Source organism: Streptomyces sp. H27-H5, from assembly GCF_026627505.1.
Taxonomy (GTDB): Bacteria; Actinomycetota; Actinomycetes; order Streptomycetales; family Streptomycetaceae; genus Streptomyces.
This window is the reverse complement of sequence record NZ_JAPNLK010000030.1, coordinates 1-56,328: the sequence shown is the minus strand read 5'-3', so window position 1 is coordinate 56,328 and position 56,328 is coordinate 1. Positions and strand designations below refer to the sequence as shown.

The following is a 56,328-nucleotide window of genomic DNA, read 5'->3' as shown; positions in this document are numbered from 1 at the left end:
CTTCGCCGACTTCACGCCGCGGTACGGCTTCGACCACAGCAGCAGCTCCTGCTCCTCCTCCGACAGGATCCCGGCGGCGTGCTCCGCGAGGAACCCCGGGTCGGAGAGCAGCCGCAGCACCAGTCTCGCCGGCTCGACGAGCGGCCAGATCGCCTTCACCGCCGCCTTGACGGCCGCGTTCCGGGCCACCGCGTCCTGCACCCGGTCGTCCGGGGCCTCGCCCGCCTGCTCCATCCGTACGAGGATCGCGTGCGCGATCCGCTGGGGGAGCGCGTCACGGGCGGCGCCGTAGCGGATCTCCCGCTTCTGGAGCTCCTCGACGATCTCCGTGAGCTCGTACGCCGGCACCCGCCACCGGCGCGAGCCGCGGACCACCATCAGCGGCTCCTCGGGGCGGCTGACGTGGGAGTGGACCGCGTGGCGCAGCACCGACGCCATCCGGGCGTCGCCCTTGACCACGGCGGTGGCCGCGCTGTCGGTGCCGCGCACTTCCAGGCCGTCCCGCGAGACGAGGTCGTCGACGGTGCCCTGCTTGACCTCCAGCTCGCCCAGGGCCGGGAGCACCTGCTCGATGTAGTGCAGGAAGGACCGGTTCGGGCCGATGACGAGCGTGCCGGTGCGGGCGAGCCGGTCGCGGTGCGCGTACAGGAGGTACGCGACACGGTGCAGGCCGACGGCCGTCTTCCCGGTGCCGGGACCGCCCTGCACGCACACGGAGCCGGACAGGCCGGAGCGGACGATCTCGTCCTGCTCGGGCTGGATCGTGGCGACGATGTCCCGCATGGGGCCCACGCGCGGCCGCTCGATCTCCTGCTGGAGCAGTCGGCTGACGGCGGCCGCCTCGGCCGGGTCGGAGAGGTGCTCGTCCTCGTACGCGGTCAACGAGCCGCCGGTGTACCCGAAGCGGCGGCGCAGCGCGATGTCCTGCGGGTCGGCCTTGGAGGCCCGGTAGAACGGTTGGGAGACGGGCGCGCGCCAGTCGATCACCATCGGGTCGCCGTCGGCGTCGTGGACGTGCCGGCGGCCGATGTAGAACTGCTCGCCCTCCGCGCCCTCGGCGAGTTCGGCGCCCGGCGCGTGCAGGTAGTCGAGGCGGCCGAAGAAGAGCGGGGTGTGCGCGAGGTCGGCGAGGGCTTTGACCCGGTCGTCGATCTGGGCCTGGAGGACGATCGCGTTGACCCAGTTCGCGGTGACGTCGCGGATGTCGAGGGACTCCACGTCCTCGCGCATCGCGCGGAGCGCGGAGCGGGAGGCGGCGAGGTGTGCCTGTTCGCGGGCGAGGGGGTGCGCGGGGTCGGTTTCGACGGGGGCCCCGCCGGTTGCGGTGACGGTGGCGGGCTCGGGGGCGTGCGCGGGCACGGGACTGCCTCCAGCTACTGATCATCTGCGGCGATCGGAATGGACAGATGCCCGCCGGTTTCCGTGCGGCGGGCGGCTCTCCCCGGTGCGGCGGGAGGCGGCAAGAGCGGAGATTCTAGTCATGGTCGGGGTGGTGCGCGAACGGGTTTGGCGGGGTGGAGGTTTCCTCGCGGTCCGGCGCCCGTCCGGGTGTCATACCCGCGTGTGTCAGACCTCGGGTAGGGGGACTCAGGGGTGACCTGCGCCTTGAGGAGGACCCGGAGGCCCTGGTGATTCCGTCCCGCGGCCGATGTGACATCCGGGGAGAAAACGCATCATGGATACATGAGCACCGCAACCTTCACAGCGATCCGGGGCGGCCTCCCGAGCGGGGCCACCGCCACTTCCGATTCCCGTCCGCGCCTCGGCGTCGGCAGCCTCCTGCGCGCCGCCAAGGTCTTCGTCGCCACCGCGGTGAGCGTCGTCGTCCTGGGCGAGTACGCCGAGGACGCGGGCGTCATACGCCGCTGACGAGGGCGCCGCGCCTCGCCGGCGCGTCCGCGTACCCCGTCCCCTCGGCCCGGTTCCGACGGCTCGCCCGTACCGGGGCCGTGGCCTGATCCGACCGCGGCCCACCGCTGATCCACTAGGGTCACGCTTCGTGACCCGGAGTCCCGCCCCCGACCGCTTGCCGTCGTCTCTCGCCGGCGTGCTGGTGACGGGCTCGCTGCTCGCGCTGGGCGTGCTCTGCATCGCCTTGCGCGTCCCCATGGCCGACGCGCTCGCACGCGGTTTCTCCGCCGCCGAGTGGCATCCGCCGGCCGCCTATCCGCCGTTCGCGGCGATCCTGTTCACGCCGGCCGCCTGGCTGCCGACCGGTGTGCTGAGGGCCGTGCTCCTCCTCGGCAGCGCCGGGCTGCTCGCCCTGCTGATCCTGTTGTCGTGCCGTCTCGCGGGACTGCGCGCACGGCCGGGTCCGGTGTTGGCCGCGACCATCGCCGGGCTGTGGCTGGAGCCGCTGTTCCAGGCCCCGTTGCCCGGTCAGATCAACCTGGCGCTGGCCTGCCTCGCCGTCTGGGACCTGAGCCGCCCCCGCGCCGCGCTGGGCCGGGGGTTCGCGTTGGGCACCGCCGCGGGGATCACCCTGACCCCGGCGGTCCTCATCGCGTACCTGCTGCTGGCGGGCCGCGTCCGGACCGGCCTGACGGCTCTGGCCGCGTTCGCAGGTACGGCCCTGCTGGGCCTGCTCGTGTTCCCGCAGGCCTCCGCCGAGTTCTGGACCCGGCTCCTTTCCGCGACCGGCCGGGCCCTGCTGCCGGACTGGCCGCCCCTGTGGGTGTGGTGCGTCCCGCTGCTGGCGTACCTCGCGCGTACGGTCCGCCTGGCCCACCGGGAGCACCGCGCCCGCCGCGCCCGGGCCCACGACGAGATGCCGGGCGAGGTGTCGGGCGAGGCGCAGGAGCGGGTGCCCTGCCCGAGATCAGCCCTCGGGGAGGAGGATGTCCGCGTCGTCGAAGACCCGCAGCACCACGAGCAGCAGACGCCCGCGCGACACCATGTACTCCGCCACGATCTGTGACGTCAGCCGGATCTCACGGTCCTGTTCGCCCGCGCCTATCGGCCGGGACAACTCCGTGTAGGGGTCACGCGCCAGTATGTCGAGGGCCTTGTCGAAGGACGCCCGGCGCGGTGGGTCCAGCCGGTCCCGGTCGCGGCCCGCCGACTCCGTGAAGAGGACTTCGTAGATCTCCTGGTGCGCCATGCGTCTCTCCTTGCCCGGGCGGGTCACTTCCAGCGTAGTGCCCCGCCCCGACCCCCCTCAGTCGTTGGTCAGGAGCTCGTCGGCGTCCATGATCCGGTACGCGTAGCCCTGTTCGGCCAGGAAGCGCTGGCGGTGTGCGGCGAAGTCCTGGTCGATCGTGTCGCGGGCGACGACCGAGTAGAAGCGCGCCTCGTGGCCGTCGGCCTTCGGGCGCAGCACGCGGCCGAGGCGCTGTGCCTCCTCCTGCCGGGAGCCGAAGGTCCCGGACACCTGGATGGCGACCGTCGCCTCGGGCAGGTCGATGGAGAAGTTCGCGACCTTGGAGACGACGAGGACGCTGATCTCGCCCTCGCGGAAGGCGTTGAAGAGCTTCTCGCGCTGCGCGTTGGAGGTCTCGCCCTTGATGACGGGCGCGTCCAGGTGCTCGCCGAGTTCGTCGAGCTGGTCGATGTACTGCCCGATGACCAGCGTCTGCTCGCCCTGGTGCTTGCGCACCAGCGCCTCGGTGACCTTCCGCTTCGTGGCCGTCGTCGCGCAGAAGCGGTACTTCTCCTCCGTCTCGGCGGTGGCGTACGCGAGCCGCTCGGAGTCGGTGAGGTTGACGCGCACCTCGACGCAGTCCGCCGGGGCGATGTAGCCCTGCGCCTCGATCTCCTTCCAGGGTGCGTCGAACCGCTTGGGCCCGATCAGCGAGAACACGTCGGACTCGCGCCCGTCCTCGCGCACCAGCGTCGCCGTCAGTCCGAGGCGACGGCGGGCCTGGAGGTCGGCGGTGAACTTGAAGACCGGCGCGGGCAGCAGGTGCACCTCGTCGTAGAGGATCAGGCCCCAGTCCCGGGAGTCGAAGAGCTCCAGGTGCGGGTAGACGCCCTTCCGCTTCGTCGTCAGCACCTGGTACGTGGCGATCGTGACGGGACGGATCTCCTTGCGGGTGCCGGAGTACTCGCCGATCTCCTCCTCCGTCAGGGTCGTCCGCTTGATCAGCTCGTGCTTCCACTGGCGGGCGGAGACGGTGTTCGTGACCAGGATCAGCGTGGTTGCCTTGGCCATCGCCATGGCACCGGCGCCGACCAGCGTCTTGCCGGCACCACAGGGCAGCACGACCACGCCGGAGCCGCCGTGCCAGAAGCCCTCGACGGCCTGCTGCTGGTACGGGCGCAGGGCCCAGCCGTCCTCGACCAGGTCGATCTGGTGCGCCTCGCCGTCGACGTACCCGGCGAGGTCCTCGGCCGGCCATCCCAGCTTGAGCAGGGTCTGCTTGATCTGCCCGCGCTCGGAGGGGTGGACCGCCACGGTGTCCGGGTCGAGCCGGGCGCCGACGAGCGGGATGATCCGCTTGGACCGGAGGATCTCCTCCAGCACGGGCCGGTCGGTGCTGGTGAGGACCAGGCCGTGGACGGGGTGCTTGGAGAGGGTGAGCCGGCCGTAGCGGGCCATGGTCTCGGCGACGTCGACGAGCAGGGCGTGCGGGACGGGGTAGCGGGAGAACTCCACGAGCGCGTCGACGACCTGCTCGGCGTCGTGCCCCGCGGCGCGGGCGTTCCACAGCCCGAGCGGGGTGATCCGGTACGTGTGGATGTGCTCGGGGGCCCGCTCCAGCTCGGCGAACGGGGCGATGGCCCGGCGCGCGGCGCCGGCGAGCTCGTGGTCGACCTCGAGAAGGAGTGTCTTGTCGCTCTGGACGATGAGAGGCCCGTTCACAGAGGTCCCTTCCGGTGGTGGCGACCGCCCGAACGCGGACGGCCAAACCTCCAGTCTGCCGCATCGCTCCGCGGGCGGGGTGGTTCTGGGGCCGACGGACCGGGACGTGGCCCGCGAGCCCGCCCCCCGGCACCGCGGGCTCCGGACCGGGCGGGGGCAGCCGGCGGGTACGTCCGGTGCCGGGGCGGCCGAGGGGGCCGAGGGGGCCGAGGGGGCCGGGGGGCCGGGCAGCCGACGGGGCCGGGGCGGCCGGGGCGGCGACGGGGCCGAGGGGTCGGGGGTGCCAGGGATCCGGGCAGCCGACGGAACCGGGCAGCCGACGGAACCGGGCAGCCGACGGAACCGGGCAGCCGACGGAACCGGGCAGCCGACGGAACCGGGCAGCCGACGGAGCGGGGGAGCCGACGGAGCCGGGCAGCCGACGGAGCGAGCCGACGGGGCCGGGGCGTGGTGCGAGCGCGCCTGGGCTCGCCGGGCTCCCGGTCGGGCGCGTGGCGGGGGCGGGTACGTCCGATGCCGCTCAGCCGTTGAGCGCGGCCAGCACGGCGCGGGCGCCGGACTCCAGGGCCCGCGGGTCGGCTCGGGAGGCGCTGACCACCTCCAGGTGGGCGGTGGCGACCGGGTTGGCGTGCGTTGCCTCGCCGCTCGGCGGGGCGTCGATCCGATCCCGGGCGGGGCCGAAGACGTGGGTGTAGGCGTCGACGATGACGTACGGCAGGTTCTCGTCGAAGCCGACGACCGCCGTCGCCTCGGTGCGGCCGTCGTCGTACAGGTCCAGGAAGTCGGATTCACCGGCCCCGGCCGCGAGGGTGTCGAGGATGCCGTGGGCGAAGTGCCGCAGGTCCTCGGCGCGCGCCACGCCGAGCACGTGCGGGGCGATCTCGACCAGCCAGGTTCCGTCCGCGGCCGCCCGCCGGACGGCGAACCGGACCGGCCGTCCCCCACAGTCCTCCAGCGCGCCGAACTCCGCCACGACCACGCTGTCTTCCCGCACGACCCGCACGACCCGCGCGTCCACGCCCGCACCCCGCCTCACGCCCGCACCCCCGTCCACGCCCGCACCCGCACCCGTGTCCATGTCACCGCCCATGCCGCCGTCCACGGGCTCGACGGTAACCCGGCGGCCCTCAGGCCGCCGTCAGGCAGGGGGAGGGGTGGGGGCCGGGTGCGTCGGGGCTGCCGTGGAGGCGACGAAGGCGAGGATGGCGGGGACGGCCTCGCGCAGCGTCGGGAAGTGGCGGTGGGCACCGGCCGCCGGGGCGGGGGCGTTGACGGACCAGACGGTCATGCCGGCGCGCAGCCCCGAGCGGATGCCCGACGGGGCGTCCTCCACGACCAGGCACCGGGCCGGCGTCGCGCCGAGCCGGCGGGCACCCAGCAGGTACGGCGCGGGGGAGGGCTTGCCCTCGGTGGCGGAGGCGGCGTCCACGAGCACCGGGGGGACCGGCAGGCCCGTCCGGTCGAAGCGCCCGCGTACCCGGTGCTCGTAGTTGGAGGTCACCAGCCCCCAACTGCCCGGGGGCAGCGCGGTCAACAGCTCGGCCGCGCCGTCGAAAGCCTCGTAGACGCCGGATCGGACGTCCTCGTCCTCCAGCTCGTGCAGTGCGGCCAGGCACGCGTGCGGGTCGTGGTCGGGGGCGACGGCCGCGAAGGTCTCCATCGGGCGGGTGCGCAGGGCCACCGCGTGGACCTCGTCGGCGTCCAGGCCGTACCGCGCGGCCCAGGTCTCCCAGACCCGGCGCTGGTTGGCGACGGCGTCGATCAGCGTGCCGTCCACGTCGAACAGGACGTGACGGGAGGCGGGAAGGGGTGCGGCGGCTGGGCTGGTCACCGGTGGATCATGCCAGAGCGGCCGGAGCGGCCGGAGCGGCCGGAGCGGGGGATCGCGGCGAGCACGCCGGAGGGGCCGGCACATGGTGTGCCGGCCCCTCCGGGGGCGCCGCGGTACGACAGGGAGACGCTCGGCGACAGTTACGCCGGCGCCGGCGGCAACGACAACGGCTGCGACAACGGCGACGACAGCAACAGCGGCCGCGGCGACGACGGTGGCCGGGACTAGCCGCGGGCGGCGCGTCGGCGGCGGGCGCCGATCCAGGCGACAGCGCCGCCGAGGGCGACGAGGACGCCGGCGAGCCCGGCGTACAGGCCGGTGTCGGAGTCGGCGCCGGTGTGCGCGAGGGATCCGGTCGCGGCCGGGGCGTTGGCCGTGCCCGGGGTGTGGGCGGTGGCCGGGGCCGCCGGGGCGGTGGTCGTGGAGCCGGTCGGCTTCGGCGCGCCGGGTGCGGGCTTCGTCGGCGCGGGGGTGCTGGTCGTGGAGCCGGTCGGGGTCGGGGTGGTGGGCGAGGGCTTCGGGCCGAGCTCGATCTCGCGGTCGGCTTCCAGGAAGGGGTAGGTGTTGTCCTCGGCCAGACCGATCGACGCGCGCACCGTGACCGGGGTGAGCTTCTTGATCCCCGTCTTCGGGCCGAGCTTGATCTGTACGCGCGTGACGCGGTCGCCGGAGGCGGCGCCGAAGCCCTTCGGGATGACCGGCAGGTTGAAGGTGTGCCCGTCGCCCTTCAGGTCCTTCCACACGCCGTCGACCTTGACGCGCGCCCGGAGGTCGGCGTCCGACTGGCCGGGGGCGTCGAGCTGGAGCCAGGAGGCCAGGTCGGAGCCGAGCACGCCGTCACCGGTGGACCGCAGGCGCAGGTCCATCTCCCGGCAGTCGGGGGCCGCGCCGCCCTCGCAGGGGCCCTCGTTGACGAACGAGGCGTCCAGCTTGCCGGGCTTGCCCACCGGGACGGTCTTGAAGGTCAGGGAGGCCTCGTTGCCCTGGGAGATCTCGCCGGCGGAGCTCGCCGCGACCAGCGTGAAGTCGCCGTCGTGGGTCGGGTAGTTCGTGCCCAGGCCGATGGTGACCTTCCAGGTCATCTTGCCGCCGGCCGGGATCAGGAAGCCGTCGCCGGCGGACTTGCCGGCCGGGTGGAACAGGCCCTGCCACTGGCCGTCCTGCTGTCCGATGCGGGAGTCGGTCGCCGGGGCGTCCACCGGGGCGATCTTGTAGACCACGTCCTTCTGCTGGAGCGGGATGTCGCCGGTGTGGTCGAGGAGCAGCCACGGGTGGTACGAGGAGGCCTTGTCCGTCGGGTTGGTCACCGTCAGGTCGAAGGTCTCGGTGGCTCCGCCCCGGGCCAGCGGGCCGCTCGGCACCGGTGCGCTCATCGTGGTCTTCAGCGCCCGGGGGGCGCCCTCTTCGGCGTGGGCCGACAGCGGCATCAGGGCCGTACCGGCGATGGCGGCGACGACGGCGGTGGAGCCGGCGGTGCGCAGGGTGCGGCGGGCGACGGTGCGAGCGGACATGGTGAATTCCCCCGGGAATCAACAGGATCAGACGGCAGTGGCGGCCGAGAGGCCAGAGGCGGAGCAGAGGTGGGAACGGCCGAACGAGGTGGCCGGCGGTGGAACGCCGGTCCGGTGGTGCGGGATCTCGCCGGCGGCCCGGCTTCGTTCCCCCCGGTCGCTGCTGCGATGAACTGATCTTCACACGCGGCGCATCTCTGATCCGTCGTCGAAACGTCACCGTCGCGCAACAGCCTCCGCAAGCCCCTCCATGCCCTCTGACCTGCGATAACGGAATCGTCTCGGCCGTTTCCAGACCTGGTCCTCCGCCTCCAGACCCGGTCCTCCGCCTCTAGACCTGGTCCTCCGCCAGTTCCGCGACACCCGTGATCCGGTGCAGCGCGTACGTCCGCACCTCGTCGGCCGTGTGGTCGTAGCCGGTGACGAAGCCGCCCTCCACCCGCACCGGGGCGATGACGCGCTGGCTCGCCGCCCCCTCCGCGTTGACGTACCCGATCCACACCGCCGACCCCGTCAGCGCGGCCGCCTGCACCGTCGCCAGGGTCTCCGCCGCGCTCGTGCGCGGGAGTTCGCCCGGGGCGCCGGGGATGCCCGCGGCCGGGGCGGGTTCCTTGCGGACCGCCGTCGCCGCCAGGTCGCCCGCTCGGATCGCCCGTACGGCCGCCCCGAGCAGGGTCGCGTCCGGGACCGGCGGCCCGTCCGGCACCGGGGTCGGCGCCGAACGCGCCGGGGTGCGGTGTGCGTCGGCCCGCGCGACGAGCACGTCGCCGGTACGGGATTCGGCGGCCGGGGCGTAGCCCATTGCCCGCAACCCTTCGAGGAGGACCGTCGGGTCGGCCTGCGCGGCCAGCACCGTGGGCGCGAGCCGGCGCAGCCCCAGTCCGGCGGAGCGCTTGTCGGCGAGGATCTCGCCCAGCATGGCGTCGTCGTCGCAGCGCACGTACGAGGAGGCGGCGCCCACGCGCAGGTGCCCGTGCCGCCGCGCCACGTCGTCGATCAGGTACGCCAGCGGCTGCGGGACCGGGGTGCGGCTGTGCTCGGCGAGGAAGGCGTGCAGGTCGACGGCGGTGTGCCCGGAGTCCAGGGCCCTGCGTACCGAACCGGGGGTGAAGCGGTACACCGTCGCCCCGCCCTTGGACTCCACGTCGGCCAGCGTGGCCAGGACGTCGCCGATCCCGCGGCGCAGCGGCCCGGGGGCCACCGCCGTCAGGTCGGCCTGGAGCAGGACGTGGTCCACCGGCTCGGGCAGCAGCGGGGCGAGCAGCGGCGCCGGGTCGCGGTGTTCCAGCAGGGCCCGGCCGAAGGCGGCCATTGCGCCGCGGCCGGTGACGCCGAGGACCTCGGCCTCGGTCAGGGTCCAGTGCGCGAGGCGGGCGCGCAGATCGCTCGTACCGCGCACCGGGCGTTCCCAGGCGAGCCGGGCGAAGAGGGTGTCCGGGTCGGCGGAACCGCCCTCGGGCAGTTCGGCGAGCAGGTCGAGGACCCGGCGGCGGACCTCCGCTGCGGCGGACCGGTCGAGGTCCGGGCCGAGGGCCGCCAGGGTGCGGCCCTTGCCGTCCTGTTCGCCGACGAGGGCGGAGGTGCGGGTCGCGGGCAGCCAGGCCCGCGCAAGCGTCGACCAGCGTTCCGCGGGCGGGAGTTCGCACCAGTCGTCGAAGGCGGGGGTGGGCGCGTACCGCTCGTCGGCCTCGCCGTCGCTTGCCAACAGCCCTGCCGCGTAGGCGAGTTCGATCCAGAACGCCGCCGAGGTCTCGGTGGTGTCCAGGGTCGACGCCGCCCGCTTGAGGTCCCGTACGGACAGCCCGCCGGCCCGCAGCACCGCCGGACCGGCGTGCTCCCAGGACTTCACCAGCTCCTCGACGGTCGACAGCGCGGCAAGCGCCTGCCCCGCCGCGTTCGCGTCCACAAGCTGTGGACGGTGCTCGCGGTGCGCGGACACCGCGGGCGCCACCGGCTCCGTCACGCGGTGCGCGAGGCCGCCCCGCAGGTACAGCGCCACCTCGCGGGGCAGCACCACGGTCCGCGCCGAGGAGGGCAGCAGCAGCCCGCGGTCGCGCAGCCAGCGCACCGGCGGCGTCGGGTTCGGGGTCACCTCCCCGTACGGCGGCCCCCACACGAGCCGCCCCAACACCTGGTGCGCCTCCGCGGGCGCCTCGTCGAGCAGCGCCGACATCCGCTCCGGGTCGGTGAACAGCCCGGTCAGCGCGGTCACCGCCGACACCGGGTCGTGGGTGGCGGGCAGCCCGGCGGCCGCCACGATCTCCTGCACCCGGGTCGGGGACATCCCCGCGGTGGCCTCGGCGACCGTCGGGCCCAGCCCGGTCGGGGACGGTCTGCCGGCGGCCGGGGCGAGCAGTTCCCGGGCGGTGCGCACCAACCGCAGCCGCTCGTGGTCGCCCCACACCAGGGCCTGGTCGCGCAAGGTCCCCAGGGCCCGGGGGAGGGCGGCGCGGGCCCCGTTGTCCTCGGCGCAGGCGCTCCCGGTGTCGCCGGTCAGCAGCGCCTCCAGCACCGGGTACGGGCAGGGGTCCGGGGCGACCGCGAGGGCCTCCGCCGTCTGGAGGGCGAACCGGTCCAGGCGGTCCAGGGCGCGCACCACCGACGCCCGGGTACCGGCCCGGGTGGCCAACTGGGTCACGTCGCCCGGCACCGGGTTCAGCAGGTCCGGGCGGGCGTGCAGCAGCGCGGTGAGCGCCACGTCGTCGCGGGCGCGCAGCGCCTCGGCGAGGGAGCGCGGGGCGCTCGCCGCGGTTCCGGCAGCTCCCGCGGCGTTGCTTGGCTCGGGCACTGTCGCCTCCTGGTCACGTCGGCCGGTCGTCGGCCGGTCCCCATCCGGTCAACGGTATCCGCTGCGCCCGCGCCGGCTCCACGGGCGCACGCGCTACCTTCGGGACAGACGGGACGGGAGGAGTCGGGGCGTGGGCATCGAGAGCGACCAACTGGTCTACGAATATCTCAGCCGGGTCGGGGACTTGGCGCAGCGGCGACAGCTGCCGTCGGGTGACCGGATGCGGCTGGTGTCGGGGTTGCGGGACGAGATCGACCGTCGGCGCGCCAAGTACGAACCGGAGACCCCGGCGGCGGTACGGCGCATCCTGGAGCGGATCGGCACGCCGGAGGAGGTGTTGGACACGCTGGGCACCCTGAGCCGGCCGGCGTCCGGTTCCTCCGCCGCCCCCGCGCGCCCCGACCCCGCCCCCGAGCCGTCGCCCGCCGTGCCGACGCAGCGCACGGGCCTGCGCCGCAAACCCGCCCCGCAGCCGCGCCCCGCCGAGAACGTGCCGCCGCACCTGGCCGGGCTCGACGAGCTCGGTGACGGGGGCGACGCCGAGCCCGACTGGTGGCGGCTGTCCCCGGGCGGACCGGGCGGGTTCGGAGGGCCGCAGGTCGAGGGCTTCGCGGGCGGGATCGAGGTCCCGGACCTCTTCAAGGACCCGGAGGAGGACGAGGCCCCGGCGGGCACGACGACGCGGTCCAAGCAGCCGCCCGGACCGCCCGAGTCCCGCACGCGGACCCTCGTGCGCTTCCTGCGCGAACGCAGGGAGAAGCGCAAGGCGGCGGCCGAGCCGGCCCCGGCCGCCGAGGCGGTCGCCGTCGCCCGCCCCAAACCGCACGCCTTCCTGCTGCTCGCCGCCCTCGTGCTCGTCGTCGGCGCGGTCACCGGCTACTGGCTGCTGCTCCTGGGCGGCTGGCTCCTCGCGTACGCCTCGCGGGTGCTGGGGCCGACCGAGCGCAAGGCGGTGGTGTTCGGCGTACCCGGCGCGGTCTTCGCCGGGGCGGTGGTGTGGCTGTGGGGCCGCGGCGACGGCCGCTGGGGCGACGCGTTGGCCGGCGACCAGATGTCCGGGGTGTTCCAGGACATGTGGCCGTGGCTGGCCCGGATCGCGGGCGTCGCCTCCGCGCTCTACCTGGCATGGCGGGCGCGCCGCCGCTAGGCCGGCTCTTTCGGATCTTGCCGGACCGCTGTTCACGGGCCGGCAAGGCGGGCCCCGGCCCACGTTCCCGCCCGCGTGGTCCGGCTCGGCACAATGGCGGCATGAGCTCCGAGACCACGTCCACCGCGCCCGCCGCCGACCTCCTGACGGTCGGCTTCGACCTCGACATGACCCTCATCGACTCGCGCCCCGGCATCAAGGCCGCCTACCAGGCACTCTCGGCCGAGACCGGGACGTTCATCGACGCGGACCAGGCGGTCACGCGGCTCGGTCCGCCGCTGGACGAGGAGCTCGCGAACTGGTTCCCGGCGGCGGAGATCCCCGCGATGGCCGACCGCTACCGGGAGATCTATCCCACACACGCCATCGAGCCCACCCCGGCGATGCCCGGCGCCCGCGAGGCCATCGAGGCCGTTCAGGCGCTCGGCGGCCGCGCGATCGTGGTCACGGCGAAGCACCAGCCGAACGCCGTCCTGCACCTCAGGCACCTGGGCATCGAGCCGGACGCCGTCGTCGGTTGGCTGTGGGCCGAGGCGAAGGCGGTCGCCCTGCGCGAGTACGGCGCGCAGGTCTACGTCGGCGACCACGTGGGCGACGTACGCGGTGCCCGCGCGGCCGGCGCGGTCTCGGTGACCGTGCCGACCGGCCCCTGCCCGGAGCCGGAACTGCGCGCGGCGGGCGCCGACGTGGTGCTCGCCGACCTCACCGCGCTGCCGCAGTGGCTCAAGGAGTACGTCCGCACGCGCGAGGTCTGAGCCGACGCCGGAACGCACCCGCACCCCCGGGCCCGACGCCGGAAACGCACCCGCACCCCGGGGTCCGACGCGGAACGCACCCGCGCCCCCGGGTCCGACGCAGGACGGGGCGCGAGCGACCGGCTCCCCGGAGCCGGGACGCACCCGCGCCGTCAGGCGGCCTGGGAGGCCCGGGCCGCCTTGCGCTGCGCAGCGGCCGAGCGGAGCACGCCCGCGGCCGAGATGGCGAAGCCGACGCCCATCAGCATGCAGACGGCCCACGCGTACGAGGGGAACGGGTCGGTGTCGAGGAACAGCGGGGCCATCGTCGCGAGCGTGGCGACGGCGCCGGCGATGAACACGATGCCGCCGGCCTTGACCAGTCCGTCGCCGGGCCGGGCCGCGTCGTCGTCGGGATGAGGAGTAACAGTCACCCCACCAGGGTAGTTCCCTGGCCGAAGCGGCGGAGCGCGAAGGACCGGGGAACGACTTGTCTCCGGATTCCGGAGCACTAGCCTGGAGGTGGCGGGTCAGGGGACCCGCCACGCTGCTATCCGGAACCGCCCACGCGGTGTCCCGGACCCGACGAGCACAAGGACAGAGGACGGACGTGCCTACCGGCAAGGTCAAGTGGTTCAACAGTGAGAAGGGCTTCGGCTTTCTCTCCCGCGACGACGGCGGCGACGTCTTCGTCCACTCGTCGGTGCTGCCTGCCGGGGTGGACGCCCTCAAGCCGGGCCAGCGGGTCGAGTTCGGTGTCGTCGCGGGGCAACGCGGTGACCAGGCACTTTCGGTGACCGTGCTGGACCCGACGCCTTCGGTCGCGGCCGCTCAGCGCCGCAAGCCGGACGAGCTGGCCTCGATCGTGCAGGACCTGACGACCCTGCTGGAGAACATCACCCCGATGCTGGAACGCGGCCGCTACCCCGACAAGGTGCACGGCGGGAAGATCGCCGGCCTGCTGCGGGCGGTCGCCGACCAACTCGACGTCTGACCCCCGCCGACTCCGCGCACGACCGCGCCCCGCCACTCGAAAGAGCGGCGGGGCGCGGTCGATTCGGTACCTCTCGCGGCTAGGGGAAGGCCAGCGCGTCCGGCCCGATGGCCGGAACCAGCCCCTCGGCCGCGGCCCTGGTCAGCAGCCCGCGGACGGCCGCGTACCCGGCGTCGCCGAGGTCGGCGGTGAACTCGTTGACGTACAGCCCGATGTGCTGGTCGGCGACCTTCGGGTCCAGCTCCTGCGCGTGGGCGCGCACGTACGGACGGGACGCCTCGGGGTCCTCCCACGCCATCCGGACCGACGTGCGGGCCGCGTCGGCGAGCGCGCGCAGCGTGTCCTCGCCCAGCGAGCGCCTGGCGATGATCGCCCCGAGCGGGATCGGCAGGCCGGTGGTGGACTCCCAGTGCTCGCCCATGTCGGCCAGGCGGTGCAGCCCGTAGTCCTGATAGGTGAACCGGGCCTCGTGGATGACCAGTCCGGCGTCCACCCGGCCGTCGCGCACCGCGGGCATGATCTCGTGGAACGGCAGCACGACCACCTTGCCGACCCCCTCGGGCAGCACGTCCGCCGCCCAGAGCCGGAACAACAGGTAGGCGGTGGACCGTTCGCTCGGCACGGCGACGGTCCTGCCGGTCAGGTCCACCCCGGGTTCACGGGTGAGGACCAGCGGGCCGCAGCCGCGCCCCAACGCCCCGCCGCAGGGAAGCAGCGCGTACTCCTCCAACACCCAGGGCAGCACGGCGTACGACACCTTCAGCACGTCCAGCTCGCCGCGCTCGGCCATGCCGTTGGTGACGTCGATGTCGGCGAAGGTGACGTCCAGTTCAGGCGCCCCCGGGACCCGGCCGTGCGCCCAGGCGTCGAAGACGAACGTGTCGTTCGGGCACGGCGAATAGGCGATGCGGAGCGGCTCACCTGTGCTGTTCATGCTGTCCTCCCCAGTGGGCGAGTACGGGTCCCAGCGCGCGGAAGCCGTCGCCCAGCGCGGCCAGCGCGTCCCCGATCCGCCAGGCGTCGCGGTCACGGGGTCCGACCGCGTTGGACACGGCGCGGATCTCCAGCACCGGCAACCCGTGCGCGGCGGCCGCCTCCGCCACCCCGAAGCCCTCCATGGCCTCCGCGCCCGCGAGCGGGTGCCGGGCGGCGAGTTCGGCGGCCCGCGCGGCGGTGCCGGTGACGGTGGAGACGGTGAGGACGGGTGCGAGCAGCGCCCCGGTCGCCTCGGCGGCGCGGGCGGCGAGTTCGGCGGGCGGCAGGTGCGCGCTCCGGCCGAAGCCGAGCGCGTCGACGGACAGGTACCCGTCGGGTGTGTCGGCGCCCAGGTCGGCGGCCACCACCGCGTCGGCGACGACGAGCGTGCCGAGCGGGGCGGCGGGCGCGAACCCGCCGCCGATGCCGGCGGAGACGACGAGCGTGTAGTCGGCCAGCGCGAGCGCGGTGGCCGTGGCGGCCGCGGCGGCGGCCGGGCCGACACCGCCGACGAGCACGTCGACGGCGAGGCCGGGCAGGTCCCGGCGGGTGACGAGGTAGCCGCCGCGGGACAGGGTGCGCGGGTCCGGCGTGGCCGGGTCCGGATGAGGGGTGAGACCGGCGACCACGGAGTCTGCCTCCGCCGCCACGGCGGTCACGATGAGCGCGCGCACCCTGCTGCCCTTCGCCGAGTACTGCGTGGAGCCGCCAGTGCTGTGGCCGGGAAGGTTTGCCGTGCCGGGCGCCGTGACACGGTGAACCTTTCCGGTCGCGGCACTAGTTGGACTTGAGCTTGAGCTTGAACGCCCAGACGGCGAGTGGCTTGCCGCCGTCGCCCACCTGGACGAAGCCGAGCATCTTCGACGTGGGCGCCTCGCCCTGGCCGCCCGTCGCGAAGACGTCGGCGCCGCTGAAGCTGCGGTAGGTGTTCGAGGAGGGCTCGGTGATGGGCTGGCCGTCCAGGAGGGCCTGCCACTGCTTGCCGTCCTCGACGACCTCGGGCTCGACACCGAGGCGCAGCGTATCGCCGCGGCCGTACTCGACGGTCTTGGCTTCCTTCACGTTGGTGAGGCACTCCTGGACCTTGTCCACGGAGAGTTCCTTGCCGTCGTTCTGGCAGGCGGCCTCGGCGGACACCGAGGACGTGCCGACGGTCACCGTCGCGAGCGGCGTCGGCTTGTCGCAGGCGGACAGGAGGAGGAGGCCGGCGGACACGGCTCCGAGGGCCGCGACGCTGCGGCGGGCCCTACCCGAGAAAAGCGGTGCGGTCATGAGCCGAAGGCTATCGGGCCGCCCGGCCTCGTCGCCGCACGGGGGTCCTCCGGCGGTGCGCGTGGCTCCGCCGCCGGCCCGGACGGCGCTGCCCCGGCGGTCGGCGCGCCCGGCGACTACGCCACCCGGGCCCGTGCGGAACCCTGGGGCCGGCGCGGGGAGGTGAGGACGCCGCGCAGGGCCATCGTGGTGCCGGCCGCGACGATGGCCGCCGCGACGGCCATGCCCAGTACCCCGTTCAGCGGGAGCGCGATCCCGATCGCGCCGCCCAGCACCCAGGCCATCTGCAACAGGGTCTCCGAGCGTGCGAAGGCCGAGGTGCGCACCGCCTCCGGGACGTCCCGCTGGATCATCGCGTCCAGCGACAGCTTCGCCAGGGCCTGGCAGAACCCCGCCGTGGCCGCCAGCACCGCCATGAACAGCCCGCTGACGAAGACGGCCGCCAGCACGGAGACCCCCAGGGTCAGCGACAGCACCGCCGCGATGATGGTCTCCGGCGCCCGGGCGCGCAGCCACGCGCCCACCGCCGTGCCGACCGCGTTGCCCAGGCCGGCCGCGACGCCCACGATGCCCAGCGACACGGCCGCGCTCTGGCCGGCGAGCGGGTGGTCGCGCAGCAGGAACGCCAGGAAGAAGATCAGGAACCCGGACAGTCCGCGCATCGCCGCGTTGGCCATCAGCCCGCACAGCACCGGACGGCTCACGGTCCGTAGACCGGGCTTGCGCGAGTGCGCCTCGTGCGTGGACAGCCGGGCCCGCCGTTCGCCCTTGGCCTCGTCGACCTTGTGCGGCAGCGTGAACGCGGCGAAGGTCCCCCAGATGAAGATGGCGCAGGCCCCGTACAGCGGCCAGGGCGGCCCGATCGTGTGGAGTCCGGCCGCGACCGGCGCGGCGGCCCCGGTGGCGAGCAGGCCGGCCAGCGTGACCCGGGAGTTCGCCTTGACGAGGGAGAATTTCGGCGGGAGCAGTCGGGGCACCACGGCGCTGCGGACCACTCCGTACGCCTTCGACGCGACGAGGACGCCCAGGGCCGCCGGGTACAGCTCCAGTCCGCCGGTGGCCACCGCGCCGGACATCATCACGGCGAGCAGGGCCCGGGCCAGCATCGCCGCGGCCATCGCGGCGCGCCGACCGTGCGGCAGTCGGTCCAACAGCGGGCCGATGACGGGGGCCAGCAGGGTGAAGGGGGCCATGGTGATGGCGAGGTAGAGCGCCACCCGGCCGCGCGCCTCGTCCGTGGGGACGGAGAAGAACACCGTCGAGGCCAGCGCCACGGTGATCATCACGTCGCCGGCGCCGTTGATGGCGTGGAGTTCGATGAGTCGGCCGAGCCCCGACTCGCCGGCCCCGTGGGCGTGCGTGGCCCGCCGGATCCCGCGTGCCGTGCCGGTGATGGGCAGGTGCAGGGCGCGCCCGACAGCCCGGCCGGCCCGCCTGGCCGGTCCCGAGCCGTCGTCGGACGACCGTACGGGTGCCACGGGCCAATAGTGCCCCACTCGGCCCCCTCGGACGCCTCCCGAACGGCCCCCGGCGCGTTTCGGACCCCGTGGCCGGTCTTGGGTTGTCCGCGAATCGGACCTTGCATGTGGGCCGAAGGCTTCGGAGGAGGTAGCGTGCGTAGCGCGCCACCGGCGGTTGCTCTGGCCGCGCGCCTCTTCGTGATCCCGCAGAATGGATCGCAGGTAGGTGCGCCCGGACCCGATCGGGCGTGGACGTCGACGCGGCCCTCTGGTCCGCTCCGCCCGCGCTACGTAGGGACAGCCGACGGGTCGTTGTGGACGACAGTACGGACGGCGCACTCGTGAGACGGCGTAGGAGAGAACGAGACCTGTGAGTGCTGCGACGACGCGAAGCCGTACCCCCGACCGCCTGTGCGCCGAGGCGGTAGACCTCGCCCGCGCGGCGGCCGAGGAAGCCGCCGCCCCCGGAGTGGTGGGCGAGCACCTCTGGGTCGTCGCCGAGGGCGACCGGGTCGTCACGCACCTCTTCGAGTGCAAGGACCCCGGCTACCGCGGTTGGCGCTGGGCCGTCACCGTGACCCGGGCCTCCCGTGCGAAGAACGTCACCCTCGACGAAACGGTGCTGCTTCCCGGCGACGACGCCCTGCTGGCACCCGAGTGGGTGCCGTGGAGCGAGCGGCTGCGGCCCGGGGACATGGGTCCCGGGGACCTGCTGCCCACCGATGCCGAGGATCTGCGGCTGGAGTCCGGTTGGTCGGGCGAGGACGCGCCGCCGCCGAACTCGGTCGTGTCCACCGAGATGGCCGAACTGGTCGAGGCCGAGGACGCGGACGTCACCGACCGCACCGTCGTGCCGGTCCGCGGTTCCATCACCTCGGTCGCCGAGGAACTGGGCATGCGGCGGGCCCGGGTGCTGTCCCGCTACGGCCTGCACAGCGCGGCGGACCGCTGGGACGAGGCGTTCGGCGCGAAGACCCCGATGGCCCAGGCGGCGCCCGCCTCCTGTGTGTCGTGCGGGTTCCTCGTCGCGATCGGCGGCTCGCTGGGCCAGGCCTTCGGCGTCTGCGCGAACGAGTTCGGTCCCGCGGACGGCCGGCTGGTCTCCCTGTCCTACGGCTGCGGCGGCCACTCGGAGGCCGCGGTCATGCCGAAGCCGCTGCGTCCCGCGCCGCCGGTGCTGGACTCGATGGCCTCGGACGAGTTCCCCCTGCGGCCGTCCCGCGACACCGGCTCGGTGCCGAGCGGCGACCTCACCCCCGCGGACCTCGGCCACTCCTGACGGGTCGGCCCCCGCCCCGGCGACCCGGCCCCGCGCGAGGCGGCCGTTCGCCCGGTCGGGTGAGCGCGTCGCCCGGTCGGACGTGTCGAACGGTGCGGCGGCGGCCGGGCGTTGCCCCGCGCGGTACGGGCCGTCAGGCCCGCGTCCGCATCGCCGTCGGATCAGGGCCGGGCGTCAGGCCTTGGGCGTCCGGCGGCGCACCAGCCGCCGTCCCGCCAGGACCAGCACGGTCCCGCCCGCCAGCACCAGGGCGCCCTTCGCGAAGCTGCCCTTGCCCTGCGGGTCCTGCGCCTGCGTCGCCGCGGCCGGCGACCCGGGTCGGGCCGGCGCCCGGGTGCCGCCGGAGGGAGCCGGGGCGGCGCCCGCCCGCGCCGGCACCGGTACCGCCACCACCCGGCTGCCCGCGCCCTCCGCGCCGAACATCAGCGCCGATCCGTCGGCCGTGTACGTCACCGACTCGGCCTGGCCCTGCCACGGCGCGGCCACCCCCTCGCCGGAGCCCACCGGCCGTCCGTCCTTCCACGCCCACGTCCGCGCGAAGAAGTACCCGCGCAGCGTCAGCGCGCCGCCGTCCGGGGAGAACGCCCCGTCCGTCACCCACGGCAGGTCCGCGACCCGCCGGAACACGTTCGGCCCACCGGCGGTCAGCCGGCCCGGCCCCTCGTACAGGCCGCCCTTGCCCTCGTCCTTGCTCGCGATGTACACCCGCCCCGTCACCGGATGCACCATCAGGGCCTCCGCGTTCCGCGGCCCGTCGGCGTACGTCACCGTGAACTGCTCGGCCCTGACCGTCGCGTCGGCCAGCACCTTCGGCTCGGGGAAGCGGTAGATCCACACGTGGTCCCAGGTACCGCCCTTGTTGTCCCCGATGTCGCCGACGTACAGCTGCCCGTCCGGCCCCAGCGAGATGGCCTCGACGTCGCGCGGCCGACCGATCCCGGTGAGGGTCACCCGGGCCACGGTCTTCCCGCTCGCGGAGTCCACGGCGTACACGTACGGACCGTCGTCGCTGTCGTTGTGCGTCCAGTACACGCCCGGGTGGATCCGGCTGGCCGTCAGCCCGCTGGACTCCTTGATCCGGGGGTCGGTGATCGTGAACCCGGAGGGGGTGTCGGCCGCCGCGGCCGGTCCCGCCGACACGGCGAGGACGAGAGCGGCGGAGCAGGCGGTCAACGTCGGCAGCAGGCGCATCCCCCAAGCCTGCCGGCCCGCGCCGCGTGTCCGGCATCACAGGGGTACCTGTCGTGTGATCCGCGATGATGACCGGATGCGTTTCATGTTCGTCGGCGACTCCATGACCATCGGACGCGCCGGCGACTACACCTGGCGCTACCGGATGTGGCAGCACCTGAACGCCACCATGGGCGGGCCGTACGCGATCGTCGGCCCGCGCGGCGAGGTGTACGACTCCCTCACCGACGGGCCCACCAGCCACGAGTACGCCGACCCGGGCTTCCCCGCGCCCGCCCGCCGCCACCTGGCCGGTTGGGGCGAGGGGTGGCAGCACATGGCCCCGCTCATCGGGCCGGCCGTCCGCGAGGGCCGGGCCGACGTGCTGCTGGTCTCGCTCGGTCTCATAGACCTCGGCTTCTACACGAAGGCCGAGCAGACCGCCGACAACGTGCGCCGCTTCGTCGCGCAGGCCCGCGCCGCCCACTCCCGCGTCCGGATGGTCCTGCTGCCCGTCATCCCCAACGTCCGCGCCGAGTCGGACGCGCCGTTCGCCGCCGAGGTCGCGCGGTTCAACGAGCTGCTGGCGAAGGCGGTCGCCGACCTGTCCACCGACGCCTCGCCGATCCTGCTGGCCGCCCGCCCGCAGGCGTACGACATCCACCGCGACACCTACGACGGCACGCACCCCAACGCCTCGGGCGAGCACCGGCTGGCGGGGGAGTTCGCCGCGGTGCTGCACCAGGCGTGGGGCATCGGCGGCCCCTACCGGGGCCTGTAACACGCCCTTCACGAGGGGGGCTTGCCTGGAGCGCACTCCAGGCAGTTGGGTGGTGACCCATGAAGTACACGCAGCTCGGACGCACCGGCCTCAAGGTCAGCCGACTTGTACTCGGCACCATGAACTTCGGCCCCCAGACGGGGGAGCCCGAAAGCCACGCCATCATGGACGCGGCCCTCGACGCCGGCATCAACTACTTCGACACGGCCAATGTGTACGGCTGGGGCGAGAACAAGGGCCGGACCGAGGAGATCATCGGCACCTGGTTCGCCCAGGGCGGCCGCCGTCGCGAGAAGACGGTCCTCGCCACCAAGGTCTACGGCTCCATGGCCCCGGAGGGCGAGTCGTGGCCCAACTACGACCGGCTCTCGGCGCTGAACATCCGGCGGGCGGTCGACGCCAGCCTCAAGCGCCTGAACACCGACCACATCGACGTCTACCAGTTCCACCACGTGGACCGGCGGACCCCCTTCGAGGAGATCTGGCAGGCCGTCGAGGTCCTGATCCAGCAGGGGAAGATCCTCTACGCGGGCTCCTCGAACTTCCCCGGCTGGAAGATCGCCCAGGCCAACGAGACCGCCGCGCGCGCCGGCCGGCTCGGTCTGGTCAGCGAGCAGTGCCTCTACAACCTGGCCGAGCGGCGCGCCGAGATGGAGGTCATCCCGGCCGCCGAGGCGTACGGGCTGGGCGTCATCCCGTGGTCGCCGCTGCACGGCGGGCTGCTGGGCGGAGCCATCCGCAAGTCCGGGGAGTCGGGTCGCACCGCGTCCGGCCGTTCGGCGGACGCGCTGTCCAACAGCTCGGTACGGGCGCAGGTGCAGGCGTACGAGGACCTGCTGGACAAGCACGGCCTGGAGCCCGGCGAGGTCGCCCTGGCCTGGCTGCTGACCCGTCCGGGGGTCACCGGGCCGATCGTCGGCCCGCGGACGCCCGAGCAGCTCGCGTCGGCGCTGCGCGCGGTGGAACTGGAGCTCTCGGAGGAGGTCCTGGCGGGCCTCGACGAGATCTTCCCGGGTCCGGGAGCCTCGCCGGAGGCCTTTGCCTGGTAGCGGAGGGGCGGGCGGCTACTGGCCGACGGCCGCCGCGACGGCGACGACGACGAACATCAACACGAGCACACCGGCCATGACACGGTTTCTGGTCTTCGGATCCACCCGTCGAGACTAACGCGGCAGCCCCCGGCCCTCGGGCCGGGGGCTGCGAGACGTGCGTCATGCCCGCCGGGCCCGCGGACCGGCCGGCGCCCACCCGGGTCAGCGGGTCGCGGCCAGGGGCCAGGCGCCGACGACCTCGTAGCGGGGCTGCTCGCCCGGGATCCCGCTCACGGGCAGGTTGCTGCGCACGAGGCTGAGGGTGTCGACCCGCCAGGGCGCGCCCTCGAAGCCGGCGAGGGACTCCAGCAGGGGGCCCAGGTCCACGCCGCCGCCGGTCCGGCCGCGGGCCAGGGTCAGGTGGGGCGTGTACCGGTGGTGCTGTTCCATCGGGACGCCGGCCCGCCGGGCGGCGGCGTCCGCGCGCTCCGCGAGCATCCGCATCCCGTCGAGCCCGCCGGCGGCCCCGGCCCACAGAGTGTTCTCCCCGAAGTGCCCGGCGCCGTGGAACCGCAGCGAGAACGCCTCGGTACGGGCGGCGGCGCGGGCCAGACGGGCGTGCAGGTCGGGGAGCACGGCCTCGCGGACCTCGCCCATGAAGGCGAGGGTGAAGTGCCAGCCGGCCTCCGCCGTCCAGCGCAGGCCCGGTTCGGGCGGCAGGGCGCGTACGGCGTCCCGCAGTGCGGCGACGGCGGGCGGGGGCGGCATCACGGCGGCGAACAGCCTCATGCACCGACGGTAGCGCGGCCGGTCCGCCGCGGGGTGCCTCCGCCGGCCGGATCGGGGCGGCGGAGGCGGCGGGGTCAGGCGGCGGCGACCAGTTCGCGGGTGCGGTCCGAGGGGACGAAGGCCACCCCGCGCCGGCTCACGTGCAGCCGGAGGTTGCCGACCCGGGACAGCACCACCGCGATGGCGAGCGCGGCGGCCAGGGAGATCAGACCGCCGGCGGCCATGCCGGCGCGCGCCCCGTGGGTGTCGGTGATCCAGCCGACCAGCGGTGCGCCCAGCGGGGTGCCACCGGTGAACACCATCATGAACAGGGCCATGACGCGGCCCCGCATCTCGGGGTCGGTGGCCATCTGCACGCTGGAGTTCGCGGTGACGTTGACCGTCAGGCCGAACATGCCGATCGGCACGAGCAGCGCCGCGAACAGCCAGAACCCCGGCGCGAACGCGGTCACGGTGAGCAGCAGGCCGAACAGCACGGCGGCCGCCACCAGCACCCGCAGCCGCGAGTGGCCGCGGCGGGCCGCCAGCAGGGCGCCGGCCAGGGAACCGGCCGCGATCAGGGTGTTGAACAGCCCGTACGTGCCCGCGTCGCCGTGGAAGACGTCGCTGACGAAGGCCGACAGCCAGATCGGGAAGTTGAACCCGAAGGTCCCGATGAACCCGACCAGCACGATGGGCCAGATCAGCTCCGGCCGGCCCGCGACGTAGCGCAGGCCCTCGCGCAGTTGCCCCTTGGCGCGCGGCTGCGGCACCACCGGGTGGAGTTCGCTCGTCCGCATCATCAGCAGGCCGGCGATGGGGGCGGCGAAGGACAGCCCGTTCAGCAGGAAGGCCCAGCCGGAGCCGACGGCGGTGATCAGCACGCCGGCGATCGCCGGGCCGACCAGCCGCGCGGACTGGAAGTTGGCGGAGTTCAGACTGACCGCGTTGGCGACCTGGTCCTTGCCGACCATCTCGGAGACGAACGTCTGGCGCGCCGGGTTGTCCACGACGGTGACGAGGCCGAGCAGGAAGGCGGCGAGGTACACGTGCCAGACCTGGACGTTGCCGGCCAGGGTGAGCGCGGCGAGCGCGATGCCGGTGAGGCCCATGGCGCTCTGGGTGGCCAGCAGCAGCGGCCGCTTGGGCAGCCGGTCGGCGAGTACGCCTCCGTAGAGGCCGAACATCAGCATCGGCAGGAACTGCAGGGCGATGGTGATGCCGACGGCCGAGGCGGAACCGGTCAGGGAGAGGACGAGCCAGTCCTGGGCGATGCGCTGCATCCAGGTGCCGGTGTTCGAGACGACCTGTCCCGTGGCGAAGAGCCGGTAGTTGCGGATCTTCAGCGAGCTGAACATGGACTGCTTGTGCCCAGCTGCGTCGTCGATGGTGGATATGTGGCCGGGTGCGGAGTTTGCTCCGGTTCCCGTACTCAAAAGTGTCGCCTCCTGGCGTGTGCGGTTACAGGTGCGCGAGCTTCTCCAGGGCGGGCGCGGCCTCGCGGAGCTTGGCCCATTCGTCCTCGGTCAGCTCGGCCGCGAGCCCGGCCAGGAAGGCGTTGCGCTTGCGACGGCTCTCTTCGAGCATCGCTTCGGCCTCCTCGGTCTGGCTGACCACCTTCTGGCGGCGGTCGTCGGGGTGCGGCTCCAGCCTGACCAGTCCCTTGGCTTCCAGCAACGCGACGATGCGGGTCATCGACGGCGGCTGTACGTGCTCGCGCCGGGCCAGCTCACCGGGGGTGGCCTGGCCGCAGCGGGCGAGTGTGCCGAGCACCGACATCTCGGTCGGGCTCAGTGACTCGTCGACCCGCTGGTGCTTGAGTCGGCGGCCCAGCCGCATGACGGCGGAGCGGAGATCGTTCACGGCGGCGGCGTCGTCACCATGGGAAAGGTCGTGCATGTTCCTTAGAATAACTCATTACTCTCCCTAAGGAACACCCGGTTTCAGGCGTCACACCTCACACCATGCGCGGGTTGCGGCGCTGTCACTCGTAAGGGTGAGTTGGTTCCGAAAAGCGACCCGCGTCCACGGCCCCTGCCCCGACTCTTTCGGCATGGGGACACATGTGCTGAGCATGCGCATAGACGGGGAGCTGCTCGAACGCCTCCGGACTCATGCGGCCAAACGCGGAATGAGCGTCCAGGACTACGTGGTCCGGACGCTCATTCGCGACGACTTCGACGAGCGGTTCAAGACGGCCGTCGACGAGACGGAGAAGTTCTACGGGCTCACCTGAGGGTGTCCCGCGACTCCCGCGACTGTCGTGACTCTCGGGAGGATGTGCGGACCGGTTGGTCCGTTCGGGCTACGTGAGGCCGAGGGCGGGCATCGCGTAGTAGAAGACGAACACCGCCGCGACGACGTACATGGCGGGCGGGACCTCGCGGCCCCTGCCGGTCGTCAGGCGCAGGACGCAGAAGCTGATGAAGCCGATGCCGATGCCGTTCGTGATCGAGTAGGTGAAGGGCATCATCACCATGGCCAGGAAGGCCGGGACGGCGATGGTGAAGTCGCTCCAGTCGATGTCCCTGATCGATCCGGCCAGGATCAGGAAGCCCACCGCGATCAGCGCGGGGGTCGCCGCCTGGGACGGGACCATGGTCGCCAGCGGCGTGAGGAACAGCGACACGGCGAAGAGGCCGCCCGTCACGACGTTCGCCAGGCCCGTGCGGGCGCCCTCGCCGACCCCGGCCGTGGACTCCACGAAGCAGGTGGTGGCGGAGGAGGAGGTCGCGCCGCCCGAGGCGACGGCCAGTCCGTCGATCAGCAGCACCCGGTTGATGCCGGGGAAGGTGCCGTCCGGCCGCGTCAGCTTGGCCTCGTCGCCGACGCCCAGGATGGTGCCCATGGCGTCGAAGAAGCAGGACAGCAGCACGGTGAAGACGAACAGGACGCCGGTGAGCATCCCGACCTTCTCGAAGCCGCCGAAGAGGCTGACCTGACCCACGAGCCCGAAGTCGGGCGCGGCCACCGGGTTGCCCGGCCACTCCGGCACGGTCAGCCCCCAGGCGGTGCCCGGCAGGTCGGTGACCAGCTGCACGACGACCGCGATCACGGTCATGACGACGATGGAGATCAGGATCGCGCCGGGGGTCTTGCGGATCAGCAGGGTGAGCGTGAGCAGCACGCCGAGCACGAAGATCAGCACGGGCCAGCCGTCCAGGTGGCCGTTGCCGCCGAGCTGGAGCGGGACCGTGGTGTGCGCGGCGTCGGGGATGCGGGTGACGAAGCCCGAGTCCACCAGGCCGATCAGCATGATGAACAGGCCGATGCCGATCGCGATGCCCTTGCGCAGGCCCAGCGGGACGGCGTTCATGACCCGCTCGCGCAGGCCGGTGGCGACGAGCAGCATCACCACGAAGCCGGCCAGCACCACCATGCCCATGGCGTCGGGCCAGCTCATCCGGGGGGCGAGCTGGAGGGCCACGACGGTGTTGACGCCGAGGCCGGCCGCGAGCGCGATGGGGACGTTGCCGATGACCCCCATGAGCAGGGTGGAGAACGCGGCCGTCAGGACCGTGGCGGTGACGAGCTGACCGCCGTCGAGCTGGTGGCCGTACATGTCCTTCGCGCTGCCCAGGATGATCGGGTTGAGCACGATGATGTAGGCCATCGCGAAGAAGGTCGCCAGGCCGCCCCGGACCTCGCGGGCGACGGTCGAACCGCGCTCCGAGATCTTGAAGTGGCGGTCCATGGCGTTGGTGGGGGCCGCGGCGGGTGCCGAGGTGCTCATGCGGTCCTCAAGGGGTCATTTGGTGGTTCGTACGAGTAAATCCGGTCGCAGGCAAACCGTTTCAGTATGAACACATGAGCGATGGAGCGTCCATCTCCGCGCGTAGACCGCGATTCGCGCCGCCTAGACTTGGACACATGGCGAAATGGACCGCACAGCACGAGGCCCCCGAGCCCCTGGAGGGCCCCGTCGTCGCGACCGTCGTCGGCGGCACGATCATCTGGTTCGTCCTCTTCCTCGTTCAGCTCCCCTTCTACGGGTGGTTCGCCGACCGGGGCATGTTGTGGTGGGTCTGGACCCCGCTCGCCGGCGCGGCCCTCGGCCTGTTCGGCATCTGGTACGCCCGCGGTCGCGAGGCGGCGATCAAGCGCCACAAGGAACAGCAGGCCGCCGCGGCCGGCGGGTCCGGCGCGGCCGGAGCACAGTAGGGCCCCGGGGTCCAGTCCTCCTTCGGCCCCCTCGCCGAGGGTGAGGGGAGTCCCGGGGGAGGATTCGGGTCATCCCGAAGTCGGATCTTCGTCCTGCTCGGCGGGTGAAGCGTTCGAAGGCCCTTTACCGTCGAAAGCATGACGCAGCGGGCAGAGACCGAATCCGAGGGACCGCGGCCGACCGGCGGGGGCGGCGCCGGTGGTGGCACCGCCGGCCGCGCCCCGGTCGGCACGGCCATCGACGCGGGGGCCGAGCTGGACCCGGTCCACCCGATCAAGCCGCCCGCTCCCCGCTTCAAGCCGGGCGGGCTGGGCACCGCCGAGGTCGCCGAACGCGTCGCGCGCGGAGACGTCAACGACGTCCCCGTGCGGTCCTCGCGGTCCACCTCCGAGATCGTCCGCGCGAACGTCTTCACCCGCTTCAACGCCATCATCGGCGTGCTCTGGGTGATCATGCTGATCGTCGCCCCGATCCAGGACAGCCTGTTCGGCTTCGTGATCATCGCGAACACCGGCATCGGCATCATCCAGGAACTGCGCGCCAAGAAGACCCTCGACGGACTCGCCGTCATCGGCGAGGCCAAACCGAGCGTCCGCCGTGACGGTGCCACCGGCGAGATCTCCACCTCCGAGATCGTCCTCGACGACGTCATCGAACTCGGACCCGGCGACAAGGTCGTCGTGGACGGGATCGTCGGCGAGGCCGACGGGCTGGAGATCGACGAATCCCTCCTCACCGGCGAGGCCGACCCGGTGCTGAAGAAGCCCGGCGACCCCGTCATGTCCGGCTCCTTCGTGGTCGCCGGCGGCGGCGCCTTCACCGCCACCAAGGTCGGCCGCGAGGCCTACGCCGCCCAGCTGGCCGAAGAGGCCTCCCGCTTCACGCTCGTCCACTCCGAGCTGCGCTCCGGCATCTCCACCATCCTCAAGTACGTCACCTGGATGATGATCCCGACCTCGATCGGCCTGATCATCAGCCAGCTCGTCGTCAAGGACAACAACCTCAAGGACGCCATCGCCCGCACCGTCGGCGGCATCGTCCCGATGATCCCCGAGGGCCTCGTCCTGCTGACCTCCGTCGCCTTCGCCATCGGCGTCATCCGGCTCGGCCGCAAGCAGTGCCTCGTCCAGGAACTCCCCGCCATCGAGGGTCTCGCCCGCGTCGACGTGGTCTGCCTCGACAAGACCGGCACCCTCACCGAGGGCGGCATGGACGTCACCGAGCTGCGCCCCCTCGGCGGCGCGGACCCGGCCTACGTACAGAAGGTCCTCGGCGCGCTCGGCGAATCCGACCCCCGCCCCAACGCCAGCCTCCAGGCCATCATCGACGCCTACCCCGACAGCGCCGACTGGCGGTGCACCGAGTCGCTGCCCTTCTCCTCCGCCCGCAAGTACAGCGGCGCCGGCTTCAGCGAGGGCGACGGCGAGAACAACACCTGGCTGCTCGGCGCCCCCGACGTCCTCCTCCCGGCCGGGGACCCGGCCCTCGACGAGATCAACGCCCTCAACGAGGAGGGGCTGCGCGTCCTCCTGCTGGCCCGCTCCGGACGCGAACTCGACGACCCGGCCGTGGCCGTCGGGGTCAAGCCCACCGCCCTGGTCGTCCTGGAACAGCGGCTGCGCCCCGACGCCGCCGACACCCTGCGCTACTTCGAGGACCAGGACGTCAAGACCAAGGTCATCTCCGGTGACAACGCGGTCTCCGTCGGCGCGGTCGCCGGCAAGCTCGGCCTGCCGGGCGCGCAGAACACGGTCGACGCCCGCAAGCTGCCGGCCGACCAGGCGGAGATGGCCCGGGTCCTCGACGAGAACGCCGTGTTCGGGCGGGTCACCCCGCAGCAGAAGCGGGACATGGTCGCCGCCCTCCAGTCCAAGGGCCACACGGTCGCGATGACCGGCGACGGCGTCAACGACGTGCTCGCCCTCAAGGACGCCGACATCGGCGTGAGCATGGGCTCCGGCTCCGAGGCGACCCGGGCCGTGGCCCAGATCGTGCTCCTCAACAACAGCTTCTCCACCCTGCCCTCGGTGGTCGCGGAGGGCCGCCGGGTCATCGGCAACATCACCCGGGTGGCGACGCTCTTCCTCACGAAGACGGTCTACTCGGTGCTGCTGGCCGTCCTCGTGGTCTGCTCGCAGGTCGAGTACCCGTTCCTGCCGCGCCACCTGACGCTGCTCTCCACCCTCACCATCGGCATCCCGGCCTTCTTCCTGGCCCTGGCACCGAACAAGGAACGCGCGAAGCCGCACTTCGTGAAACGGGTGATGCGCTACGCGATCCCCGGCGGCGTGATCGCCGCGATCGCCACCTTCGTGACGTACCTGATCGCCCGCCACCACTACAGCGGCCCGAACGCCCTGGGGGCCGAGACCAGCGCGGCGACGCTGGCGCTGTTCCTGACCTCCATGTGGGTCCTGGCGATCATCGCCCGCCCCTACACCTGGTGGCGGGTCGCCCTGGTCGGCGCGATGGGCGCGGCCTTCCTGATCGTCCTCGTCGTGCCCTGGCTCCAGGAGTTCTTCGAACTGAAGCTGGTCGGCGCCGTGATGCCGTGGACGGCCGTCGGCATCGCCGTGATCGCGGCGGCCCTGATCGAGTTCACCTTCAGGTGGGTCGACCGGAAGTTCCCGGCCTGACCCACCCGAAGGGCCTGCCACCCGAAGGGGGCGGGCGGAGTCCGTCGAGGCGGACCCGCCCGTCAGTCGAACCAGCGGTCGCGGGCCAGTTCCGCCGTGCGCGAGGGGTCCTCCAGCAGGGCCGCGACCTCGAAGCGGCGCGGCCACTGGCCCGCCGCCCAGGCCAGGCCCGCCGCCACGCCCTCCAGGGTCGAGGCGTGCAGGGTGCCGTCCGGGGTGCGGCGCCAGTCGAGCTCGGTGCCGCCCGCCACGAGTTCCTCGTGCTCGACGTAGCGGAGCGGGGTGGTCGGGCCCAGCAGCCGGAGCACCGACTCCGGGACCTCGTGCTCCTCGCCCGGCGTGCTGACCTCGGCCGGCACGGTGTCCGACAGGCGGCGCACCTGGAGCAGCTCCGCCAGGTCGGCGGCGCGCGCCGGGGCGACCGGCAGCAGCGGCAGACCGGCCGTCAACGGCAGCAGGTCGGGGGCGTCCGCGATCACCGCGTCGGCCGCGTCCACCACGCGGACCTCGCCGTCCACCACCGCCCGCAGGTCGTCGGGGAGGGTGACCTGCTCCGGGTCCAGGTCGGCCAGCGCCCCGTACAGGGCGTGCAACTGCCGGTCGGAGACCTCGCGGTCCGGGTCGGCGAGCCGGCCCAGGAGTTCGGCCGCGCCGCCGGGCTCGTCGAGCAGGGCCGCCACGGTGGTCCGTACGCCGAGGGCGCGCAGCACCTGCTCGTCCTCGAACCCGGTGGCGTCCGCCGAGGCGTACAGGCCCGCGAGCAGCGGGTCGCCGCCGGCCGCGCGCAGTCCCGCCGGGCGGCGGCCGTCGAGCACCGGATGGTCGCGCAGCCACCAGGCGGTGTACGAGCGCACGGAGCGGGTGGTGCCGTCCGGGAGCAGGATCCGCACGGGCTGGGTGAGGGCGTCGCGCAGCGGCGGCCGGGCGAGCATGGCCAGCGCCTGCGGCCAACAGTCGTCGTCGACCAGGTCGAGGTCCCGTACGGCGATCAGCTCGGTGGCGACCGGCGGCAGCGGGGTGTCCGGCAGTTGGTCCAGCAGGTCCTCGCACCACACGTCCACCGCGTCGAGCAGGCCCGCGTCGTCCGGTTCTGCGAAGTCCCCGTCACGGGGCTCCAGTTCGTCGGGGTCCAGGACCACGTCGGTGGCGCGCACCAGCTGGAACGTGGCCAGTACCCCGACGGCGGTCAGCGTGTCGGCGTCCCAGCGTTCGGCCAGCTCGGCATCCACGCAGGGCACCTCGTCCTCGCGGATGACCGAGGCCAACGGCGAGCCGGGCAGCAGGAGTTCGCCCGCCGGGGTGAGTTCCCCGTCCTCATCGGGCAGCGCCAGCGCGCCCAGCCAGGGTTCGTCGCCGGGCGCCAGGTCGGCGTCACGGACCAGGGTCAGGACGATCTCGACGAGTTCGTCGGAGTCGACGCCGTCCTCGTCCCAGATCTCGCCGGCGTCCATGGAGGCGGCCACGGCCGCCCGGACCTGCGGGGTGGTCAGCACGGAGCGCGGGGTCGCCGGGAGCGCGCCCAGCTTCTCCAGCAGCGGGTGCGCCGCGTCCGGGTGGGCCACCTTCAGGCCGAGCCGGGCCAGGCTCGGCGGGGTGTCGGCGCCGGGCAGCAGGATGTGCCGGGGTCCGATCGCGGTGCGTCCGTCGGCCAGCGGCACGGGCAGCCCCGACAACCGGTCGGGGTCCACGCCCGCGAGGCTGTCGTACAGCCGGTACCACCACTCGGGGGTCCGCTCGATGCCCGCGATCCGCTCGATGGCGTCGCCGAGCGGAAGCCGGCCGACGCCCAGGGTGCGCAGTTCGGCGCGGCGTTCCAGGCCGGCGGGCAGCAGCGTCGGCAGCACCTCGGCGAGGACGTTCACGGTGTCGGAACCGGCGCCCTCCACCACCTCGGCCTCGAAGGGCCGCAGGGCGGAGCGTTCCTCGGCCGTCTCGGGGGTGGGGGTCTCGGCGGGGGCGGCCGGCGCGAGGAAGGCCGTACGGGGCAACCGCTCGATCACGGCCGCGCGCAGGTCCCCGTCCAGCGGGCCCTTGCCGAGCGGGCCGGGCACCAGGTCGACGAGGCCGGTGCTCACCGGGTCCCAGGAGCCGAGGAGTTCGGCGTACGCGTCGGCGGCCCGCTGCACGAGGAAGTCGGTCAGCGGCCCCGGCGCGGGGTGCCGGCGGCTGGTGTCCAACGGCAGCGAGGCGATCAGCAGGGCGGGGATGCCGAGCGGCTCGTCGGTCGGGGTCGGCGCGTGCACCACCGGCGCGGTGAGCGGGTGCACGGGCGCGCCGTCGGCGTCCACGGGCGCCGCCCAGGTGATCGTCCAGGTGGGCCGCAGCCGTTCCTCGACGGGCCGGTCGGCGAGCAACTCCCGGGCGATGGGGCCGTGGTGGCGCACGGTGCGCCAGCGGTGGGTGCCGGAGGCGGAGTCCTCGATGACGGTGTACGGGCCCTCGGTGCGCCGGTACAGCACGCGGTGTCCGCCGGCGGGGGTCTCCACGACGACCTCGCGCAGCCCGGGAAGGGTGAGCAGCAGGGCGTCGTCGATGCCGGCCAGCAGCCGCTCCACCAGTTCCTCGGCGGCGCCGTCGCGCAGCGGCAGCACCACGACGGTGTCGTACCCCTCGGGGGCGGTGCCCTCGGCGGGCAACGGCAGGCGCAGCAGCGGTACGTGGCCGTCGCGGCGGCGCAGCTCGTCGCCGAGTCCGGGGCTGCCGTTGGCGGCGTCCCGGGCCAGTTCGCGGGCCTCGGCCAGGGACCAGCGGACACCGCCGTGCCGGCCCAGCACCGCCGGTTCGTCGGAGACCGCCAGGACGGCGGCGAAGCCGACGCCGAAGCGCCCCACGGTCTCCGCCGACCCGGTCGCACCGTCCGCCGCGGTGGCCGCGGGCTCCCGCTTCGCGGAGGCGCGCAGCGTGCTCAGCGACTCCACGCCCGTGGCGTCCAGCGGGGCGCCGGTGTTGGCGACGGCGAGCACCGCCTGCCCGCCCTCGCCCGGGTGCAGGGTGAGCCGCAGCCGGCCCGGGACCCGGGCGCGGGCCGCCGCGTCGGCGGCGTTCTGGGCCAGTTCCACGACGAGCCGGTCCCGGTAGCCGCCGAGCGCCAGGTCCTCCTCGGCGTTGGCGTCCTCGCGGAACCGGGAGGGGCCCGCGCCCCAGGCGTCGAGCACCCCGCGCCGCAGCCGGGCCGTGCCGAAGGGGTCCACGCCACCCTGGGCCGCCGTTACTCGCACGCTCACGCCGCTGCCTCCAAGAATTGCCGAGCCGAACCGGGCCGAACTCCTGAAGGTATCGCGTGCCGGGCTACTCCCGGCCGGTGAGGTGCGCGTACACGACCACGTTGGAGTCCCAGTGACGGTCCGCGGTGAGGGCTCCGCCGCAGGTGATCAGGCGCAGTTCGGCCTTGCCGCGGGTGTCCCCGTAGACCTTGTCGGTGGGGAACGCGTCCTTCTTGTAGGTGTCCACCGCGTCGACGGCGAAGACGGCGGTGCTGCCGTCGGTGCGGTGGACCCGGATCGGCTCGTCCTTCTTCAGCTTCTTGAGGTTGAAGAAGACGGCCTGGGGCGCCTGCGGGGTGTCCATGTGGCCGACGATGGCGGCGGCTCCGGCCTCGCCCGGCGTCGGACCGTCCTTGTACCAGGCCGCGTCCTTGGGCTTCGCGAAGTCCGGTTCCCGCATCACCCCTTCGGAGTCGAGCCCGACGGTGTCGAGGGGTGCGTCGACGTGGATGTCGGGGATCGCGACGCGGTCCGGGACGGAGGGCGTCAGCACGTCGGCCCGGTGGGCCGCGACCGGGGCGGCCGCGCTGTCGGCGGCGGAGGAGCAGCCGGAGGCGAGCACGACCGCGAGGCCGGCGGTGCCCGCCAGGGCGGCCGCGCGGCGTGCGCGGCCGCCCCGGCGGAGGGTGGGCAGGTCAGGCATTGCGGGTCGCGTCCTGAGCGGCCCCGGCGTCGGTCACGGCTTCGGACCCGGTGGCGGTGAGGGGGGCCTGGCCGGTGTTCACGGAGCCCTTGGGCTCCTTGTGCTCGCTCGGCTTCAGCGGGGTCACCGGCTTCACGGGGGTCACCGGCTTCACGTCGGGCTTCTTGTCGTGGCCGGAGGCCTCGGTGGAGAACTTCACGGTGTCGAACTTCTTGCCGCCCGCGAAGGCGTCCACGCCGTAGTAGCCGGTCTTGACGTCGTTCGCGACGACGGCGGTGCCGGTCCAGGTGCCCTTGCCGTCGCTCGTCAGGTTGACCTGGCCGCCGGCGAAGGCGCCGGACTTCACCTGGGCGCTCTTGTCGCCGGCGCCCGTGGTCACGGTGACGGCCACCTTGTCGCCGGGGCGGCCGAAGTCCTTGGACAGGCGCAGGGTGGGGGACTGCGGCTTCGGGTCCGGTGCGCCGGCCTTGACCGTCAGCTGCGCGGTGGCCTGCACCTTGCCGCCCGGGGCCGAACCGGTGAGGGCGACGCCGTAGTTCCCGTCCTTGACGTCGGCGACCTTGGCGGTGCCCGTCCAGGTGGTGCCGCTCTTGCCCTCGGTCAGCTTGACGTCGCCCAGCGCGGCGGAGGAGACGGCCAGGGAGGTGGAGCCCTCGGGGGCGGTGACGCTGATCTCCACGCTCGCGCCCGGCTTGGCGGTGGAGGCGGACAGCTTCAGGCTCGCGTCGGTGGTGCCGGCCTTCGCACCGCTGCCGGTGCCGGTTCCGGTGCTCGCGCTGCTCGTGGGGGTCGGGTGGGGTGCGTCGGCGGCGAACGCGGTGCCGGCGACGCCGAGGGCCATCGACGAGGCGAGGACGATGCCCGAGATGGTGAATGCCTTGCGCATGGAGTTCCTCCTGAACGGGCCGGGATTCGTTCCCGGCACATCAGACATGAGGGACATCCGGGGCGCTTTGGTTGCAGGGGTGGTGCGGGCCCCGAGGGGGCCCGGCCGAAGGTCCCCCGGTGTGAAACCGCAGGCCGCGGCGGCCTACGGGACGCTCCGTTTGCGGGCTCTTTGCCCCGATTTTTGGGACCAAGGTCCCGGCGCGGAAGCCGCCGCGGGGACCCGCGAACGCCGAGGCCCCCGGCGACGCGAACGTCAACGGGGGCCTCGGGGAGAACGGGGCAGGGAACGGCTCAGAGCTTCTCGATCACGTGGTCGATGCACGCGGTCAGCGCCTGCACGTCCGCCGGGTCGATCGCCGGGAACATCGCGACGCGCAGCTGGTTGCGACCGAGCTTGCGGTACGGCTCGGTGTCCACGATGCCGTTGGCGCGCAGCACCTTGGCGACCGCCGCCGCGTCGATGTCGTCGGAGAAGTCGATCGTGCCGATGACCGCGGACCGCTTGTCGGCGTCCGTGACGAACGGATTGGCGTACTTCGACGCCTCCGCCCAGCCGTAGAGGTTGCGCGCGCTGGCCGCCGTGCGACCGGTCGTGAACTCCAGGCCGCCCTGGCTGTTCATCCACTCCAGCTGCTGGTCCAGCAGGAAGAGCGTGGACAGCGCCGGGGTGTTGTACGTCTGGTTCTTCAGCGAGTTGTCGATCGCCGTCGGCAGCGAGAAGAACTCCGGGATGTGCCGGCTGCCGGACGCGTGCACGCGCGCCGCGCGCTCCAGCGCCGCCGGGGAGAACGCCGCCAGCCACAGGCCGCCGTCCGAGGCGAAGGACTTCTGCGGGGCGAAGTAGTAGACGTCGGTCTCGGTGATGTCCACCGGCAGACCGCCGGCGCCCGAGGTCGCGTCCACCAGGACGAGCGAACCGGCGTCGGCTCCCGCGACCCGCTTGATCGGCGCCGCGACGCCCGTCGAGGTCTCGTTGTGGGTGTACGCGTACACGTCCACGCCGGCCTCGGCGACCGGCTCGGGGTGCGTGCCCGGCTCCGAGGAGATCACGGACGGCGCGTCCAGCCACGGCGCGAGCTTCGCGGCGGTGGCGAACTTGGAGGAGAACTCACCGAAGGTGAGGTGCTGGGACTTCTTCTCGATGAGCCCGGCGGTCGCGATGTCCCAGAAGGCGGTGGAGCCGCCGTTGCCCAGGATCACCTCGTAGCCCTCGGGGAGGGAGAAGAGGTCCCGGAGTCCCTGACGCACCGAGCCGACCAGGTTCTTGACCGGGGCCTGGCGGTGGGAGGTTCCGAGCAGGGAGGTACCGGTGGCGGCCAGGGCGTCGAGCGCCTCGGTCCGCACCTTGGAGGGGCCCGCGCCGAAGCGTCCGTCGGCGGGCTTGATGTCAGCGGGAATCTGGATCTCAGCCACGAGCGGAGCGTATCGGGTCCCGGACACCGTCTCGGAGCCGCGTCCATTCGGTGAGACGCGGTGTCCCGGAGGGCGGGTGCGCGAATCGGTGCCCGGCGCGGACGGTGTCCGGAGCGGCCGCGGGGCCCGTCACCTCGGGGAACGCGCGGCCGGGGCCTTCGGCGGGGAGTGTGGTGGTGTGACCAATGTAAGGCGGAGCACGGCTTGCCACCCGTTACAGACGGCTTAGCCTGGGGAGATGACCGCGTCCACTCCTCCCGTGTCCCCACGCGCCTCCCGACCCGCGACCGCGCCCGCCCCGAACCCCGCCGAGGCGGCCGCGTCCGGTGGTGCCCGCACCCGTTTCGGACCGGTCGCGCTGGTGGTCTCGGCCGGGGTCTCCGTCCAGTTCGGCGCGGCCCTCGCGGTCATGATCATGCCGAGGGCGGGTGCGGCGGGCGTGGTCACGCTGCGGCTGGCGGCCGCGGCGCTGGTCCTGCTGGTCCTGTGCCGCCCCAAGGTGCGCGGGTACAAGCGCGCCGACTGGACCACCGTCCTGTGGTTCGGCGTGACCATGGCCGGCATGAACGGCCTCTTCTACCAGGCCATCGACCGCATCCCGCTCGGCCCGGCCGTGACCCTGGAGGTCCTCGGCCCGCTCGCCCTCTCGGTGGTCGTCTCCCGCCGCCTGGTCAACGTCCTGTGGGCCGGCCTGGCCCTGGCGGGGGTCGTGCTCCTCGCCGGCCACGGGGGCGGCGGCTTCGGCGGGCTCGATCCGCTGGGCGCCGCGTTCGCGCTCGGAGCCGGCGCGATGTGGGCGGCGTACATCGTGTTCAGCGCGCGTACGGGGCGTCGGTTCCCGCAGGCGGACGGCCTGGCCCTGGCCATGGCGGTCGCCGCGGTCCTCTGCCTGCCCCTCGGCATCGTCGAGGCGGGCTCCGACCTCCTGGTCCCGAGCACGCTGGCGCTCGGTCTGGGCGTGGCGGTGATGTCCTCGGTGCTGCCCTACACCCTGGAACTGCTGGCCCTGCGCAAGCTGCCCGCCCCCACCTTCGCGATCCTGATGAGCCTGGAACCGGCGATCGCCGCGACGGCCGGCTTCCTGGTGCTGCACCAGGCGCTGTCCGCCCTGGACGCCCTCGCCATCGCCCTGGTGATCGCGGCGAGCATGGGCGCGGTCCGCTCCCAGATCGGCAAGCGGGCCCTGACGACCTCCTGACCCGTCTCCCCTTTCCCGGGACGCCCGGGACGCCTCCCGCCCCGCCGCCCCACGAGAGGGCGGCGGGGCGGTTCCGTGCCCGCGGGGAGGCGGACGGTCTCGCGCCGCTCCGGCTCAGCCGAGCGGCAGGTCCAGGAAGGACGGGGTGGCCTCCGGGGAGGTGAAGGCCAGCGTGGCGCGCGGCAGGTTGGCGTCGCCGTAGAAGGGGTCGCGGCCGTCGATCACCAGCAGCAGCCGGTGCCCGCGCGGGACGTCGTACGCCGTCGCCTGGAGTTCGATGTCCGCGCGGATCAGGCTGTCCGGGGCCGAGTCGAGGTCGCTGAACGGGGCGTGGGTGACGAGGTGCGCGCTCCCGTCGGGCGCCGTGTCGAACAGGTACGCCACGAAGGTGGACCCGGGGTTCGCCGCCCGGTACGTCACCCGCAGGCGGGGCGTGCCCCGCAGCCGTGCGGTCTCCTCCTCGGGCGGCGCCGCCCAGACGGCCGCCACGCCGCGGTCGATGGCACCGGTCGGGTAGACCTTCGGCCGGCCCGCCATCTCCGCGTGGCCGGCCGTCACGATCGCGTCGGCGACGATCGCCGGGGTGTCCACCCCGCACACCACGCCCGCCGTCCAGCCGGCCTCGGGCTTGTGCGCCAGCTCGCCGCCGCCCGTCAGGTGCACGCGCCGGGTCCGCTCGGTGACGGCGGACCAGCCGGCGCGCGGCTCCAGACCCTTGCCCCACATCACCTCGCTGACCACCTGGGCCTGGTCGGCGACGCCGTTGTCGATGCCCCTCAGGTGGTGGTCGAACCAGCGGTGGGCGTCCGTCCAGATCCGGTTCGGCAGGCCGAGCATGCCGGACGTCTCGGGCCCGGAGTGGTCTCCGATGGAGAGGTCGAGGCGCTTGGGGCCGGTCAGTTCGTTGAACATTCGCACGGTCTGGTTGCCCGGGAAGAGCGTCTCGTGCCAGGCCTGCGCGAAGAGGATCGGGACCTGGCGCCGGTTGAGCTCCTTGACGTGGGTGAGGGGTGAGCGTTGCTCCGCCCACCGCAGGGTCCCCTCGATGTCGCGGTCGGCCAGCACGTTCTCGAAGACGCTCCGTGTCCGGGGGCTCAGTCGGGCCTTCGAGGCGGCGCCCAGCAGGGCCTTCACGGCGGCGACGTGGTGGGTCGAGTTCTCGAGGAAGGCCTCCCCGAGGTCGCCCCAGGTGCTGAGCGCGACGACCGCGTCCACGCGGGTGTCGTGCGCGGCGACGAGCTGGCTGATGCCGGAGCCGTAGGAGTCCCCGAGGAACCCGATTCTGGTGATCGGCCCGGCGGTCCGCTCGACGATGTGGTCCAGGGCGCGACTGCCGTCCGCGACGTCGAGCGGCCCCGCCACGTCGACCTGTCCCTCGGAGCCGGCGAAGCCGCGGGCGGTGTAGGCGAGGACGTTGTAGCCGCGCGCCGCGAAGAGCGCGCCCTGGACGGCGTACGTGAGCCAGCCCAGGTTCGTCCACGGCGAGGGCATCACGATCACCGGCCGGGGGTCCGACCCGGTGTGCCGCCAGAGCGCGGCGTCGAGCAGGTCCCCGTCGGCGCCGGTCACCTTGCCGCGGCTGAACACGGCGACGGAGCGGACCTCCTCGACGTCGGCGGCGCGGGCGGGGGACAGGCCGTGGAGGTCGCCGGTTTCGAGGGCGGTGACGAAGGCGTGCAGGGCGTTCGCGTCGAGTTCGGGGTAGAGGGAGAAGTCGGCTGAGTTCACGTACGTCACGTCGGTTCATCCTCTTCGTCGAGTGCGATGACATGAACGGATGCGCGCTCTGGGCCCGGAGCGAAGCACTCAGTATCGGCGTGACGACGGAGCGTTGCGCCGCGTTCCCGGCGTACGGCCGGATTCGTCCCCGAGGGGTGCGCCGCACCCGCCCGTCGCCTCCCTCGCCGGACCGGTCGGGGATCAAACGCATTGCCGTTCAGGCGAGTTGGGCCAGCCGGCGGGAACGCGACAGTCCGCGAGAAAATCATGCAAGCGTGCTTGATTGTTTTGTGGACCCCTGCCAGGCTTCCCCCACGCCGAGAAGGGGAGCGCACCGTGCCCGATCCGTCCGCCGTCGCCGTCTTCGCCGATCTCCGAGAGGAGAATCGGGACCTCGATTCCCTGGTCGGGGAGCTGCCCGAGCCCGGTTGGGCGAAGGCCACCCCCGCGAGCGGCTGGACCGTCGCCCACCAGATCGCCCACCTGTACTGGACCGACCGCGTCGCGCTGCTGTCCCTCACCGACCCGGCCGGCTTCGGGCAGATGATCGAGGAGGCCCTCGCCGCCCCCGACTCCTTCGTGGACGAGGGCGCCGCCGAAGGGGCCGCGCTGCCGCCCGCCGAACTGCTCGCCCGCTGGCGGACCACCCGCACCGCCCTCGACGAGGCGCTCGCCGCGGCCTCACCCGACACCCGCTTCCCCTGGTACGGGCCGCCCATGAAGGCCGCCTCCATGGCGAGCGCCCGCCTGATGGAGACCTGGGCCCACGGGCAGGACGTCGCCGACGCCCTCGGCGTCCGCCGGACCCCGACGGCCCGGCTGCGGCACGTCGCGCGGATCGGGATCCGGGCGCGCGACTACGCGTACGCGGTCCGGGGCCTGCCGGCGCCCGAGGAGGAGTTCCGGGTGGAACTCACCGCCCCCGACGGGGCGCAGCCCTGGACGTACGGGCCCGCCGACGCGCCCCAGCGGATCACCGGATCCGCGCTCGACTTCTGCCTGTTGGTGACCCAGCGGGTGCACCGCGCGGACACCGACCTGACGGCGACCGGCCCGGACGCCGACCGTTGGCTGGACATCGCCCAGGCCTTCGCGGGGCCGGCGGGCCCCGGCCGGACGCCGGAGGGCTCCCGATGACCCGGCGCCCGCTGCGCGTCGGCAACGCCTCGGGCTTCTACGGGGACCGGTTCGGCGCCGTGCGCGAGATGCTCACCGGCGGTCCGCTCGACGTGCTGACCGGGGACTACCTCGCCGAACTCACCATGCTGATCCTGGGCCGCGACCGCCTGAAGAACCCCGACCTCGGCTACGCCAAGACCTTCCTGCGCCAGTTGGAGGAGAACCTCGCCCTCGCGCACGAGCGGGGCGTACGGATCGTCGCGAACGCAGGTGGCCTGAACCCGGCGGGACTCGCCGAAGCGCTGCGGGAGTTGGCGGCCAGGCTGGGTGTGCCCGTCTCGGTGGCGCACGTCGAGGGAGACGACCTGATGCCCTTCTCCGAGGGCGCGCTGACGGCCAACGCCTACCTCGGCGGCGCCGGGATCACCGCCTGCCTGCGGGCGGGCGCGGATGTGGTGGTCACGGGCCGGGTCACCGACGCGGCGCTGGTCAGCGGGTCGGCGGCCTGGTGGTTCGACTGGGCACCGGACGCGTACGACCGGTTGGCGGGGGCGGTCGTCGCCGGCCACGTCCTGGAGTGCGGCACCCAGGCGACCGGCGGCAACTACGCCTTCTTCACCCGGCACGACGTCCGCACCCCCGGCTTCCCGCTCGCGGAGATCGCCGAGGACGGATCCTCCGTCGTCACCAAACACCCGGGCACGGGCGGGGCGATCACCGTCGGCACCGTCACCGCCCAACTCCTCTACGAGACACAGGGCGTCCGCTACCTCGGGCCGGACGTGACGGCCCGCCTCGACACCGTCCGCCTCGCCCCGGCCGGCCCGGACCGGGTCGCGATCTCCGGCGTGCTCGGCGAGGCCCCGCCCGACACCCTCAAGGTGGGCGTGACCCGGATCGGGGGCTGGCGCAACGAGGTGGTGTTCGTCCTCACCGGTCTCGACGTCGACGCCAAGGCCGACCTGGTCAAGACGCAACTCGCGCAGGCCCTTTCGGGAGTGGCCACCGTGACGTGGACCCTGGCCCGCACGGACCATCCCGACCCGGACACGGAGGAGACCGCGAGCGCCCTGCTCCGCCTGGTCGTCCGCGACCCGTCCCCGGACCGGGTCGGGCGGGGCCTGACCGCCGCCGCGATCGAACTCGCCCTGGGCAGCTACCCGGGCTTCCACGTGACGGCCCCTCCGGGCCCGGCCCAGCCGTACGGGGTCTTCACCTCGTCCCTGGTCCCGGCCACGACGGTCCCCCACGTGGCGGTCCTCCCCGACACCACCCGCCACCCGATCCCACCGGTCCCGGCCCCGCCCGTCTCAGCTTCGCCCGTCCCGGCTCCGCCCCTCTCGGCCCCGCCGGCGTTCGAGGCGCGGGGGTCCGGGCGCGAAGCCTCCGAAGGGGCCCGGGGCGCGGCCCCGGTTCCGGGAACGGGCCCCGCGGCGGCCACCACCCGCGCCCCGCTCGGCGCCCTGTGCGGCGCCCGCAGCGGCGACAAGGGCGGCGACGCCAACATCGGCGTCTGGGCCGAGAGCGACGCCGCCTGGCAGTGGCTCCGCGAGACCCTCACGGCCGACGCCCTCACCACCCTGCTCCCCGAGACCTCGGGTCTGCCCGTCGCCCGTCACGAACTCCCGCACCTGAGGGCCCTCAACTTCACCGTCGCCGGCATCCTCGGCGCCGGCGTCGCCTCGGGCCACCGCTTCGACCCGCAGGCCAAGGCCCTCGGCGAATGGCTGCGCGCCCGCCACCTCGACATCCCGACGCACCTCCTGTCGTCCGACCCCGCCCCGGAGGGGACCCGCCCATGACCCGCCTCGGCACCACCGTGGATCCGCACGCCCCCGAGCACACGGCCGCCCGTACCGCCGCCCTCGCCCGCCTCGCCGAACTCGACGTCGAGCACCACAAGGCCCTGCTCGGCGGCGGGGAGAAGTACACCGACCGGCACCGGACGCGCGGCAAACTGCCCGCCCGGGAGCGCATCGAGCTGCTCCTCGATCCGGACACCCCGTTCCTGGAACTGTCCCCGCTCGCCGCCTGGGGCAGCGACTATCCCGTCGGCGCCTCGATGATCACCGGTATCGGGACCGTCGAGGGCGTCGAGTGCCTGATCACCGCCAACGACCCGACCGTGCGCGGCGGCGCCAGCAATCCGTGGACGCTCCGCAAGGCCCTGCGGGCCAACGAGATCGCCCGGCAGAACCGGTTGCCCTGCATCAGCCTCGTCGAGTCCGGTGGCGCCGACCTCCCGTCCCAGAAGGAGATCTTCATCCCGGGCGGGGCGATCTTCCGCGACATCACCCGGCTCTCGGCCGAGGGCATCCCGACCGTCGCCGTCGTCTTCGGCAACTCCACCGCCGGAGGCGCGTACGTCCCCGGGATGTCCGACCACACCATCATGATCAAGGACCGTTCGAAGGTGTTCCTCGGCGGTCCGCCGCTGGTCAAGATGGCCACCGGCGAGGAGAGCGACGACGAGTCCCTCGGCGGGGCCGACATGCACGCCCGGACCTCCGGCCTCGCCGACCACTACGCCCTCGACGAGTACGACGCGATCCGCCAGGCCCGCCGGGTCGTGGCCCGCCTCAACCACCGCAAGGCACAGGTCGAGCCGCCGCGCGCCGAGGAGCCCGTCCACGACCCCGAGGAGCTCCTCGGCATCGTCCCGGCCGACCTGAAGACGCCCTTCGACCCCCGCGAGGTCATCGCCCGCATCGTCGACGGCTCCGACTTCGACGAGTTCAAGCCCCTGTACGGCACCAGCCTGGTCACCGGCTGGGCGACCCTGCACGGGTATCCGATCGGCATCCTCGCCAACGCCCAGGGCGTCCTGTTCAGCGCCGAGTCGCAGAAGGCCACCCAGTTCATCCAGCTCGCCAACCAGCGTGACATCCCGCTGTTGTTCCTCCACAACACCACCGGTTACATGGTCGGCAAGGAGTACGAGCAAGGCGGCATCGTCAAGCACGGCTCGATGATGATCAACGCGGTGTCCAACTCCCGCGTCCCGCACCTGTCCGTCCTCGTCGGCGCCAGCTACGGCGCGGGCCACTACGGGATGTGCGGTCGCGCCTTCGAGCCGCGGTTCCTCTTCGCCTGGCCGAGCTCCAAGTCCGCCGTCATGGGCCCCCAGCAGCTCGCCGGGGTGCTGTCGATCGTCTCCCGCCAGTCGGCCGCCGCCAAGGGGCAGCCCTACGACGAGGAGGCCGACGCGGGCATGCGCGCCTTCGTCGAGGCGCAGATCGAGTCCGAGTCCCTGCCGATGTTCCTGTCCGGTCGGCTGTACGACGACGGGGTCATCGATCCGCGCGACACCCGTACCGTCCTCGGCCTGTGCCTGTCGGCCGTCCACAACGCCCCCGTCGAGGGCGCCCGTGGCGGCTTCGGCGTCTTCCGGATGTGAGCCCGCAGATGACCATCACCTCCCTGCTCGTCGCCAACCGGGGCGAGATCGCCGTACGGATCTTCCGTACCGCCCGCGCCCTGGGCCTGGCCACCGTCGCCGTGCACTCCGACCCCGACGCGGACGCCCTGCACGTCCGGTCCGCCGACGCGGCGGTCCGGCTGCCGGGCGCGGCCCCCGCCGACACCTACCTGCGCGGCGATCTGGTCGTCAAGGCCGCCCTCGCGGCGGGCGCCGACGCCGTCCACCCCGGCTACGGATTCCTCTCCGAGAACGCCGACTTCGCCCGCGAGGTACGGGCCGCCGGGCTGACCTGGATCGGCCCGCCGCCCGAGGCCATCGAGGCCATGGCCTCCAAGACCCGGGCCAAGGACCTCATGCGGGCCGCCGGGGTGCCGCTCCTCGAACCCGTCGACCCGGCGCAGGCCGGCCCCGCCGACCTGCCCCTGCTGTTGAAGGCCGCCGCGGGCGGCGGCGGCCGCGGGATGCGCGTCGTACGGGACCTCGACCTGCTCAAGGAGGAGCTGGAGGGCGCCCGCGCCGAGGCCCGGTCGGCCTTCGGGGACGGCGAGGTGTTCGCCGAGCCCTACGTGGAGCGCGGCCGGCACGTCGAGGTGCAGATCCTCGCGGACGCCCACGGCACCGTCTGGGCCCTCGGCACCCGTGACTGCTCCCTGCAACGCCGCCACCAGAAGGTCATCGAGGAGGCCCCGGCCCCGGGGCTCCCGGCGCCGCTGCGCGAGAGCCTGCACCAGGCCGCCGTGGCCGCCGCCCGGGCCGTGTCCTACCAGGGCGCGGGCACCGTCGAGTTCCTCGTCACCGCCGACGGCCGCCCGTATTTCCTGGAGATGAACACCCGCCTCCAGGTGGAACACCCCGTCACCGAGGCCGTCTTCGACCTCGACCTGGTGGCCCTGCAACTGCGCGTCGCCGAGGGCGCGGCCCTGCCGACGGAGCCCCCGGAGGCGGCCGGTCACGCCGTCGAGGCCCGGCTGTACGCCGAGGACCCGGGCCGGGACTGGCGCCCGCAGACCGGCGTCCTGCACACCCTGGCCGTCCCCGGCGCGGTCCGCGTGGACACCGGGTTCACCGACGGGGACACCGTCGGCGTGCACTACGACCCGATGCTCGCCAAGGTGATCGCCCACGCCCCGACCCGCGTCGAGGCCGTACGCATCCTGGCGCACGCCCTGGCCGGCGCCCGGGTCCACGGCCTGACCACCAACCGCGACCTCCTCGTACGGTCCCTGCGCCACCCCGAGTTCACCGCCGGCCGGCTCGACACCGGCTTCTACGGACGCCACCTCGACGCCCTCACCGCCGAGACCCCCGACGACGCCGCCCCGGCCCTGGCCGCGCTCGCCGCCGCCCTCGCCGACGCCGCGTCGGCGCCCGGAGCCCCGCTCGCCGCCCGCGTCGGCGCCTGGCGCAACGTCGTCTCCCAACCGCAGACCCGCCGCTACGAGATCGCCGGCGCCCCGTACGAGGTCGGCTACCACCCGGCCCGCAGCGGCCCCCCGGTCCCCGTGGACCACCCCGGCGTCCGCGTCCTGGCCGCCACGCCCGAGCTGGTCACCCTCGAAGTCGACGGGGTCCGACGGGTGTTCCACGTGAAACACAAATCGAACAAGGGGGGTGTGGGGGCCGCCGAGATCTGGGTGGACTCCCCGCTCGGCGCCCACACCCTCACCCGCCTGCCCCGGTTCTCCGACCCCCGGGACCGCACCGAACCGGGCTCCCTGCTCGCCCCCATGCCCGGCACCGTCGTCCGCGTCGCCGAGGGCCTGGCCCCCGGCTCGGCCGTCACCGCCGGACAACCCCTGCTCTGGCTGGAGGCGATGAAGATGGAACACCGCATCGTCGCGCCCGCCTCCGGCACGCTCACCGCGCTCCACGCCGCCACCGGCCAACAGGTCGAGTTCGGCGCCCTGCTCGCCGTAGTCCAGGAGGAAACGCCCGCATGAGCACCGTCGTAGAGACCGAAGAACACCAGGCCCTGCGCTCCGCCGTCGCAGCCCTCGGCAAGCGGTACGGCCGCGAGTACCTCGCCCGGGTCGCCCGCGAGGGCGGCCACCCCGACGAACTGTGGGCCGACGCCGCGAAGCTCGGCTACCTCGGCGTCAACCTCCCCGAGGAGTACGGCGGCGGGGGTGGCGGCATCGCCGAACTCTCCATCGTCCTGGAGGAACTCGGCGCCGCCGGCAGTCCGCTGCTGATGATGGTCGTCTCACCCGCCATCTGCGGCACGGTGATCTCCCGCTTCGGCACCGAGGCCCAGAAGCGGACCTGGCTCCCCGGCCTCGCCGACGGCACCCGCACCATGGCCTTCGGCATCACCGAACCCGACGCCGGCTCCAACTCCCACCGCATCACCACCACCGCCCGCCGCGACGGCGACGACTGGGTGCTGAACGGCCGCAAGGTGTTCATCTCCGGCGTGGACATCGCCGACGCCACGCTCATCGTGGGCCGCACCGAGGACGCGCGGACCGGCAGCCTCAAGCCCTGCCTGTTCATCGTCCCGCGCGCGACCCCCGGCTTCTCCCGCTCCCTCATCGACATGGAACTCCAGGCCGCCGAGAAGCAGTGGGAGTTGGTCCTGGACGAGGTGCGGCTGCCCGCCGACGCCCTGGTCGGCGACGAGGACGCCGGACTCCTCCAACTGTTCGCCGGACTCAACCCCGAACGGATCATGACCGCCGCGTTCGCGATCGGCATGGGCCGGTACGCCCTCGCCAAGGCCGTGGACTACGCCAAGACCCGCCGGGTGTGGAAGGAGCCCATCGGGGCCCACCAGGCCATCGCCCACCCACTGGCCCAGTCCCACATCGAACTGGAACTGGCCCGCCTGATGATGCAGAAGGCCGCCCGGCTCTACGACGCCGGCGACGACATGGGCGCGGGCGAGGCCGCCAACATGGCCAAGTACGCTGCCGCCGAGGCCTGCGTACGGGCGGTGGACCAGTCCGTGCACACCCTGGGCGGCAACGGCCTCACCCGGGAGTACGGCCTGGCCTCCCTGATCACCGCCTCCCGCGTCGCCCGCATAGCCCCCGTCAGCCGGGAGATGATCCTCAACTTCGTCTCCCACCAGACCCTCGGCCTGCCCAAGTCGTACTAGCACCACACCGGGCGCCGCCCCCCCCACGGGAGGGGGCGGCGCCACGACCGGCACGAGCCCCACCGGAGGAACGGCATGACCCCCCTCGTCGGCGCAGCCCACGACCGTGGCATCACCACGCTCACGCTCGACTCCCCGGCCAACCGCAACGCGCTCTCCGCGGACCTCGTCGCCGCTCTGCGCGCGGCCCTCGCCGAGGCGGGCGCCGACCCCGCGACCCGGGCCGTCGTCCTCACCCACACCGGCACCACCTTCTGCGCCGGCGCCGACCTGAAGTCCCCGTGCGACCCGGCGGACTTCGTGGCCCTGCTCACCGAGCTGACCACGCTGGCCAAGCCGGTCGTCGCCCGTGTCACCGGTCACGTCCGGGCGGGCGGCCTGGGCCTGCTCGGCGCCTGCGACATCGCGGCGGCCGGGCCGGGCTCCACGTACGCCTTCACCGAGACGCACCTCGGCGTGGTCCCGGCCGTCATCTCGGCGCCGCTGCTGCCGCGCCTGGACCCCCGGGCCGCCTCCCGGTACTTCCTGACCGCCGAGGCGTTCGACGCGGCGGAAGCCGCCCGGATCGGGCTGCTGAGCCTGCACGGCGCGGACGGCGAGGACGTCGACGAGCTGCTCGCCCCCGTGCTCGCGGGACTGCGCAAGGCCGGCCCGGAGGCCCTCGCCGCGACCAAGGAACTGGTCACCGCCCCCGTCCGGGCCGCCCTGGCCCGGGACGGGGCGGCGCTCACCGAGCTGTCCGCCCGCCACTTCGGCTCCGCCGAGGCCCGCGAGGGCATCGGAGCCCGCTTCGAGCGCCGGGACCCCTCGTGGGCACTGTGACCGGACCCAAGCAGGCCCGCAGCCGGGTGACCCGCCGCCACCTCCTGGAGGCCGCCGTCTCCTGCCTGGCCGAGCACGGCTGGGCGGGTTCCACCGTCGCGGTCGTCGCCGAGCGCGCGGGCGTCTCGCGGGGCGCGGCCCAGCACCACTTCCCGACCCGCGAGGACCTGTTCACGGCCGCCGTCGAGTACGTGGCCGAGGAGCGCTCCACCGCCGTACGGACCCTCTTCCAGGCCGGCCCGGCGGCCCGGCCCGTGGTGGTCGAGGCGCTGGTGGACATGTACACCGGCACGCTCTTCCGGGCCGCGCTCCAACTGTGGGTCGCCGCCTCCAACGAGGAGCAGTTGCGCCCCCGGGTGACCGAGCTCGAAGCCCGGGTCGGCCGCGAGACCCACCGCATCGCCGTCGAGCTGCTGGGCGCGGACGAGTCGGTACCGGGCGTCCGGGAGACCGTGCAGGGGCTCCTGGACATGGCGCGCGGCCTCGGGCTGGCGAACGTGCTGACCGACGACACGGCCCGCCGTGCCCGCGTCGTCGCTCAGTGGGCCCGGATCCTGGACTCCGCGCTGGCCTGACACGGCCGCGCCGCCGCCCCGGCACGACGCCGCCCCGACACGACGACGGCGCCGCCGCACCCCGTCCCGGGTGTGGCGGCGCCGTCGTCGTGTCGGTCCTCCCCGGATCAGGCCGTCTCGGCCATGTCCGCGTAGCCGGCGATCTCGCGCGGGTTGCGCACGCCGGGACCGGTGTAGCGGGCCGACGGACGCACGAGGCGACCCGTGCGCTTCTGCTCCAGGATGTGCGCCGACCAGCCGGCCGTGCGGGCGCAGGTGAACATCGAGGTGAACATGTGCGCCGGCACCTCCGCGAAGTCCAGCATGATCGCGGCCCAGAACTCCACGTTCGTCGCGAGCACCCGGTCGGGACGGCGCGCGTGCAGCTCCTCCAGCGCGGCCTTCTCCAGCGCGGCGGCCACCTCGTAGCGCGGGGCGTCCAGCTCCTTGGCGGTGCGCCGCAGCACGCGGGCACGCGGGTCCTCGGCACGGTAGACGCGGTGCCCGAAGCCCATCAGGCGCTCGCCCTTGTCGAGGGCCTTCTTCACGTACGCTATGGCGTCGCCGGTGCGCTCGATCTCCTCGATCATGCCGAGGACGCGTGAGGGCGCGCCGCCGTGCAGCGGGCCCGACATGGCGCCGACCGCGCCCGACAGGGCCGCCGCGACGTCGGCGCCGGTGGAGGCGATGACGCGCGCGGTGAAGGTGGAGGCGTTCATGCCGTGCTCGGCGGCCGAGGTCCAGTACGCGTCGACGGCCTTGACGTGCCGCGGGTCCGGCTCGCCCCGCCAGCGGATCATGAACCGTTCGACGACGGACCCGGCCTTGTCGATCTCACTCTGCGGGACCATCGGCAGGCCCTGTCCGCGGGCGGACTGCGCGACGTAGGACAGTGCCATCACGGCCGCGCGCGCCAGGTCGTCGCGGGCGGTGCGCTCGTCGATGTCGAGGAGCGGTTTCAGACCCCACACGGGGGCGAGCATGGCGAGCGCGGACTGCACGTCGACACGGATGTCACCGGAGTGGACCGGGATCGGGAACGGTTCGGCGGCCGGCAGGCCGGGGTTGAAGGCACCGTCGACCAGCAGGCCCCAGACGTTCCCGAAGGAGACGTGGCCGACCAGGTCTTCGATGTCCACCCCCCGGTAGCGGAGCGATCCGCCCTCCTTGTCGGGCTCGGCGATCTCCGTCTCGAACGCGACGACCCCTTCGAGCCCGGGTACGAAGTCGGACATCAGGCGGCTCCTCAGATAGTGCGAACACGCGCGGCTCCCGGCGTGATTCGCGGTCCGGCGCGGTCATCCCCGTTGATGCCCGGAACGGTCGTGGGTCACCCTCGCGGGGACCCTCGGACCGGCCCCAAGATTTTGTCCGTTCCGCTTGTCGTTCGGAAGCGTGACATACGGCACACCTCCGCCGGGAGAACGCCTCCCGCCGGCCGGCGGGGGAGCCGGCGGGGGAGTACTGCGGCAGGATGGCCGGCGTGACCGATCAGGACCTTGACCCCGCCGCCATGCGCAAGCAGTACCGCTCGCAGCTCGTCGACGTGGACAGCCTCGCCGACGACCCGATGGCGCAGTTCTCCCTGTGGTTCCAGGAGGCCGCCGACGCGAACCTCTTCGAACCCAACGCGATGGTCGTCTCCACGGCCACCCCCGACGGACGGCCCAGCTCCCGCACGGTGCTGCTGAAGCAGTTCGACGAGCGGGGCTTCGTCTTCTTCACCAACCACGGCTCCCGCAAGGGCCGCGAGCTCGACGCGAACCCGTACGCCTCGCTGCTGTTCCCCTGGCACCCGATCGCCCGCCAGGTGATCGTGACCGGCACGGCCGCGCGCATCGGGCGGGACGAGACGGCCGCGTACTTCCGTTCCCGCCCGCACGGCTCCCAGCTGGGCGCCTGGGCGAGCGAGCAGTCCCGCGTCATCGGCTCCCGCGCCGAACTGGACCGGCGGTACGCGGAGCTGGCGGAGCGCTATCCGGAGGGGGAGCAGGTGCCGGTGCCGCCGGAGTGGGGCGGTCTGCGGGTGGTCCCGGACGCGGTGGAGTTCTGGCAGGGCCACGAGAACCGGCTGCACGACCGGCTGCGCTACGTCCGCGAGGGCGGGAAGTGGCGGGTCGAGCGACTCTGCCCGTAGCCGCGACTGTGCCCGTGAGCCGCCGGGCGGTCGGCGGAGGGGCGGCGAAGGGGGCGAGAACGCAGGCGACCCGCGGGCTCTGGTTCCTCTCCTGCAGTGAGAGGAGCCGGCCGGACGTACCGGCGAGCCCGCGGGTCGGGTGACTGCTTGGGATTGGCGCCTGGCGTTCCCGCCGGGCACCGCACTGGGTGCGTGCGACGACGGGCGCTTTAGCCCGCAGCCACCTCACGCGTCCGGTTTCCGTACATTTCGGGAACCACCTCCCTTCTCGTGTACCGCAGAGCCTACGACCGCTCCCCGGGTCCCTCAACTTATTAATTCGGGCCCCACAACTCCCCTTACCGAGGCTGGAGTTGCTCCCTACACTGGCGTCCCGCGGGGGGAAACGGGGAGGGTGTCATGAGCACACGGCTGCCGCGGGAGTACCGGATCCGCTCGGAGCAGATGGCAGGCGTCTACGTCGCCGTCGGCATCGGCACGCCGGGCGTGCTGCTGACCGTGCTGAACATGGAGAACACCCCGGCGTGGGTGAGGTCCCTGGTCGTGGCCCTGGTGCTGGCCTTCTTCGGCTGGCTGGTCGTGGCCGCGAAACGCTGTTCCACCTCCGCCGACCTCAAGGGCATCCGGGTCCGCCGCTTCACCGGGACCCGCAGGCTGGCCTGGGAGGACGTCCAGGACATCCGCGCCGCCCCGAACCCGAGCGCGCACACCGCGAAGAACCAGCCGACGGTCGTCTCGTACGCCTACGACGACGCCGGCCGCCGCGTCCAGCTGATGTACGTGGACGACAACCACGTCGACGTCACCCGCGAGGTCGACGCCCTGCGCGCCGCCTGGGAGGAGCTGCGCGGTCCCGACTGGGCGCAGGACCCGGAGGCGGTGCGCCGCATCGCGCGGCACGACGTCCGCGACCGGCGCGTACGGCAGGCCTACCTGTGGATCGTCATGATCATCGTGGTGGGCTTCGTGGTGGCGATGGTGTCGCTGTTCGCCGGCTGAGCGGCCCGCCTCCCGGGTACATACCGGGATGATTCCGGGAAGCGGGTGTGGGCTGCGTCACGTTCCAGTTGAATGATCCGACGTGCCGCACACGCGAACACCTGCAGGGGGTGCCAGGTGAGTGCTTCCGGACGTAACGAGACCACCGACGATCTGCTCGCAGCGCTGCTGGACGGGATGGACGCCGCGCTGTGCGCGTTCGACTCCGACGGCGTGATCACCCACTGGAACCGCGAGGCCGAGCGGATCCTCGGCTGGTCCGCCGCCGAGGCGGTGGGCCGGCGCGGGTTCGCGGGCTGGGCGGTGCGCGCCGCCGACGCGCACGACGTGGAGGACCGGATCATGTCCGCCCAGGACGCGCCGGGACGGCAGGTGAACGAGTTCGCGCTGTTGACCAAGGACGGCGGCCGGGTCCTCGTCCGCACCCAGTCCGCCGGCGTCCCGGGCGCGGACGGCAAACCCGCCGGCGTCTACTGCGCGTTCAGCGAGGTCCACGCCCAGATCGACCTGGAGCGTTCCATCGCCCTCAGCGAGGCCCTGATGGAGGACGCCTCCTGGGGCGTCGTCCTGGTGGACGTGGACCTGCGCCCGGCCGTCGTGAACACCCACGCCGCCCGCGCGTTCGGCTCCGGTCGCACCGCGCTCCTCGGCCGGCCGCTCGGCGAACTGCTGACCCAGGGCGTCGAGGAACTGGAGGGCGCCCTCCAGCACGTGCTGGCGGAGGGGGCGCCGCCGTCCCCCGTCGAGCTGTGGGTGTCGGTCCGCACCCCCGAGGGGGTGCGCCGCCGCTGCTGGCGCTGCGGGTTCCTGCGCCTGGCCTCGCCCCTCGCGGAGGAGCCCGTGCCGCTCGGGGTGGGCTGGCTGTTCCAGGACGTCACCGAGGCCCGGCGGGCCGCGCTCGACACCGGACAGTCGCGGTTCCGGTCCAACCAGCTGTACCGGGCCGGGCGGGCCGCCGCCGAATGCGAGGACCCCGCCGAGGCCGCGGCGGTACGCCTGGACTTCGCCCTCGCCGGCTTCGCGGAACACGCCCTGGTCGACGTGCTCGAAGAGACGGACGCGGACCCCGGACGCCGCCGCAGACTCGTCCGGGCGGCGGCGTCGGCGTCCGGCCAGACCCTGCTGCTGCCGGGGCCCGGCGCGATCCCCCTGCGGTACGCGCCCATGCACCCGGCGCTCCAGGCCCTGGACCGGATCGGCCCGGTACGGACCAGCGCCCCCGGCGGCGAGCCGGTCGACGGCTGGGCCCGGGCGCGCCACTGGCCCGAGGACGCGGCGCACGCGCTGTGCACCGTACTGCGCAGCCGCGGCCGCACCCTGGGCGCGCTGACCTTCCTGCGCGGGGCCTCGCGGGCCGCCTTCGAGCGGGCGGACGCGCTCTACGCGGAGGAGGTCGCCGCCCGGGTGGCCGCGGACCTCGACCTGGCGGGCCGGGCCCGCGACCGCCGGTGAGGGCTCCGACGCCGGGCCGCTCGCGCCCTGCGTGGCGGACGGCGCCGGGCGGACCCGCCCGCCTACCGTGATCCGGTGCGCCACACCTCCACCGTGCGCGTCCCGGCAGCGGTCGTCGTCCTGTGCGCCACCGCCTTGTCCTGCACCTCGCCGCCCCCGGCGCCGCGCTTCCAGGCCCCGATCCCGGAACTCGGCGCGCGCGTCACGGCCGTCCCGCCGGGCTCGCTCGGCGTGACCCACCGGGCGGGTTGCCCCGTACGGGCCGACCGGCTGCGGCTGATCCGGATGAACCACTGGGGCTTCGACGGCAAGGTCCACCAGGGCGAGATGGTCGCCCACGAGCGGGTCGTCCGCCCGCTGCTGCACGTCTTCGGGAAGGCCTTCGAGGCCAGGTTCCCGATCCGGCGGATGCGGGTGACGGCCGCGTACGGCGGCGACGACGATGCCTCGATGGCCGCCGACAACACCTCCGCCTTCAACTGTCGCCGGGTCACCGGCGACCCGGGCCGGCTCTCCCGGCACTCCCACGGCGACGCGGTCGACATCAACCCCCTGGAGAACCCGTACGTCGACCGCGACGGCGACGTCCACCCGCCCGCGGCCCGCGCCCACCTGGACCGCGAGCACCCCACCCCCGGCATGATCCGCGCGGGCGACGTCGTCACCCGCGCCTTCCGGGAGATCGGCTGGTCCTGGGGCGGACGCTGGAGCAACCCGGACTACCAGCACTTCTCCGAGACCGGCGGCTAGGCGAGTCGTCCCGAGGCCCGGGCGCCCCGGGTCCGCTCGGTCACCACGGCGTGCAGGTGGACGATGCGACCCGCCTCGACCGAGGGCACGACGAGCGCGATCATCGGCCCTCGCCGTGGGTCGGACGGTGCGGTCCTTCCCGGACTCCATCCGGCGTGACCCCGCGCAACCGCGGTGACGCATTCGCCCGGCGGGCCTCCCCGAACAGGTGACGTCGTGCTCCGGGGCGCGCCGCGCCCTCAGTGGCGGAAGAAGATCCGGTCGCCGTACTCCTGCATGACGCGGCCGTTCCACTCGTGCCCGCCGTCCACGTTGCCCGAGCGCAGCAGCGGGGGCTCGACCCCGCGCGCGGCCAGCTCGCCGGCGGCGGCCGCCATCACGGCCTGCATGATCGCGCAGGTCACGACGGTGGAGGCGGGGGCGAAGGGCGCGTCGATGCCGTCGATGCTCAGTTCGGCGTCCCCGACCGCGATCTTGCTGTCCAGGACGACGTCGCAGTGGTCCTTGAGGAAGGTGCCCGAGACGTGCCGCGCCTTGGTCTCGGTCGCGTACGCCACCGAGGTCACCCCGACGACCTTCAGGCCGATGGCGCGGGCGTTCATGGCCATCTCCACCGGCAGGGCGTTGCGCCCCGAGAGGGAGATGATCACGAGGACGTCGCCGTCGGAGGCCGGGCTGCTGTCGAGGACCGCGCCGGCGAGGCCGTCCACGCGCTCCAGGGCGCTGCCGAGGGTGGCGGGCATGACGTCGATGCCGGCGGTGCCGGGCACGGCGAGGAAGTTCATCAGGGCGAGCCCGCCGGCCCGGTAGACCACGTCCTGGGCGGGCAGCGAGGAGTGCCCGGCCCCGAAGGCGAAGAGCCGCTTCCCGGACGCGACGGCGTCGGCGATGATCACGCCGGCCTCGGCGATCCGCGCCGCCTCCTCGTCGCGCACCCGCTCCAGCAGGCCGATGGCCGCGTCGAAGAACTGCCCGGCCAACTTGCTCTCGCTCATACGCCGAAGGCCCTTCCAGGGGTGAGGTGCGTCCGTGTTCGCCGCTCACCGTGCGGTCTGGACCAAGGGCGTGTCAATACGAACGTCAATGGAGGGACGAAAGGGCTCCCGAGTGGGGTGAGGGACCGCGCCCCGAGATGTCCAGTACGGGCCTTGACGCTCGGGACGGGACGGTTGTCGGCGCGATGCGTCAGAATTGGGGGCAGGGCCAGCGCACGCAATCCGAGGGGCACGAATGTCCGGACTGATCGATACCACGGAGATGTATCTCCGCACCATCCTCGAACTGGAAGAGGAAGGTGTTGTCCCCATGCGCGCCCGTATCGCCGAGCGGCTCGATCAGAGCGGTCCGACGGTGAGCCAGACGGTCGCGAGGATGGAGCGCGACGGCCTGGTGGCGGTCGCCAGCGACCGACACCTGGAGCTGACCGAGGAGGGCCGCAGACTGGCGACGCGCGTGATGCGCAAGCACCGTCTCGCGGAGTGCCTCCTCGTCGACGTCATCGGCCTGGAGTGGGAGCAGGTGCACGCCGAGGCCTGTCGCTGGGAGCACGTGATGAGCGAGGCGGTGGAGCGGCGGGTGCTGGAACTGCTGCGCCACCCGACCGAGTCGCCGTACGGGAACCCGATCCCGGGGCTGGAGGAGCTGGGCGAGAAGGCCGAGGCCGATCCGTTCCTGGAGGACGGCATGGTCAGCCTCGCCGAGCTGGACCCGGGCGCCGAGGGCAAGACGGTGGTCGTGCGTCGGATCGGCGAGCCGATCCAGACGGACGCCCAGCTGATGTACACGCTGCGGCGCGCCGGCGTGCAGCCTGGCTCCGTGGTCAGCGTGACGGAGTCCCCGGGCGGGGTGCTGGTCGGCAGCGGCGGAGAGGCGGCGGAACTCGACTCCGAGGTCGCCTCGCACGTCTTCGTGGCGAAGCGCTGACTCTTGGCGTGGCCTCCGAACGGGCGTAGTACTGGTCGGTACGAGGTAGGACAGGGCCATGGGCGTGACCATGGCCGCGCTCTGGCCGCCTTGGACGCGACGAGACTGTGACGACCTTGGACGTGGGCGGTCCCGGCGCCTTGCGGCGCCGGGACCGGTCCTCCCCTTGCTGACCTGGAGCCCCGAGCTCTCAAGGTCATCCCCTTCGGACCGTCTTCCCCGAGCGGCCCGCCTCCCTGTTGAAAGGATCTCCATCGGCAGTGGCGGCCAATCCTTGAGCAAGGTCACTCGAAAGAGCGGTGTTGTCGGCGAGAGACCCGTTCTCGAATACGGGTTCGATACTCTGGCCGGGAGCGAAGGGGGTGCATCTGCGGTGGTACAGCGCATCGATGTGACTGGGGCCGACGGCGTACGCCTGGCCGCCTGGGAGTTCCGCGAGCCGGCCGGCGAGCCGGGTGCCGCCCCCCAGGCGCCCACCGGGCAGGAGCGGCCCGGGGTCCTGTTACTCCACGGTCTGATGGGTCGTGCCCTGCACTGGGCCGGCACCGCCCGCTGGCTCGCGGAACACCACCGCGTGATCGCCCTCGACCAGCGCGGCCACGGCCAGAGCGCCGGTCCCGCGGCCGATCCCGGCAACCCGACCCCCTTCGGGCGCGAGGCCTTCGTGGCCGACGCCGAGGCCGTCGTCGAGCGCCTCGGCCTCGCCCCCGTGACCCTGATCGGCCACTCCATGGGCGCCCTCACCGCCTGGCAGCTCGCCGCCCGCCGCCCCGATCTGGTGGCGGCCCTGGTGATCTGCGACATGCGGGCCTCGGCCCTGGGAGAGGCCTCGCAGCAGGAGTGGGAGGACTGGTTCCGCCGGTGGCCCCTCCCCTTCCCCACGCAGGACGCCGCCCGCCGCTGGTTCGGCGAGGACGATCCCCGGGTGGAGCGCCCCGATCCGGGACGCGGCGCGTTCTTCGCCGAGGTCATGCACCAGGCCCCCGACGGCTGGCGCCCCGTGTTCTCCCGCCGCCAGATGCTGACGGCCCGCGAGACGTGGGTCCACGACGCGCACTGGGAGGAACTGGCCCAGGTCCGCTGCCCGACCCTGGTCGTCCGGGGTCTGGACGGCGAACTGGGCCGCGCCGAGGCCCAGGAGATGGTCCGGGTCCTCCCGGCGGGCCAGTACGCGGAGATCCCGGACGCCGGCCACTACCTCCACTACGACCAGCCGGACGCCTGGCGGGGAGTCCTGGAGCCGTTCCTGGCGGGGGTCAAGACCTCGTCCTGACCTCCGCGACCAGCGCCGTCCACGCGGCGGCGCTGGTCCGCAGGACGCGGTGGCCGGGATCGCCCGGTTCGCCGGGGTCGCCGCGCTCCGCGACGAGGACCCGGCCGTCGGGGGCGACGGCGACGTACACGCAGGAGTTGCCCTCGGCGCAGTAGGAGGACCGGTGCCAGTCGTGGTGGGTCATGGGGCTTCCCTAAGAATGTGAGGCGGTCCGGGAGGACCGGGTGTGGCTGATGGGGGTCTGTCGTTGATGACTCGGAAGGAATGGCCGCCCGGTCCTCCGGGACGCTCCGACCACTGATTGAGAACTGCGGTCA

General features: G+C 73.5%; 51 protein-coding genes (1 of these 51 only partly in view). 26 read left to right on the top strand and 25 right to left on the bottom strand.

The genetic code is table 11. The annotated features are described in order from the left end of the window. Positions 1 to 1,359, bottom strand: the 5' portion of a protein-coding gene (locus OTB19_RS17085) for a HelD family protein (protein WP_420716850.1). Its footprint begins 762 nt before the window's first position; 1,359 of the gene's 2,121 nt are visible here — the first part of the coding sequence; its start codon is at positions 1,357 to 1,359; the stop codon falls past the left edge of the window. 324 nt (positions 1,360 to 1,683) lie between these two features. Between OTB19_RS17085 and OTB19_RS17080 the strand changes: the two genes are divergently transcribed. Further along, a complete protein-coding gene (locus tag OTB19_RS17080; protein ID WP_267799096.1) occupies positions 1,684 to 1,869 on the top strand; it encodes a hypothetical protein in 186 nt (61 codons plus the stop codon). 130 nt (positions 1,870 to 1,999) lie between these two features. Continuing rightward, complete coding sequence (locus OTB19_RS17075) at positions 2,000 to 2,917, top strand: glycosyltransferase family 87 protein (protein ID WP_267799095.1); 918 nt, start codon at positions 2,000 to 2,002, stop codon at positions 2,915 to 2,917. Here OTB19_RS17075 and OTB19_RS17070 read toward each other — a convergent pair. From OTB19_RS17070 to OTB19_RS17055, 4 genes are all read right to left on the bottom strand, one after another. Continuing rightward, a complete protein-coding gene (locus tag OTB19_RS17070) occupies positions 2,819 to 3,100 on the bottom strand; it encodes a type II toxin-antitoxin system RelE family toxin (RefSeq protein ID WP_053681095.1) in 282 nt (93 codons plus the stop codon). The two genes, OTB19_RS17075 and OTB19_RS17070, sit on opposite strands and share 99 nt — an antisense overlap. 57 nt (positions 3,101 to 3,157) lie before the next feature. Then, positions 3,158 to 4,801 carry a DNA repair helicase XPB gene (locus OTB19_RS17065; protein WP_267799094.1) on the bottom strand — a complete coding sequence of 548 codons (1,644 nt, stop codon included), beginning with the start codon at positions 4,799 to 4,801 and terminating at the stop codon, positions 3,158 to 3,160. A 520-nt stretch (positions 4,802 to 5,321) separates the two neighbouring features. After that, on the bottom strand, positions 5,322 to 5,903 hold the full coding sequence (locus OTB19_RS17060; RefSeq protein WP_267799092.1) for a hypothetical protein: 582 nt from the start codon (positions 5,901 to 5,903) through the stop codon (positions 5,322 to 5,324). A gap of 36 nt (positions 5,904 to 5,939) precedes the next feature. Continuing rightward, positions 5,940 to 6,632, bottom strand: coding sequence for an HAD family hydrolase (locus OTB19_RS17055; RefSeq protein ID WP_266948967.1), 693 nt, complete (start codon positions 6,630 to 6,632; stop codon positions 5,940 to 5,942). 9 nt (positions 6,633 to 6,641) lie between these two features. On the opposite strand from OTB19_RS17055, the gene OTB19_RS17050 reads away from it, so the two are divergent. Beyond that, complete coding sequence (locus OTB19_RS17050; protein ID WP_267799089.1) at positions 6,642 to 6,860, top strand: hypothetical protein; 219 nt, start codon at positions 6,642 to 6,644, stop codon at positions 6,858 to 6,860. Here OTB19_RS17050 and OTB19_RS17045 read toward each other — a convergent pair. Together OTB19_RS17045 and OTB19_RS17040 are read right to left on the bottom strand one after the other, a co-directional pair. Continuing rightward, positions 6,857 to 8,143, bottom strand: a complete 1,287-nt coding sequence (locus tag OTB19_RS17045; RefSeq protein ID WP_267799088.1) for a hypothetical protein — start codon at positions 8,141 to 8,143, stop codon at positions 6,857 to 6,859. The genes OTB19_RS17050 and OTB19_RS17045 overlap by 4 nt on opposite strands. Before the next feature lie 331 nt (positions 8,144 to 8,474). Further along, positions 8,475 to 10,931, bottom strand: a complete 2,457-nt coding sequence (locus OTB19_RS17040) for a helicase C-terminal domain-containing protein (RefSeq protein WP_267799087.1) — start codon at positions 10,929 to 10,931, stop codon at positions 8,475 to 8,477. 130 nt (positions 10,932 to 11,061) lie between these two features. On the opposite strand from OTB19_RS17040, the gene OTB19_RS17035 reads away from it, so the two are divergent. Both OTB19_RS17035 and OTB19_RS17030 read left to right on the top strand, forming a co-directional pair. Beyond that, entirely contained in the window at positions 11,062 to 12,078 is a 1,017-nt protein-coding gene (locus OTB19_RS17035; RefSeq protein ID WP_267799086.1) for a hypothetical protein, read from the top strand. Between the two features lie 101 nt (positions 12,079 to 12,179). Further along, entirely contained in the window at positions 12,180 to 12,833 is a 654-nt protein-coding gene (locus OTB19_RS17030; protein ID WP_267799085.1) for an HAD family hydrolase, read from the top strand. Between the two features lie 152 nt (positions 12,834 to 12,985). On the opposite strand, the gene OTB19_RS17025 is transcribed toward OTB19_RS17030, so the two are convergent. Then, positions 12,986 to 13,246 carry a hypothetical protein gene (locus OTB19_RS17025; RefSeq protein ID WP_053681074.1) on the bottom strand — a complete coding sequence of 87 codons (261 nt, stop codon included), beginning with the start codon at positions 13,244 to 13,246 and terminating at the stop codon, positions 12,986 to 12,988. A 176-nt stretch (positions 13,247 to 13,422) separates the two neighbouring features. Here OTB19_RS17025 and OTB19_RS43390 point away from each other — a divergent pair, with 176 nt between their 5' ends. Then, positions 13,423 to 13,806: a cold-shock protein gene (locus OTB19_RS43390; RefSeq protein WP_053681072.1), complete on the top strand. Its 384-nt coding sequence runs from the start codon at positions 13,423 to 13,425 to the stop codon at positions 13,804 to 13,806. A 79-nt stretch (positions 13,807 to 13,885) separates the two neighbouring features. On the opposite strand, the gene OTB19_RS17015 is transcribed toward OTB19_RS43390, so the two are convergent. The 4 genes from OTB19_RS17015 to OTB19_RS17000 form a co-directional block, all read right to left on the bottom strand. Further along, entirely contained in the window at positions 13,886 to 14,740 is an 855-nt protein-coding gene (locus OTB19_RS17015) for a 1,4-dihydroxy-6-naphthoate synthase (RefSeq protein WP_267799084.1), read from the bottom strand. Beyond that, positions 14,724 to 15,455 carry a futalosine hydrolase gene (locus tag OTB19_RS17010; RefSeq protein ID WP_267799083.1) on the bottom strand — a complete coding sequence of 244 codons (732 nt, stop codon included), beginning with the start codon at positions 15,453 to 15,455 and terminating at the stop codon, positions 14,724 to 14,726. The genes OTB19_RS17015 and OTB19_RS17010 overlap by 17 nt, the downstream gene beginning before the upstream one ends. 103 nt (positions 15,456 to 15,558) lie before the next feature. Next, positions 15,559 to 16,053: a DUF2771 domain-containing protein gene (locus OTB19_RS17005; RefSeq protein WP_267799082.1), complete on the bottom strand. Its 495-nt coding sequence runs from the start codon at positions 16,051 to 16,053 to the stop codon at positions 15,559 to 15,561. A gap of 116 nt (positions 16,054 to 16,169) precedes the next feature. After that, on the bottom strand, positions 16,170 to 17,549 hold the full coding sequence (locus tag OTB19_RS17000; protein ID WP_385640158.1) for an MFS transporter: 1,380 nt from the start codon (positions 17,547 to 17,549) through the stop codon (positions 16,170 to 16,172). A 334-nt stretch (positions 17,550 to 17,883) separates the two neighbouring features. Between OTB19_RS17000 and OTB19_RS16995 the strand changes: the two genes are divergently transcribed. Then, the gene (locus OTB19_RS16995; RefSeq protein ID WP_267799080.1) at positions 17,884 to 18,792 is read left to right on the top strand and encodes a DUF3027 domain-containing protein; all 909 of its coding nucleotides are present in this window, start codon (positions 17,884 to 17,886) and stop codon (positions 18,790 to 18,792) included. Between the two features lie 174 nt (positions 18,793 to 18,966). Here the strand turns inward: OTB19_RS16995 and OTB19_RS16990 are convergent, their stop codons facing one another. Continuing rightward, on the bottom strand, positions 18,967 to 19,983 hold the full coding sequence (locus OTB19_RS16990; protein WP_267799079.1) for a WD40 repeat domain-containing protein: 1,017 nt from the start codon (positions 19,981 to 19,983) through the stop codon (positions 18,967 to 18,969). Between the two features lie 76 nt (positions 19,984 to 20,059). Between OTB19_RS16990 and OTB19_RS16985 the strand changes: the two genes are divergently transcribed. Together OTB19_RS16985 and OTB19_RS16980 are read left to right on the top strand one after the other, a co-directional pair. Then, the gene (locus OTB19_RS16985; protein WP_267799078.1) at positions 20,060 to 20,743 is read left to right on the top strand and encodes a GDSL-type esterase/lipase family protein; all 684 of its coding nucleotides are present in this window, start codon (positions 20,060 to 20,062) and stop codon (positions 20,741 to 20,743) included. Positions 20,744 to 20,802: 59 nt separating this feature from the next. Beyond that, positions 20,803 to 21,792: an aldo/keto reductase gene (locus tag OTB19_RS16980; protein WP_267799077.1), complete on the top strand. Its 990-nt coding sequence runs from the start codon at positions 20,803 to 20,805 to the stop codon at positions 21,790 to 21,792. Positions 21,793 to 21,996: 204 nt separating this feature from the next. On the opposite strand, the gene thpR is transcribed toward OTB19_RS16980, so the two are convergent. The 3 genes from thpR to OTB19_RS16965 all read right to left on the bottom strand — a co-directional run bounded on the left by thpR (position 21,997) and on the right by OTB19_RS16965 (position 24,441). Then, a complete protein-coding gene (thpR, locus tag OTB19_RS16975; RefSeq protein WP_267799076.1) occupies positions 21,997 to 22,563 on the bottom strand; it encodes an RNA 2',3'-cyclic phosphodiesterase in 567 nt (188 codons plus the stop codon). Between the two features lie 74 nt (positions 22,564 to 22,637). Continuing rightward, positions 22,638 to 23,978, bottom strand: coding sequence for an MFS transporter (locus tag OTB19_RS16970; protein WP_392899820.1), 1,341 nt, complete (start codon positions 23,976 to 23,978; stop codon positions 22,638 to 22,640). A gap of 25 nt (positions 23,979 to 24,003) precedes the next feature. Continuing rightward, complete coding sequence (locus OTB19_RS16965) at positions 24,004 to 24,441, bottom strand: MarR family winged helix-turn-helix transcriptional regulator (RefSeq protein ID WP_267799075.1); 438 nt, start codon at positions 24,439 to 24,441, stop codon at positions 24,004 to 24,006. A gap of 154 nt (positions 24,442 to 24,595) precedes the next feature. Between OTB19_RS16965 and OTB19_RS16960 the strand changes: the two genes are divergently transcribed. Beyond that, complete coding sequence (locus OTB19_RS16960; RefSeq protein WP_078999227.1) at positions 24,596 to 24,778, top strand: ribbon-helix-helix protein, CopG family; 183 nt, start codon at positions 24,596 to 24,598, stop codon at positions 24,776 to 24,778. A 69-nt stretch (positions 24,779 to 24,847) separates the two neighbouring features. Here OTB19_RS16960 and OTB19_RS16955 read toward each other — a convergent pair whose 3' ends face one another. Continuing rightward, complete coding sequence (locus OTB19_RS16955) at positions 24,848 to 26,275, bottom strand: NCS2 family permease (protein WP_267799074.1); 1,428 nt, start codon at positions 26,273 to 26,275, stop codon at positions 24,848 to 24,850. Positions 26,276 to 26,412: 137 nt separating this feature from the next. On the opposite strand from OTB19_RS16955, the gene OTB19_RS16950 reads away from it, so the two are divergent. After that, the gene (locus tag OTB19_RS16950) at positions 26,413 to 26,703 is read left to right on the top strand and encodes a DUF2530 domain-containing protein (protein WP_267799073.1); all 291 of its coding nucleotides are present in this window, start codon (positions 26,413 to 26,415) and stop codon (positions 26,701 to 26,703) included. Between the two features lie 138 nt (positions 26,704 to 26,841). Then, entirely contained in the window at positions 26,842 to 29,340 is a 2,499-nt protein-coding gene (locus OTB19_RS16945; protein WP_267799072.1) for a cation-translocating P-type ATPase, read from the top strand. Between the two features lie 62 nt (positions 29,341 to 29,402). On the opposite strand, the gene OTB19_RS16940 is transcribed toward OTB19_RS16945, so the two are convergent. The 4 genes from OTB19_RS16940 to serC form a co-directional block, all read right to left on the bottom strand. Beyond that, positions 29,403 to 32,564 carry a sacsin N-terminal ATP-binding-like domain-containing protein gene (locus OTB19_RS16940; RefSeq protein ID WP_267799071.1) on the bottom strand — a complete coding sequence of 1,054 codons (3,162 nt, stop codon included), beginning with the start codon at positions 32,562 to 32,564 and terminating at the stop codon, positions 29,403 to 29,405. A 64-nt stretch (positions 32,565 to 32,628) separates the two neighbouring features. Continuing rightward, the gene (locus OTB19_RS16935) at positions 32,629 to 33,246 is read right to left on the bottom strand and encodes a class F sortase (protein WP_267799070.1); all 618 of its coding nucleotides are present in this window, start codon (positions 33,244 to 33,246) and stop codon (positions 32,629 to 32,631) included. Then, the gene (locus OTB19_RS16930) at positions 33,239 to 34,132 is read right to left on the bottom strand and encodes a hypothetical protein (RefSeq protein WP_267799069.1); all 894 of its coding nucleotides are present in this window, start codon (positions 34,130 to 34,132) and stop codon (positions 33,239 to 33,241) included. Before OTB19_RS16930 ends, OTB19_RS16935 begins: the two co-directional genes overlap by 8 nt. Positions 34,133 to 34,425: 293 nt before the next feature. Then, complete coding sequence (serC, locus tag OTB19_RS16925) at positions 34,426 to 35,547, bottom strand: phosphoserine transaminase (RefSeq protein WP_053681038.1); 1,122 nt, start codon at positions 35,545 to 35,547, stop codon at positions 34,426 to 34,428. Positions 35,548 to 35,785: 238 nt separating this feature from the next. On the opposite strand from serC, the gene OTB19_RS16920 reads away from it, so the two are divergent. Further along, a complete protein-coding gene (locus OTB19_RS16920; protein ID WP_267799068.1) occupies positions 35,786 to 36,745 on the top strand; it encodes an EamA family transporter in 960 nt (319 codons plus the stop codon). Positions 36,746 to 36,859: 114 nt separating this feature from the next. Here OTB19_RS16920 and OTB19_RS16915 read toward each other — a convergent pair whose 3' ends face one another. Beyond that, positions 36,860 to 38,482 (bottom strand): alpha/beta fold hydrolase, encoded by a 1,623-nt coding sequence (locus OTB19_RS16915; RefSeq protein WP_267799067.1) that lies wholly within the window; start codon positions 38,480 to 38,482, stop codon positions 36,860 to 36,862. A gap of 318 nt (positions 38,483 to 38,800) precedes the next feature. Here OTB19_RS16915 and OTB19_RS16910 point away from each other — a divergent pair, with 318 nt between their 5' ends. The 7 genes from OTB19_RS16910 (at position 38,801) to OTB19_RS16880 (ending at position 47,498) form a co-directional block, all read left to right on the top strand. After that, on the top strand, positions 38,801 to 39,601 hold the full coding sequence (locus tag OTB19_RS16910; RefSeq protein ID WP_267799066.1) for a TIGR03084 family metal-binding protein: 801 nt from the start codon (positions 38,801 to 38,803) through the stop codon (positions 39,599 to 39,601). Beyond that, positions 39,598 to 41,385 carry an acyclic terpene utilization AtuA family protein gene (locus tag OTB19_RS16905; protein WP_267799065.1) on the top strand — a complete coding sequence of 596 codons (1,788 nt, stop codon included), beginning with the start codon at positions 39,598 to 39,600 and terminating at the stop codon, positions 41,383 to 41,385. The genes OTB19_RS16910 and OTB19_RS16905 overlap by 4 nt, the downstream gene beginning before the upstream one ends. Continuing rightward, positions 41,382 to 42,980: an acyl-CoA carboxylase subunit beta gene (locus OTB19_RS16900; protein WP_267799064.1), complete on the top strand. Its 1,599-nt coding sequence runs from the start codon at positions 41,382 to 41,384 to the stop codon at positions 42,978 to 42,980. Before OTB19_RS16905 ends, OTB19_RS16900 begins: the two co-directional genes overlap by 4 nt. An 8-nt stretch (positions 42,981 to 42,988) precedes the next feature. Then, positions 42,989 to 44,944, top strand: coding sequence for a biotin carboxylase N-terminal domain-containing protein (locus OTB19_RS16895; RefSeq protein WP_324290526.1), 1,956 nt, complete (start codon positions 42,989 to 42,991; stop codon positions 44,942 to 44,944). Then, entirely contained in the window at positions 44,941 to 46,101 is a 1,161-nt protein-coding gene (locus OTB19_RS16890; RefSeq protein ID WP_267799062.1) for an acyl-CoA dehydrogenase family protein, read from the top strand. The genes OTB19_RS16895 and OTB19_RS16890 overlap by 4 nt, the downstream gene beginning before the upstream one ends. A 75-nt stretch (positions 46,102 to 46,176) precedes the next feature. Then, positions 46,177 to 46,923: an enoyl-CoA hydratase family protein gene (locus OTB19_RS16885; RefSeq protein WP_267799061.1), complete on the top strand. Its 747-nt coding sequence runs from the start codon at positions 46,177 to 46,179 to the stop codon at positions 46,921 to 46,923. Continuing rightward, positions 46,911 to 47,498, top strand: coding sequence for a TetR/AcrR family transcriptional regulator (locus tag OTB19_RS16880; protein ID WP_267799060.1), 588 nt, complete (start codon positions 46,911 to 46,913; stop codon positions 47,496 to 47,498). Before OTB19_RS16885 ends, OTB19_RS16880 begins: the two co-directional genes overlap by 13 nt. A 107-nt stretch (positions 47,499 to 47,605) precedes the next feature. On the opposite strand, the gene OTB19_RS16875 is transcribed toward OTB19_RS16880, so the two are convergent. Further along, the gene (locus OTB19_RS16875; protein ID WP_267799059.1) at positions 47,606 to 48,712 is read right to left on the bottom strand and encodes a citrate synthase 2; all 1,107 of its coding nucleotides are present in this window, start codon (positions 48,710 to 48,712) and stop codon (positions 47,606 to 47,608) included. A gap of 239 nt (positions 48,713 to 48,951) precedes the next feature. Here OTB19_RS16875 and pdxH point away from each other — a divergent pair, with 239 nt between their 5' ends. The 4 genes from pdxH to OTB19_RS16855 all read left to right on the top strand — a co-directional run bounded on the left by pdxH (position 48,952) and on the right by OTB19_RS16855 (position 52,815). Continuing rightward, complete coding sequence (gene pdxH, locus OTB19_RS16870; RefSeq protein ID WP_267799058.1) at positions 48,952 to 49,614, top strand: pyridoxamine 5'-phosphate oxidase; 663 nt, start codon at positions 48,952 to 48,954, stop codon at positions 49,612 to 49,614. Between the two features lie 399 nt (positions 49,615 to 50,013). Beyond that, on the top strand, positions 50,014 to 50,613 hold the full coding sequence (locus OTB19_RS16865; protein ID WP_267799057.1) for a PH domain-containing protein: 600 nt from the start codon (positions 50,014 to 50,016) through the stop codon (positions 50,611 to 50,613). Positions 50,614 to 50,730: 117 nt separating this feature from the next. Continuing rightward, positions 50,731 to 52,065: a PAS domain-containing protein gene (locus tag OTB19_RS16860; protein ID WP_267799056.1), complete on the top strand. Its 1,335-nt coding sequence runs from the start codon at positions 50,731 to 50,733 to the stop codon at positions 52,063 to 52,065. A 75-nt stretch (positions 52,066 to 52,140) separates the two neighbouring features. Continuing rightward, positions 52,141 to 52,815 (top strand): M15 family metallopeptidase, encoded by a 675-nt coding sequence (locus tag OTB19_RS16855; RefSeq protein ID WP_267799055.1) that lies wholly within the window; start codon positions 52,141 to 52,143, stop codon positions 52,813 to 52,815. Positions 52,816 to 53,054: 239 nt separating this feature from the next. On the opposite strand, the gene OTB19_RS16850 is transcribed toward OTB19_RS16855, so the two are convergent. Continuing rightward, positions 53,055 to 53,810: an SIS domain-containing protein gene (locus tag OTB19_RS16850; protein WP_267799054.1), complete on the bottom strand. Its 756-nt coding sequence runs from the start codon at positions 53,808 to 53,810 to the stop codon at positions 53,055 to 53,057. Between the two features lie 235 nt (positions 53,811 to 54,045). Here OTB19_RS16850 and OTB19_RS16845 point away from each other — a divergent pair, with 235 nt between their 5' ends. Beyond that, entirely contained in the window at positions 54,046 to 54,738 is a 693-nt protein-coding gene (locus OTB19_RS16845) for a metal-dependent transcriptional regulator (RefSeq protein ID WP_053681012.1), read from the top strand. A 373-nt stretch (positions 54,739 to 55,111) separates the two neighbouring features. Further along, positions 55,112 to 56,011 carry an alpha/beta fold hydrolase gene (locus tag OTB19_RS16840; protein WP_267799053.1) on the top strand — a complete coding sequence of 300 codons (900 nt, stop codon included), beginning with the start codon at positions 55,112 to 55,114 and terminating at the stop codon, positions 56,009 to 56,011. Here OTB19_RS16840 and OTB19_RS16835 read toward each other — a convergent pair. Further along, positions 55,995 to 56,195, bottom strand: a complete 201-nt coding sequence (locus OTB19_RS16835; protein WP_267799052.1) for a DUF397 domain-containing protein — start codon at positions 56,193 to 56,195, stop codon at positions 55,995 to 55,997. The two genes, OTB19_RS16840 and OTB19_RS16835, sit on opposite strands and share 17 nt — an antisense overlap. Positions 56,196 to 56,328: the final 133 nt, after the last annotated feature.

Bases quoted from the DNA above. Each gene is read 5' to 3' on its own strand.
- OTB19_RS17080 (WP_267799096.1), top strand. From the start codon at position 1,684: ATGAGCACCGCAACCTTCACAGCGATCCGGGGCGGCCTCCCGAGCGGG.
- OTB19_RS17070 (WP_053681095.1), bottom strand. From the start codon at position 3,100: ATGGCGCACCAGGAGATCTACGAAGTCCTCTTCACGGAGTCGGCGGGC.
- OTB19_RS17050 (WP_267799089.1), top strand. From the start codon at position 6,642: ATGCCAGAGCGGCCGGAGCGGCCGGAGCGGCCGGAGCGGGGGATCGCG.
- OTB19_RS17045 (WP_267799088.1), bottom strand. From the start codon at position 8,143: ATGTCCGCTCGCACCGTCGCCCGCCGCACCCTGCGCACCGCCGGCTCC.
- OTB19_RS17030 (WP_267799085.1), top strand. From the start codon at position 12,180: ATGAGCTCCGAGACCACGTCCACCGCGCCCGCCGCCGACCTCCTGACG.
- OTB19_RS17015 (WP_267799084.1), bottom strand. From the start codon at position 14,740: ATGAACAGCACAGGTGAGCCGCTCCGCATCGCCTATTCGCCGTGCCCG.
- OTB19_RS17005 (WP_267799082.1), bottom strand. From the start codon at position 16,053: ATGACCGCACCGCTTTTCTCGGGTAGGGCCCGCCGCAGCGTCGCGGCC.
- OTB19_RS16990 (WP_267799079.1), bottom strand. From the start codon at position 19,983: ATGCGCCTGCTGCCGACGTTGACCGCCTGCTCCGCCGCTCTCGTCCTC.
- OTB19_RS16985 (WP_267799078.1), top strand. From the start codon at position 20,060: ATGCGTTTCATGTTCGTCGGCGACTCCATGACCATCGGACGCGCCGGC.
- OTB19_RS16980 (WP_267799077.1), top strand. From the start codon at position 20,803: ATGAAGTACACGCAGCTCGGACGCACCGGCCTCAAGGTCAGCCGACTT.
- thpR (WP_267799076.1), bottom strand. From the start codon at position 22,563: ATGAGGCTGTTCGCCGCCGTGATGCCGCCCCCGCCCGCCGTCGCCGCA.
- OTB19_RS16965 (WP_267799075.1), bottom strand. From the start codon at position 24,441: ATGCACGACCTTTCCCATGGTGACGACGCCGCCGCCGTGAACGATCTC.
- OTB19_RS16960 (WP_078999227.1), top strand. From the start codon at position 24,596: ATGGGGACACATGTGCTGAGCATGCGCATAGACGGGGAGCTGCTCGAA.
- OTB19_RS16955 (WP_267799074.1), bottom strand. From the start codon at position 26,275: ATGAGCACCTCGGCACCCGCCGCGGCCCCCACCAACGCCATGGACCGC.
- OTB19_RS16950 (WP_267799073.1), top strand. From the start codon at position 26,413: ATGGCGAAATGGACCGCACAGCACGAGGCCCCCGAGCCCCTGGAGGGC.
- OTB19_RS16945 (WP_267799072.1), top strand. From the start codon at position 26,842: ATGACGCAGCGGGCAGAGACCGAATCCGAGGGACCGCGGCCGACCGGC.
- OTB19_RS16935 (WP_267799070.1), bottom strand. From the start codon at position 33,246: ATGCCTGACCTGCCCACCCTCCGCCGGGGCGGCCGCGCACGCCGCGCG.
- OTB19_RS16930 (WP_267799069.1), bottom strand. From the start codon at position 34,132: ATGCGCAAGGCATTCACCATCTCGGGCATCGTCCTCGCCTCGTCGATG.
- OTB19_RS16920 (WP_267799068.1), top strand. From the start codon at position 35,786: ATGACCGCGTCCACTCCTCCCGTGTCCCCACGCGCCTCCCGACCCGCG.
- OTB19_RS16905 (WP_267799065.1), top strand. From the start codon at position 39,598: ATGACCCGGCGCCCGCTGCGCGTCGGCAACGCCTCGGGCTTCTACGGG.
- OTB19_RS16900 (WP_267799064.1), top strand. From the start codon at position 41,382: ATGACCCGCCTCGGCACCACCGTGGATCCGCACGCCCCCGAGCACACG.
- OTB19_RS16895 (WP_324290526.1), top strand. From the start codon at position 42,989: ATGACCATCACCTCCCTGCTCGTCGCCAACCGGGGCGAGATCGCCGTA.
- OTB19_RS16890 (WP_267799062.1), top strand. From the start codon at position 44,941: ATGAGCACCGTCGTAGAGACCGAAGAACACCAGGCCCTGCGCTCCGCC.
- OTB19_RS16885 (WP_267799061.1), top strand. From the start codon at position 46,177: ATGACCCCCCTCGTCGGCGCAGCCCACGACCGTGGCATCACCACGCTC.
- OTB19_RS16875 (WP_267799059.1), bottom strand. From the start codon at position 48,712: ATGTCCGACTTCGTACCCGGGCTCGAAGGGGTCGTCGCGTTCGAGACG.
- pdxH (WP_267799058.1), top strand. From the start codon at position 48,952: ATGGCCGGCGTGACCGATCAGGACCTTGACCCCGCCGCCATGCGCAAG.
- OTB19_RS16865 (WP_267799057.1), top strand. From the start codon at position 50,014: ATGAGCACACGGCTGCCGCGGGAGTACCGGATCCGCTCGGAGCAGATG.
- OTB19_RS16850 (WP_267799054.1), bottom strand. From the start codon at position 53,810: ATGAGCGAGAGCAAGTTGGCCGGGCAGTTCTTCGACGCGGCCATCGGC.
- OTB19_RS16845 (WP_053681012.1), top strand. From the start codon at position 54,046: ATGTCCGGACTGATCGATACCACGGAGATGTATCTCCGCACCATCCTC.
- OTB19_RS16835 (WP_267799052.1), bottom strand. From the start codon at position 56,195: ATGACCCACCACGACTGGCACCGGTCCTCCTACTGCGCCGAGGGCAAC.